General features: G+C 49.1%; 50 protein-coding genes and 1 pseudogene (2 of these 51 running past the window's edge). 37 read left to right on the top strand and 14 right to left on the bottom strand.

Annotation, left to right across the window (positions count from 1 at the left end; translation table 11 throughout):
* The 3 genes from ACXAGX_RS02240 to ACXAGX_RS02230 form a co-directional block, all read left to right on the top strand.
* A protein-coding gene (locus tag ACXAGX_RS02240) for an MFS transporter (RefSeq protein ID WP_474818920.1) crosses the window boundary here: on the top strand, nt 1-266 show its 3' portion. The gene continues 1,078 nt to the left of window position 1, outside the view; 266 of the gene's 1,344 nt are visible here — the last part of the coding sequence; its start codon lies beyond the left edge, outside the window; the stop codon is at nt 264-266.
* Nucleotides 267-354: 88 nt separating this feature from the next.
* Nucleotides 355-942, top strand: a complete 588-nt coding sequence (locus ACXAGX_RS02235) for a beta-phosphoglucomutase family hydrolase (protein ID WP_474836293.1) — start codon at nt 355-357, stop codon at nt 940-942.
* A gap of 79 nt (nt 943-1,021) precedes the next feature.
* Entirely contained in the window at nt 1,022-1,879 is an 858-nt protein-coding gene (locus ACXAGX_RS02230; RefSeq protein WP_474836291.1) for an alpha/beta hydrolase, read from the top strand.
* A 70-nt stretch (nt 1,880-1,949) separates the two neighbouring features.
* Here the strand turns inward: ACXAGX_RS02230 and ACXAGX_RS02225 are convergent, their stop codons facing one another.
* From ACXAGX_RS02225 to ACXAGX_RS02215, 3 genes are all read right to left on the bottom strand, one after another.
* Nucleotides 1,950-3,344 carry a M20/M25/M40 family metallo-hydrolase gene (locus ACXAGX_RS02225; RefSeq protein WP_474836289.1) on the bottom strand — a complete coding sequence of 465 codons (1,395 nt, stop codon included), beginning with the start codon at nt 3,342-3,344 and terminating at the stop codon, nt 1,950-1,952.
* A gap of 23 nt (nt 3,345-3,367) precedes the next feature.
* Nucleotides 3,368-4,102, bottom strand: coding sequence for an RDD family protein (locus tag ACXAGX_RS02220; RefSeq protein WP_474836287.1), 735 nt, complete (start codon nt 4,100-4,102; stop codon nt 3,368-3,370).
* Between the two features lie 87 nt (nt 4,103-4,189).
* Nucleotides 4,190-5,191, bottom strand: a complete 1,002-nt coding sequence (locus ACXAGX_RS02215; protein ID WP_474836285.1) for a substrate-binding domain-containing protein — start codon at nt 5,189-5,191, stop codon at nt 4,190-4,192.
* A gap of 278 nt (nt 5,192-5,469) precedes the next feature.
* On the opposite strand from ACXAGX_RS02215, the gene ACXAGX_RS02210 reads away from it, so the two are divergent.
* The 7 genes from ACXAGX_RS02210 to ACXAGX_RS02180 all read left to right on the top strand — a co-directional run bounded on the left by ACXAGX_RS02210 (nt 5,470) and on the right by ACXAGX_RS02180 (nt 16,407).
* On the top strand, nt 5,470-6,522 hold the full coding sequence (locus tag ACXAGX_RS02210; protein WP_474836283.1) for an aldose epimerase family protein: 1,053 nt from the start codon (nt 5,470-5,472) through the stop codon (nt 6,520-6,522).
* Between the two features lie 192 nt (nt 6,523-6,714).
* The gene (locus ACXAGX_RS02205) at nt 6,715-7,767 is read left to right on the top strand and encodes a UDP-glucose--hexose-1-phosphate uridylyltransferase (RefSeq protein WP_474836281.1); all 1,053 of its coding nucleotides are present in this window, start codon (nt 6,715-6,717) and stop codon (nt 7,765-7,767) included.
* The gene (galK, locus tag ACXAGX_RS02200; protein WP_474836279.1) at nt 7,760-8,902 is read left to right on the top strand and encodes a galactokinase; all 1,143 of its coding nucleotides are present in this window, start codon (nt 7,760-7,762) and stop codon (nt 8,900-8,902) included. Before ACXAGX_RS02205 ends, galK begins: the two co-directional genes overlap by 8 nt.
* Nucleotides 8,903-8,951: 49 nt before the next feature.
* A complete protein-coding gene (locus ACXAGX_RS02195) occupies nt 8,952-10,514 on the top strand; it encodes a sodium/sugar symporter (protein ID WP_474818929.1) in 1,563 nt (520 codons plus the stop codon).
* A 225-nt stretch (nt 10,515-10,739) separates the two neighbouring features.
* A complete protein-coding gene (locus tag ACXAGX_RS02190) occupies nt 10,740-13,292 on the top strand; it encodes a right-handed parallel beta-helix repeat-containing protein (protein ID WP_474836278.1) in 2,553 nt (850 codons plus the stop codon).
* Nucleotides 13,293-13,626: 334 nt separating this feature from the next.
* Nucleotides 13,627-14,196 carry a single-stranded DNA-binding protein gene (gene ssb, locus ACXAGX_RS02185; protein ID WP_474818931.1) on the top strand — a complete coding sequence of 190 codons (570 nt, stop codon included), beginning with the start codon at nt 13,627-13,629 and terminating at the stop codon, nt 14,194-14,196.
* Between the two features lie 231 nt (nt 14,197-14,427).
* Nucleotides 14,428-16,407, top strand: coding sequence for a BCCT family transporter (locus ACXAGX_RS02180; protein WP_474836276.1), 1,980 nt, complete (start codon nt 14,428-14,430; stop codon nt 16,405-16,407).
* Here the strand turns inward: ACXAGX_RS02180 and ACXAGX_RS02175 are convergent.
* The 5 genes from ACXAGX_RS02175 to ACXAGX_RS02155 are packed head-to-tail and all read right to left on the bottom strand — an operon-like array spanning nt 16,397 to nt 21,440.
* Nucleotides 16,397-17,041 (bottom strand): TetR/AcrR family transcriptional regulator, encoded by a 645-nt coding sequence (locus ACXAGX_RS02175; RefSeq protein ID WP_474836274.1) that lies wholly within the window; start codon nt 17,039-17,041, stop codon nt 16,397-16,399. The two genes, ACXAGX_RS02180 and ACXAGX_RS02175, sit on opposite strands and share 11 nt — an antisense overlap.
* A gap of 8 nt (nt 17,042-17,049) precedes the next feature.
* Nucleotides 17,050-17,373: a DUF190 domain-containing protein gene (locus tag ACXAGX_RS02170; RefSeq protein ID WP_474836272.1), complete on the bottom strand. Its 324-nt coding sequence runs from the start codon at nt 17,371-17,373 to the stop codon at nt 17,050-17,052.
* A 44-nt stretch (nt 17,374-17,417) separates the two neighbouring features.
* Entirely contained in the window at nt 17,418-18,443 is a 1,026-nt protein-coding gene (locus ACXAGX_RS02165; RefSeq protein ID WP_474836270.1) for an HlyD family secretion protein, read from the bottom strand.
* 5 nt (nt 18,444-18,448) lie between these two features.
* A complete protein-coding gene (locus ACXAGX_RS02160; RefSeq protein WP_474836268.1) occupies nt 18,449-19,981 on the bottom strand; it encodes an MFS transporter in 1,533 nt (510 codons plus the stop codon).
* Nucleotides 19,974-21,440 (bottom strand): efflux transporter outer membrane subunit, encoded by a 1,467-nt coding sequence (locus ACXAGX_RS02155; RefSeq protein ID WP_474818936.1) that lies wholly within the window; start codon nt 21,438-21,440, stop codon nt 19,974-19,976. The genes ACXAGX_RS02160 and ACXAGX_RS02155 overlap by 8 nt, the downstream gene beginning before the upstream one ends.
* Before the next feature lie 334 nt (nt 21,441-21,774).
* Here ACXAGX_RS02155 and ACXAGX_RS02150 point away from each other — a divergent pair, with 334 nt between their 5' ends.
* Both ACXAGX_RS02150 and ACXAGX_RS02145 read left to right on the top strand, forming a co-directional pair.
* Complete coding sequence (locus tag ACXAGX_RS02150) at nt 21,775-23,115, top strand: hypothetical protein (protein WP_474836266.1); 1,341 nt, start codon at nt 21,775-21,777, stop codon at nt 23,113-23,115.
* Between the two features lie 165 nt (nt 23,116-23,280).
* Nucleotides 23,281-26,148 (top strand): M16 family metallopeptidase, encoded by a 2,868-nt coding sequence (locus ACXAGX_RS02145; RefSeq protein WP_474836265.1) that lies wholly within the window; start codon nt 23,281-23,283, stop codon nt 26,146-26,148.
* Between the two features lie 72 nt (nt 26,149-26,220).
* On the opposite strand, the gene ACXAGX_RS02140 is transcribed toward ACXAGX_RS02145, so the two are convergent.
* Both ACXAGX_RS02140 and ACXAGX_RS02135 read right to left on the bottom strand, forming a co-directional pair.
* Nucleotides 26,221-26,595, bottom strand: coding sequence for a Dabb family protein (locus tag ACXAGX_RS02140; protein ID WP_083272844.1), 375 nt, complete (start codon nt 26,593-26,595; stop codon nt 26,221-26,223).
* A 106-nt stretch (nt 26,596-26,701) separates the two neighbouring features.
* Nucleotides 26,702-27,229 (bottom strand): DapH/DapD/GlmU-related protein, encoded by a 528-nt coding sequence (locus ACXAGX_RS02135; RefSeq protein WP_474836263.1) that lies wholly within the window; start codon nt 27,227-27,229, stop codon nt 26,702-26,704.
* A gap of 433 nt (nt 27,230-27,662) precedes the next feature.
* Here ACXAGX_RS02135 and ACXAGX_RS02130 point away from each other — a divergent pair, with 433 nt between their 5' ends.
* The 24 genes and pseudogenes from ACXAGX_RS02130 (at nt 27,663) to tldD (ending at nt 52,250) form a co-directional block, all read left to right on the top strand.
* Nucleotides 27,663-28,619, top strand: a complete 957-nt coding sequence (locus tag ACXAGX_RS02130) for an MSHA biogenesis protein MshI (protein ID WP_474836261.1) — start codon at nt 27,663-27,665, stop codon at nt 28,617-28,619.
* Nucleotides 28,609-29,217 carry a hypothetical protein gene (locus ACXAGX_RS02125; RefSeq protein ID WP_474836260.1) on the top strand — a complete coding sequence of 203 codons (609 nt, stop codon included), beginning with the start codon at nt 28,609-28,611 and terminating at the stop codon, nt 29,215-29,217. Before ACXAGX_RS02130 ends, ACXAGX_RS02125 begins: the two co-directional genes overlap by 11 nt.
* A complete protein-coding gene (locus ACXAGX_RS02120) occupies nt 29,214-29,858 on the top strand; it encodes a hypothetical protein (protein WP_474836258.1) in 645 nt (214 codons plus the stop codon). The genes ACXAGX_RS02125 and ACXAGX_RS02120 overlap by 4 nt, the downstream gene beginning before the upstream one ends.
* Entirely contained in the window at nt 29,851-30,213 is a 363-nt protein-coding gene (locus ACXAGX_RS02115; RefSeq protein WP_474836256.1) for a hypothetical protein, read from the top strand. The genes ACXAGX_RS02120 and ACXAGX_RS02115 overlap by 8 nt, the downstream gene beginning before the upstream one ends.
* Before the next feature lie 10 nt (nt 30,214-30,223).
* Nucleotides 30,224-31,897: a pilus (MSHA type) biogenesis protein MshL gene (gene mshL / locus ACXAGX_RS02110; protein WP_474836254.1), complete on the top strand. Its 1,674-nt coding sequence runs from the start codon at nt 30,224-30,226 to the stop codon at nt 31,895-31,897.
* A gap of 3 nt (nt 31,898-31,900) precedes the next feature.
* On the top strand, nt 31,901-32,815 hold the full coding sequence (locus ACXAGX_RS02105) for an ExeA family protein (protein ID WP_474836252.1): 915 nt from the start codon (nt 31,901-31,903) through the stop codon (nt 32,813-32,815).
* Nucleotides 32,812-34,104, top strand: a complete 1,293-nt coding sequence (locus ACXAGX_RS02100; RefSeq protein WP_474836250.1) for a tetratricopeptide repeat protein — start codon at nt 32,812-32,814, stop codon at nt 34,102-34,104. The genes ACXAGX_RS02105 and ACXAGX_RS02100 overlap by 4 nt, the downstream gene beginning before the upstream one ends.
* Nucleotides 34,105-34,107: 3 nt before the next feature.
* Nucleotides 34,108-35,847: a GspE/PulE family protein gene (locus ACXAGX_RS02095; protein ID WP_474836248.1), complete on the top strand. Its 1,740-nt coding sequence runs from the start codon at nt 34,108-34,110 to the stop codon at nt 35,845-35,847.
* Nucleotides 35,840-37,075 (top strand): type II secretion system F family protein, encoded by a 1,236-nt coding sequence (locus ACXAGX_RS02090; RefSeq protein ID WP_474836246.1) that lies wholly within the window; start codon nt 35,840-35,842, stop codon nt 37,073-37,075. Before ACXAGX_RS02095 ends, ACXAGX_RS02090 begins: the two co-directional genes overlap by 8 nt.
* Complete coding sequence (locus ACXAGX_RS02085) at nt 37,072-37,587, top strand: hypothetical protein (RefSeq protein ID WP_474818966.1); 516 nt, start codon at nt 37,072-37,074, stop codon at nt 37,585-37,587. Before ACXAGX_RS02090 ends, ACXAGX_RS02085 begins: the two co-directional genes overlap by 4 nt.
* 43 nt (nt 37,588-37,630) lie before the next feature.
* Nucleotides 37,631-38,266 carry a pilus assembly FimT family protein gene (locus ACXAGX_RS02080; protein WP_474818968.1) on the top strand — a complete coding sequence of 212 codons (636 nt, stop codon included), beginning with the start codon at nt 37,631-37,633 and terminating at the stop codon, nt 38,264-38,266.
* A 56-nt stretch (nt 38,267-38,322) separates the two neighbouring features.
* Nucleotides 38,323-38,416: pseudogene (locus ACXAGX_RS02075) on the top strand (type IV pilin protein); the annotation flags it as partial.
* A gap of 416 nt (nt 38,417-38,832) precedes the next feature.
* Nucleotides 38,833-39,402 carry a prepilin-type N-terminal cleavage/methylation domain-containing protein gene (locus tag ACXAGX_RS02070; RefSeq protein ID WP_474818971.1) on the top strand — a complete coding sequence of 190 codons (570 nt, stop codon included), beginning with the start codon at nt 38,833-38,835 and terminating at the stop codon, nt 39,400-39,402.
* A complete protein-coding gene (locus tag ACXAGX_RS02065; protein WP_474836244.1) occupies nt 39,392-39,979 on the top strand; it encodes a type IV pilus modification PilV family protein in 588 nt (195 codons plus the stop codon). The genes ACXAGX_RS02070 and ACXAGX_RS02065 overlap by 11 nt, the downstream gene beginning before the upstream one ends.
* Entirely contained in the window at nt 39,976-40,827 is an 852-nt protein-coding gene (locus ACXAGX_RS02060) for a prepilin-type N-terminal cleavage/methylation domain-containing protein (protein WP_474836243.1), read from the top strand. The genes ACXAGX_RS02065 and ACXAGX_RS02060 overlap by 4 nt, the downstream gene beginning before the upstream one ends.
* The gene (locus tag ACXAGX_RS02055) at nt 40,811-41,257 is read left to right on the top strand and encodes a pilus assembly PilX family protein (protein ID WP_474836240.1); all 447 of its coding nucleotides are present in this window, start codon (nt 40,811-40,813) and stop codon (nt 41,255-41,257) included. Before ACXAGX_RS02060 ends, ACXAGX_RS02055 begins: the two co-directional genes overlap by 17 nt.
* 310 nt (nt 41,258-41,567) lie before the next feature.
* Nucleotides 41,568-42,611 (top strand): rod shape-determining protein, encoded by a 1,044-nt coding sequence (locus ACXAGX_RS02050; protein ID WP_070125118.1) that lies wholly within the window; start codon nt 41,568-41,570, stop codon nt 42,609-42,611.
* Nucleotides 42,612-42,683: 72 nt separating this feature from the next.
* Entirely contained in the window at nt 42,684-43,568 is an 885-nt protein-coding gene (gene mreC / locus ACXAGX_RS02045; RefSeq protein ID WP_474836238.1) for a rod shape-determining protein MreC, read from the top strand.
* A complete protein-coding gene (gene mreD / locus ACXAGX_RS02040) occupies nt 43,568-44,047 on the top strand; it encodes a rod shape-determining protein MreD (protein ID WP_474818992.1) in 480 nt (159 codons plus the stop codon). The genes mreC and mreD overlap by 1 nt, the downstream gene beginning before the upstream one ends.
* A gap of 9 nt (nt 44,048-44,056) precedes the next feature.
* Entirely contained in the window at nt 44,057-44,641 is a 585-nt protein-coding gene (locus tag ACXAGX_RS02035) for a Maf family protein (RefSeq protein ID WP_474836236.1), read from the top strand.
* Nucleotides 44,638-46,104 (top strand): ribonuclease G, encoded by a 1,467-nt coding sequence (gene rng, locus ACXAGX_RS02030; RefSeq protein ID WP_474836234.1) that lies wholly within the window; start codon nt 44,638-44,640, stop codon nt 46,102-46,104. The genes ACXAGX_RS02035 and rng overlap by 4 nt, the downstream gene beginning before the upstream one ends.
* 15 nt (nt 46,105-46,119) lie before the next feature.
* Entirely contained in the window at nt 46,120-49,998 is a 3,879-nt protein-coding gene (locus tag ACXAGX_RS02025; RefSeq protein WP_474836232.1) for a YhdP family protein, read from the top strand.
* Complete coding sequence (locus tag ACXAGX_RS02020) at nt 49,991-50,815, top strand: carbon-nitrogen hydrolase family protein (RefSeq protein WP_474819007.1); 825 nt, start codon at nt 49,991-49,993, stop codon at nt 50,813-50,815. The genes ACXAGX_RS02025 and ACXAGX_RS02020 overlap by 8 nt, the downstream gene beginning before the upstream one ends.
* On the top strand, nt 50,808-52,250 hold the full coding sequence (gene tldD / locus ACXAGX_RS02015; RefSeq protein ID WP_474836229.1) for a metalloprotease TldD: 1,443 nt from the start codon (nt 50,808-50,810) through the stop codon (nt 52,248-52,250). The genes ACXAGX_RS02020 and tldD overlap by 8 nt, the downstream gene beginning before the upstream one ends.
* 40 nt (nt 52,251-52,290) lie before the next feature.
* On the opposite strand, the gene ACXAGX_RS02010 is transcribed toward tldD, so the two are convergent.
* Nucleotides 52,291-53,034 carry a DUF4114 domain-containing protein gene (locus ACXAGX_RS02010; protein WP_474836227.1) on the bottom strand — a complete coding sequence of 248 codons (744 nt, stop codon included), beginning with the start codon at nt 53,032-53,034 and terminating at the stop codon, nt 52,291-52,293.
* 255 nt (nt 53,035-53,289) lie between these two features.
* Complete coding sequence (gene yjgA, locus ACXAGX_RS02005; RefSeq protein ID WP_474836225.1) at nt 53,290-53,841, bottom strand: ribosome biogenesis factor YjgA; 552 nt, start codon at nt 53,839-53,841, stop codon at nt 53,290-53,292.
* Between the two features lie 71 nt (nt 53,842-53,912).
* On the opposite strand from yjgA, the gene pmbA reads away from it, so the two are divergent.
* Complete coding sequence (pmbA, locus tag ACXAGX_RS02000; RefSeq protein ID WP_474836222.1) at nt 53,913-55,244, top strand: metalloprotease PmbA; 1,332 nt, start codon at nt 53,913-53,915, stop codon at nt 55,242-55,244.
* A gap of 86 nt (nt 55,245-55,330) precedes the next feature.
* On the opposite strand, the gene arcA is transcribed toward pmbA, so the two are convergent.
* Nucleotides 55,331-56,038 carry a two-component system response regulator ArcA gene (arcA, locus tag ACXAGX_RS01995; RefSeq protein ID WP_070125108.1) on the bottom strand — a complete coding sequence of 236 codons (708 nt, stop codon included), beginning with the start codon at nt 56,036-56,038 and terminating at the stop codon, nt 55,331-55,333.
* Nucleotides 56,039-56,170: 132 nt separating this feature from the next.
* A protein-coding gene (locus ACXAGX_RS01990; protein ID WP_474819023.1) for a sensor histidine kinase crosses the window boundary here: on the bottom strand, nt 56,171-57,671 show its 3' portion. The gene runs 161 nt beyond the window's last position; only the last 1,501 of its 1,662 coding nucleotides appear in the window; its start codon lies beyond the right edge, outside the window; its stop codon occupies nt 56,171-56,173.

The following is a 57,671-nucleotide window of genomic DNA, read 5'->3' as shown; positions in this document are numbered from 1 at the left end:
CGAAAACGGCCTATCTGGCCGGTGCCATCGGTGCGGCATGTTGGATTATCATTCTGTTTGGTCTTAAAGAAGTGATGAAATTACGTCGCTTATCCATGCAGGTTTCCTTCGCCAATGTTCAGCCGCAAACACTGGAAAAATCACTGCTGCAGCTAGAAGGTGTGCATGAGGTGGTGGCGTCTGAATCTGATGGCACGGTATATCTTAAAATCAGTAAGGGATTCGATACCAAAGCGGCCAGAGAATTGCTCGCCCAGTATGCCTGAGGCACTGTCGCTGTAGAATAAGTCATCCAGTTGTTGTTTTACGGTGTATAACCTCATCAACCAGTTTTACAACGCGTAAGGAGTCGTGATGGTAGATTTAAGTCGCTACAAAGGCATTATTTTCGATATGGACGGTACCCTGATTGATTCTATGGGTGCACATATGAAAGCCTGGGAAAAAACCTGTGAGCATTTTGGTTATCCCTTCGATTTAGATTACATGTACGGTTTGGGTGGCGTGCCAACCATGAAAACGGCGGAGCTGCTAAACGCGAAGTACAGCAAACAACACGACCCGCAAGAAGTAGGGCAGTTTAAGAAGAACACCTGGTTGGCAATGGACCAAACCCCCACGCTAATTGATGATACGTTTCAAATCTTCAATGCGAATTTGGGTAACAAGAAAATCGCAGTAGGCACTGGCGCCGAGCGGTCTGGTGCTGAAACGCTATTAGGGCATCATGGATTACTGGGTAAACTTGATGCATTGGTAACATCGTCTGATGTCGTCAACGGTAAACCGGCACCGGACACCTTTCTTAAAGCTGCCGAGTCAATCGGTGTAGCGCCAGAAGATTGTGTGGTGTTTGAAGATACAAAGATTGGTTTTGAAGCGGCCTCCCGCGCCGGCATGGACTGCATCATGGTGATCAACGGTAAAGTGCAACAAGCTTGATAGTACTTTCTGTCAGCGCCAGCTGGTTCTATAATCTAAAAACTCACTCCGATTAATTACAATAAGAGCGTAACGTTCAGTGGTCATAAGCTTTCGTATTTTCGCCGTCATTTCTATGCTGTCTGCACTTGCAGGCTGTGCCATAGATGTCAGTTCTTCCAGTTTCCTGCATCAGGATAATTCACCGTCCACACTAGACACTACCGAATTAAATCAGGCGGTAACGAAAGATGAAGCGGCGATCACAATCACTACGGTGGAATTGAAAAACAGCCAGGATCTCACGTTACGGGGTGTTGCCGTTGCGTATCCGGAACCCAAGGTTAATATTGTGCTGTTTCCAGATAACGGCATGAGTATTAGTAACAATTCCGCGCTCATTCATGAGTTTGGTAAACTGCCAGCGAACATCCTGTGGGTGGATTATCAGGGCACAGGTGCCAGCGATAAACCTGGCAAAGCAAGAATGTACAATCTGAAACGTGATGCCTTGCTGGTTTATGACTACGGAAAAGAAGTGTTTCAGAATGATTTGCCAACGGTTGTGCATGGCATATCAATGGGCTCTATTCTGGCAAGTTACGTAGCGGTAAAACGGGATATCGACGGTTTAGTGCTCGACAGTGCCATTAATAAAGTGAACGATGTGGTGCAGAACATGGTGCCTGAGTGGACCAAAGTGTTCACTTTCCTGCAGGTATCTCCAGAACTGGCCATTATTGAGAATGACGATTTTATTAGGCAGTTAGACAAGCCATTATTGTTGATTGTGGGCGATAAAGATCGCACGACGCCCATTACTTTTAGTCGCCAACTGTACGAAGTCTCGCCCAGTAAGGACAAATTGATTTACGTGGTACCCGGCGGTAAACACAACAAGTCGATGACGTATCCGGATGTAATAGGCCAGTATCGGTTGTTCCTGCGAGATTTATAACCATCGAATAAATAACAAAAAAGCAGCCGAAGCTGCTTTTTTTGTCACTGATTTTTCGCTTAGCGCAACATCACTTTCTGAAATTCGTCTCAGACGTTGCTGCCCAATAAGCAAAGGCGGTGAAAATACCGGTGTTAATTTTCAGTGCGTCTGTATCTACTTTATCTAAGGTGTCGTTTTCTGTGTGATGGTAATCGAAGTAATCGCTGCCATCCGGTGAGAAGTTGATGGCGGGTTGACCCGCTTCACCTAGCGCACTCATATCCGACTGCCCCTTGGCATCGTTTTTATCCGACATACCTACACCGTATGGTGCCAGGTATTCAGCAAAACTTCGCACTTCAGACAGCGCTTCTGCACCTACACCCGGGGTTAGCTCGTAAATCGCGCCATTACCGAAATCCCACTCAGCACCAATAACATGGTGATCCATATCGCCTTTGTGTTGTTCAACATAATCCTTCGCACCCCAAAGACCAATTTCCTCAGCAGCAAACAGGATAACGCGAACAGTACGAGCAGGGCGCTGCGGTAATTCTGCAATATAGTGGCCGGCAGCCAGCGTAATACCCACACCAATGCCATCATCAATTGCGCCGGTACCTACATCCCAACTGTCGAGGTGCGCGCCAATGGTAACTACTTCATTCGGCTTTTCACTACCGGTAACATCGCCAATAACGTTGGCTATGGTGGCTGTTTTACCGGTAGGGCCACTGGCTGAAGTGGTGAGTGAGAAAGTGACTGGCTGTTCACGCTTCAGCATATTTTCCAGCAAATCGGCATCTGGGTTTGAAATGGCAACAGCGGGGATTTTCTTAATTCCATCGCTGTAACGCATCATGCCAGTGTGTGCGAAACGATTGGTGTCGGTTCCAACAGAACGCAGTAGAAAAGCCACCGCGCCTTTTTCAGCTGCAATGGACGCACCGGCAACGCGAGCCCCCACTGCATCACCGTAGCCGTGACCGTCTTTGTGACGTTCCATACGGTAGCCAACATAAGCAATTTTACCGTCCAGGGAACCTGGCTTGGCAGCTTGCAGAGCTTCTAACGACGCAAACTCAACCACTTCCGCTTTCAACTCTTTGCCGTTAGTTCCCACACTACCGCCCAGCGCCAAGGCAATAACTTTGTGTGGATAAGGGCCGGAAATGGCAGCGGTTAGATCGCCACGGGTCCATTGCGGTACCTTGCTTTCTTCTATCCAAACTTTATCGAAACCCAACGCCTTCATTTTATCCTGTGCCCATTGCACGGATTTGTCTGCGGCAGGTGTGCCTGCATAACGGGCGCCGACTTCCGTGGTGAGTGATTCGATAACGTCATAAGACAGCGAATCTTGTTTGGCATTAGACTGCAGTAAGTCGAGTATAACTTTTTGATCGTCTGTTACTGCCTGACTTTGTGAAGAAAGCATTGCTGATGCGCCGATCAGCAATGAAAGAACGGTTTTGTTTTTCATTCTTATTCCTGTTGTAAGGGTTCTTACGCGTCTATTGACTCAGGCACGCGGCATACACGGGTACCCGCGATGAAGTCGTGCACACAGCGACGGTCTTTGCGGAATACGAAAAAAATGTCTACCAATGCGGCAATGCCACCAATAAACGGTATGTTCACTATTACGGCCACCGGCAGGTATCGTCTTACCACGATATTGGTAAAAGAAGACTGGGAGCCATCGAGATTTTCGATTCGGGTATTAATGAAGTGCTTACCAACAGTTTGTCCGAAATTAATCAGAAAGTAACCATGAACAACGATGTAAGTGACTACAGAGTAGACCATCGACATCAGCAGTACTGAAAACGTAGGTTGGGCCAAGGCTTCCATCCCAACGAAAAAAAACAGAGGAATAGAAATAAGCACACTGATCACCATATCAATGATGGCGCCACCAAGGCGTTCTCCGAGTGACGCTAGTCTGTCATCGGGCTGTGCTGAATGTGTCGGTTCTTGTTCCGGTTTGAAGGCTGCATTTGCGCCTTCTGACGCGGTGCTGGCAGGTGTAGCTTCATGGCTTACAGAGCGTGTGATAGTGGTATCACTTGGCTCAGTGATGGTTTCCGCGTTTGGTGCGGCGATTACTTCTGCCTGTTTCCGGGCTATCGCGGCATCAATCTCTGCCGCCCGTTCAGGCTCTTCTTCAGCATTCAGTGCAGCACGAAGAGCCTGCAGCTCTTCTAAGTTCAGCGCATCATATTTCCCTTGATCTGACATAGACTTCTCCGGTGTTTTTTTCCCATAATGCCAATATTGCAGACAAAAGGAAATGCATGCGGAGAACGTTCTACAGACTTTAAGAATCTAGCGTGGCGCTGCCACAGATTGGCGGGTAATGAGCGTTGGTGTGTATTTGTGGGTCTCTTCTTTACCGCTTTTACCCATAGCAAAATCGAGTGCAAGTCGAGTGGCCAGTCCGGCCATCATTTCCACAGGGTAGTGGAGGGTGGTCAGTTTTGGGCGACAGTACTTGGCGAGTAACACATCATCGAATCCTATTACCGAAACATCCTGCGGCACGGCAATATTGTTATCTTGCAACATGGTCATCGCACCTGACGCCATCGCATCGTTGTAGGCCAGAATGCCAGTAAATTGCACATCTCGACTTAATAGCTTTTGCATAGCCAGTTCGCCGCCTTCCTGATCTGGCGTGGAAAACTCAATGTGTGAATCAGGTATGTCGATACCGTGGGCGTTAGCAGCGCGGCGAATGCCATCAATACGCATTTGCGGGTCGGTAATTTGATAATTGCTTGAGACAACCGCTAACTTACTGTGACCCTGTTTGATCATATGTTCGGCCATAATAAAACCACCCGCCTCGTTATCCAGCCAGACACAGCGGTTGGCTATTTCAGGAATGTAGCGGTTGATCAAAACAAAACCGGGGATCTGACAAGCAAAATCAATAAGTTCCGCATCGGATAACGCTTTGCTATGCACCACCATGGCCTCAACCCGATGCTCAAGCAAGGTTTCAATTGCCCTGCGTTCGGTCTCTTTTTCAATTGAGCCCGCGCTCAGCAGAATTTGGACTTTTTGTTGCCGGGTAACGGTTTCTATACCCTGACCAAGCGCAGCAAAAAACGGTTCAAGTAGTTCAGGAATGACTACCCCTAACGACGCGCTTCGCTTAGTAACCAGTGCGCGGGCATTGGCGTTAGGACGATATCCCATTTCCTGCATGATCGTTTTCACCCGGGCTCGGGTAGCATCGCCAACCTTCGGCCCGTTATTAATTACCCGGGAAACCGTAGCCAGTGAAACGCCCGCAGCAGATGCGATATCTTTAATTGTTGCCATTTATTGTTGTGCCTGTAGTCGGTTCTTTTTACCAAATTGCGGACAAGGCCGCCTATGTTAAGAAATTTAATCTCAAATGCACGAAAAACCGGTTTGCCTGAAATTTAAAGAGAATATAACATGAAGTTATTTTTAAGGGTAAACGTATACCCTCATTGTTTCCATTGTGTTAACATTTTGCGCTATATTAAGAGATACAGTGATTTAACCCTTCTGTAAAGCACTTAGCGAACGCGACAGAAGCCCGCGATTTACCGAGCCATTTTTGAGGTGAAAGTTTGCCAGACATTTCTGTAAAACCCTTTGGGGCTGTGAACGGCTGTGATGTGAGTGTGTTCACGTTGCGCAACGATAACGGCATGACCGTATCGGTAACGAATTTCGGCGGTATTGTTACGGCAATTAATGTTGCTGATCGAAAGGGGCACTTTACTAATGTGGTGGCCGGCCTGGATTGCGCGGAAGATTATGCCAACGATGGTGCCTTCCTTGGCGCGCTGGTAGGGCCTTACGCCAACCGCATTGCGAATGGTGCGTTTACTATCGATGGACAGAAGTATCAACTTGAACAGAACGCAGGCTCCAACAATCTTCACAGTGCCAGTGCGGGGATTAATAAGAAGGTTTGGCAGGCAACATCTTCTAGCGATGACCATACTGCAACGTTAACGCTAACTGTTGTTTGCCCCGATGGAGAAGGCGGCTTTCCAGGCGATAGAGAAATCACCGCCGAGTATTCATTAGACAATACCAATACGCTAAGTCTGTTGATGAAAGCCACGTCTACCGCTACGTCACCGTTAAGCTTAACAAGCCACGGTTATTTCAATTTAGCGGGTGAAGGCAATGTGCTTGGCCATCAGGTAGTGATTAACGCTGACACTTTTACCCCATTGAACGCAGACTGCGTGCCTACTGGAGAGTTACGCAGTGTGTCCGATACGCCATTTGATTTTCGAGCGCTGAAGGCCATGGGGGAAGACATCTCAGTAGCCGATGAACAACTGCAGCTAGGTTCGGGATACGACCATAACTTTGTACTCAATACCTTTGCTGAGCCTAACGCAGAACCTGCAGCAAAAGTGCTTGAGAGTCAGAGTGGACGAGTAATGACCTTATGGACAAATACGCCAGGTTTGCAACTTTATTCTGCAAACTGCCTGAGTATGGCTTCAGCCGGCGCGCAAACGTTTGTTGATGACGGTGCACTCTGTTTAGAGCCACAGGCTTTTCCAGATTCGCCCAATCATCCGGAATTTCCAGGCGGCTGGATTACACCGGGGGAAGAGCACGTTACCTGGATGAAGCTCAATTTTAGCGTTCAGGATTAATCTTAATATCGTTCCTGAGGGAGCGATATTTTTTAATCATTAGGTAAAACGTTTACCTTAATTGCAATAGCAGTAGGCTGGCGCAGCTAAGCCGCAGTCAATTGCCAACAAGGTATAACAGATCGCTTTCAGCGCCAGGTATGATTATTTTGCCAAAATAATCCGGCGCGCGAGCAATAAAGTGAGATAACTATGACTACACCTTTCGACCCTACTGACCATCCGCATCGCCGGTACAATCCAATGATTGGCGAATGGATTCTGGTATCGCCTCATCGCGCCAAACGGCCATGGCAGGGGCAGAACGAACCACCCTCAAACGAGGTGCGTCCGTCTTATGATGAAAATTGTTATTTATGCCCGGGCAACACCCGTGTAAATGGTGAAGTGAATCCGAAATACACCGGCACTTTCGTGTTCGGCAATGATTTTGCTGCGCTTCAACAAGATACGCCAGACGCGTCATCAGACGATCCACTGTTCACCTTCAGTGCGGAGCAAGGCTGCAGCCGGGTAATTTGTTTCTCCCCGGATCACAGCAAAACCCTGCCAGAGCTTACCGATGAAGCACGCGTAGAAGTGGTGAAAACCTGGGTGGCACAAACCGAAGAGTTAGGTAAAGACTATACCTGGGTGCAGGTTTTCGAAAACAAAGGTGCGATGATGGGCTGTTCCAATCCGCATCCTCACGGACAAGTGTGGGCACAGCGCCATCTACCCACGTTAGCGGCAAAAAAGCAGCAGCATTTCAGCGAGTACTACACTAAGCAGGGTACCAGCATGCTGGCAGACTACGCGCGCCGCGAGGTGGAAAGCGATGAACGTGTGGTTTGCAAAAACGACGATTGGGTGGTTGTGGTACCTTATTGGGCTGCATGGCCGTTTGAAACCTTGTTACTGCCGCGCTTTGAAGCGAACTCACTGCTGTCACTGAACGATGGACAACAGCAGAGCCTGGCGCAAATCATCGGTAACATTACCACGCGCTACGATAACTTGTTTGAAACCTCATTCCCGTATTCCATGGGCTGGCACAGTGCTCCGTTCGATGGCGAGGCGCATGCTGAGTGGGGGTTGCATGCACACTTCTTCCCACCGTTACTGCGTTCGGCGTCTGTGCGCAAGTTCATGGTGGGCTACGAAATGATGGCGGAAGCGCAACGAGACTTAACGCCAGAACAAGCCGCACAACGAATAAAAGCACTGTCAGAAGTACATTATAAAGAGACACAACGTCATGACTGAGAATACACACATTGCCTCCGCTTTCGAAACCGCTTTTGGCTGTGAGCCAGCCGTGACCATACAGGCGCCCGGCCGGGTGAATCTGATTGGTGAACATACCGATTACAATGGCGGTTTTGTATTTCCAGCGGCGATTAACTTTGGCACCTGGATCTGCGCATCTCCCCGAGACGACCGTGTTATCGACGTTGTTGCCCTGGATTACGATGGCGAGCGCAACCGGTTCTCCCTGGATAACATCGAACATGTGAAAGAAGCCAGCTGGTCGAACTATATTCGCGGCGTGTGCAAGGTGCTGCTGGAGGTGTTTCCGGATGTGAAAGGTGCGAATCTGGTGGTTACGGGCAATGTGCCTCAAGGCGCAGGATTAAGTTCGTCAGCCTCGTTTGAAGTGGCTATCGTGAAAATGTTCAAGGCCCTTTATAACATCGATGTGAACGGCATTCAGGCTGCGCTATTGGGTCAGAAAGCGGAGAATACGTTTGTGGGCTGCTCTTGCGGCATTATGGATCAATTGATCTCAGCCATGGGCAAAAAAGGGGAGGCAATGCTACTCGATTGTCGTTCACTGGCTATTCAACATACTCCCATTCCCGACAAGTATGCGATCATGATTATTAACTCAAACGTTAAGCGTGGTCTGGTAGACAGCGAATACAATGTTCGTCGTCAGCAATGCGAAGAAGCCGTTGAGATTCTTGGCGTGCAAAGCCTGCGCGATGCGCACATAGACCAATTAAACGCAGCGAAAAGCGACATGTCTGAGGTAGTTTTCAGGCGAGCCCGACACGTGATAACGGAAAACGCGCGTACTTTGGAGATGTTTGACGCGCTAAATGAAGAGCGTACCGCCGACGTTAGCAGACTAATGGCCGAGTCGCATGAGTCTATGCGTGATGACTTTGAAATTACCGTTAAACCTATTGATATTCTTGTGGAAATTATCGCCGATGTTATTGGAGAGCAGGGCGGAGTAAGGATGACAGGCGGTGGCTTTGGTGGTTGCGTAGTGGCATTGGTGCCAAAAAATATCGTAATCCAAGTAGAAGAAAACGTTAAGAAACATTATTATGCGCGCACCGGGTATACACAATCCATTTACATCTGCTCGGCTGAACAGGGGGCTTTCGCTTAACCTGTTACAAAAAATATTCAGATAAAAATAACATTCGTTGGGAAATAATATGAACATTGAGACGTTGGATATCACGGTATTTGTGATATATGTCATCGCGCTTATTGGGATCGCATGGTGGGTTTCTCGTGAGAAACAAGGCCATGAAAAAGATACCAATGATTACTTCCTTGCTGGCTCAAGTTTGCCCTGGTGGGCAATTGGGGCATCATTGATTGCAGCAAACATTTCCGCAGAGCAAATTATCGGAATGTCTGGCTCGGGTTACGAGATCGGACTTGCCATTGCTTCCTACGAATGGATGGCTGCAATCACGCTGTTAATCGTTGGTAAATACTTTCTGCCGATCTTCCTTAAGCACAAAATCTACACCATGCCGCAATTCCTGGAACAACGTTATGACCATCGCGTTCGCGTTGTCATGGCAGTATTCTGGTTAGCGGTATACGTATTTGTAAACCTCACTGCAGTTCTGTGGCTTGGCGCGCTGGCAATTAATACTATTGCGGGTGTCGACATGATGTACGGCATGCTGTTCCTTGGCGTTTTCTCGCTGGCGTACTCGTTGTATGGCGGTCTGAAAGCGGTAGCGATGACAGATATCATTCAGGTTGTACTGCTGGTACTGGGCGGGTTATTCCTGTCGTACACGGCACTGAATCTGATTGGTGACGGCAACGGCATTATCCACGGCTTCAATGAACTGACTACGCGTCTGCCTGAAAAATTCGACATGATTCTGTCTGAAGACAGCCCGCACTATAAGAGCCTGCCTGGTATTTCGGTACTGATTGGTGGTATGTGGATCATGAACCTGTCTTACTGGGGCTTCAACCAGTACATCATCCAGCGTACGCTGGCAGCGAAAAGCGTACAGGAAGCGCAAAAAGGTATCGCGTTTGCTGCCTTCCTGAAACTGCTGATGCCGTTAATTGTTGTACTGCCTGGTATTGCTGCTGTACTGCTGGTACCCGATCTGAACCGTGCTGACGAAGCGTATCCATCACTGATGACGCTGATGCCAGTGGGTCTGAAAGGTCTGATTTTTGCTGCGCTGGTTGCTGCTATCGTGTCTTCACTGGCATCAATGACCAACAGTGTGTCGACCATCTTTACCATGGACTTCTACAAGCCAAGAAATCCTGATAAGTCTCAGAACCACTACGTGAAAGTGGGTCGTATTGTGAGCCTGATTTCTCTGATTATTGCTATGCTGGTAGCGAAGCCGCTGCTGGGTAACTTTGATCAAGCGTTCCAGTACATTCAGGAATTTACCGGATTCTTTACGCCGGGCATCGTAGCGCTGTTTGCGTTAGGTATGTTCTGGAAGAAAACCACGGCCAACGGCGGCTTAATCGCAGCCCTGGGCTCATTCTTCCTGAGCCTGGCAGGTCGTTCGTTCTTCCCGGATGTGCCGTTTATCGACCGTGTAGGCATTGTGTTCCTGCTGTGTGTAGCACTGGCAGTTATCGTGTCACTGGCCGAGAAGAAAGGCGACCATGAAAATGCGATTGAGCTGGGTGAAGTGAGCTTTACTACTACTTCAGGCTTCAACATTGCAGCCGTTGCCATCGCTATCGTAACCGCAGCGTTCTATATCACTTGGTGGTAAGCGAACACCGGTTACAAGTGATCTGAAAAGACCGCCTCCGGGCGGTTTTTTTATTGGCCGTCAATTTCTATTAATTCAACCGGTTAGCGCATCGATTAATGCTCTGTTAATGTAATCAGGTTATTTGATTTACATACTGTAATGTTCTCTAGTGATCTCCTTCCTAAGCCCATTCGGTAGCGACTAGTAATACCTTTTTCCACCTTGCTACTTTACGAGGTCGCTATGTCACGATTACGCCGCTTATTCATTCCTGCAATGCTTTGCACACCTGTTGTCTGTTCGTCTGTTGTCAGTGCAGAGGCGATAAGTACAGAGCAGCCATCAATGAACCTGAGCGCGTTAATCGAATCGGTAAACATCACCATGGCAGGCGCTGACGAGACAACATCGAACAACCTTCAGTACCGCAAGGTTGGAGACAGCGAATGGCTTGATGCCAATGCTTTATATTACGACCCTGTAGGCGAGCAGCTTTCCGGCGCCATTGTTCGACTCACGCCTGCTACCGCTTATGAAGTAAAATTGAGCGTGCAGGATGACGACGGCGAACACAGCATAGTTGAAACGGTGACTACCCGTGCCAACAAACCGCCCATAGATCCAGATAAAATCTATAACCTGAAAGACATTTACGACGGTGGCGTGCTGAATGTTGAAGCGCTCGGCATCGAAGGTAGCGAAGATGGCTGGGCAATGATTAAAGGGGACAAAGCCACCCCTATTATAGCCGGTGACGATGCGAAACAGGCAATTTGGCTGGGAGCCCAGAGCTACATTTACTTTGAGGATATTGTCATTGAGCAGGGCGGCGATTTGGGCTTTTTCGCTGAAGAAGCGCACCATATCTGGGTAAATGGATGTGATATTTCGAATTGGGGCCGGGAAGCCGCTGGCTACGATCGTGGTCGTGCTTATGATGACGAAGGTCGTCGTATTAATCACGATTCCGCGTTTTATTTACGCCGAACCGGGGTGGTTACCATCGAGAACTGCTACGTGCACGATCCGGTACTCAGCGCCAACCACTGGGGCTATGGCCACCCTAAGGGGTCAAATGCTTTTATTGCATTTGCCAATCACCCGAACGAAGCATTTCAAGGCCAGATCATTTTGCGCAACAACACCTTCATGGGTAGCGACAGCGTAAGGTTTAACGATGTGGTGGAAAGCAGGTATAACTTGTCTGACGTGGGCGGCTTTATTCGCGACTCCGCCATTTACAATAACCGCTTTGCCTACGCTAACGATGACATCATCGAGCTCGACGGTAGTCAGCACAATGTTCTGGTGTACAACAACGAATTCTCCCATGCCTACGGGGGTATTAGTGTTGCACCGAACCGTCAGGGACCAAGCTATGTGTTCAATAATACCATTCGCAAGATGGGCGATGAACGGGGTGAAATGTGGGCATCGCTCAAAGCGGGTGGCTTAAGTTCCAATCCCGAAGGACAGGTGAATTTTTTCAATAACTATGTGATTTCCGAACGTAACGGTATCACAGCCTCGAATGTGGAAGGCGATAATAGCTTTTGGGTGAATGCAATTAACAACGTGCTACTCAGCAACAACCCCAGCGAAAACAGTGGCTTTGGCGTGTGGGACCCACAGCGCGACTACCGCAGCCGCTTTATCAATAATTATTCGTTTAATTTAGAAGATGGCGAGGTTAGGGATAATGCCGATATCTCAGAGCCTTTTTATGATGATTCACTTGTTAATCAGGATGTCGCCGTCGAGCTAAAATCACAGCCCGCACCAAAAACGTTGCCCATACCTGAAACAGACCGCATCCCTAATTTTTCGGTTGGTGGTGAACAACTTGTGGTGGGTATTACCGATGAAAACGTGGGCGCCTTTCATTATCGAAGAGCACCTGTTGCCGGTGCCATAGATTTCAATACTGCTTCGCTGCAAAGCTATGGTTCGCAGAACCAGAAGAACGCGTTTACCCCGTGGCACAATGAATTAAGCCTAGAGGGCAACACCTGGCTTTCTTTGGAAGGCGAATATCAGATAACTGAAAACACAGTTCTGGACGCAACCGTTTATGGCGAGGGCAATCCTGAGTTGGCCGGTATAGGCTTCGATAACGATGAACGTATCGCTGATGACGAACTGATTGCTTTCTTTGGCACACAGTCTTTTGGCATACCGGTATCGGGCTATGAAAGTGGCGCACGTCAGCAGCGCTTTTCTTTGCCGTTAGGGCAATTGCTAAAACACGGTGAGTACTCGAATATGGTTTTCGCCCTCGACGATGACGCACCTTCAGCACCAAAATTACCGCTGCTGTCGTTAACCAATGTGCGACTTTATGACGCGCTAAACTTTAGTCAGAACACAGTGTCAGCCTACGACGCGAAGCAAGACAGCGCAGAGACCAGCAATGCCGAAGTGAGTAACGATGGACTTTCACTTACCTTATCTGGCAATGCGTGGAAACGTGTGGAAGGCGATTTCGATGTTGAAGCCGATTCTGTATTGGTGGCTCAGGTTCGACTGTCAGGTACCGTGGAGATAGCGGGATTGGGCTTTGACACTAATAATTCCCAGAATGAAAAGGCCGTGTTGTCGTTTGGTGGCACTCAGGACTACGGGCTGGATGCGGAAAACGTGACAGCCACTGACGGCTGGCAGCGAATTGAGATCCCGGTGGGCGAACTGATGACTCCTGGTGCTTACCGTTACATGACTTTCATTGCCGACAACGATGCTGCGCCAGAAGCCGGGCAAGTGGAATTTCGTCACGTGAGCCTGTTTACGCCAGATTAAGCTCCTGAGCGTGAGTAACGTGCTGCAGCGTGATACCACGAACAAGTGAAAACTCGTCAAAGGTGCAGTTTCCTCACGCTTCTTCCATGCTACTCTTGCGGCTATCAGAAGGGGGCTGAAATCAGGAAAACTGAGCGCTGAGAATGGCTTAATCGCGTTGGTGAAAATTATCCCTCAGTTGCTGAAAAAAATCAGGTATACTGACCCACTATCGCAATTTATGGCGCGAAATTTTTTGGTAATCGGTCGAGCGACTTGAACCGCTCAGAGTCCGTAAAATAACGCTTTAAATGCACCAAGTTACAGAATAAGACAGAGTTTACAGGAGACATCGATGGCAACGAGAGGCGTCAACAAAGTCATTTTGGTAGGAAACCTCGGGAACGATCCTGAAGTACGTTACATGCCAAATGGAAACGCCGTGGCAAACCTGAGTCTGGCGACCAGTGAAAGCTGGAAGGATCAGCAAGGTCAGATGCAGGAGCGTACAGAGTGGCATCGGTTAACCATGTACCGTCGACTGGCAGAAATTGCTGGTGAGTACCTGAAGAAAGGCTCACAAATTTACGTGGAAGGTAAACTGCAAACCCGTAAATGGCAGGATCAACAAGGCCAGGATCGCTACACCACAGAAATCATTGTCGACCAAATGCAAATGCTGGGCGGCCGCGAAGGTGGTGGTCAGGGCGGACAAGGTGGCTACCAGCAACGTCCACAAGGTAACCAGGGCGGCCAACAAGGCGGCGGTTACGGCAACAATAATCAGGGCGGTGGATATCAACAACGTCCACAAGGCAACCAAGGTGGCGGCTTCGGCGGTAACCAGGGTGGAAACCAGCAAGGCGGCAATAAGCCCCCTATGGCTGAGCCTGACTTCGATTTTGATGATGACATTCCGTTCTGATCTAAGTCCTAAAATTCAATGTTGAAAAACATACTCTTAAGCCGCTGAAAAGCGGCTTTTGTTTAGGTACGAAATTGCGTGCAATCGAGTCGCATGTACTGCACAGGTGTAACCTATACAGTGCACCTTTTTTACTTCTATCTACAGCTTGTAGAAACCATTAATCAGTGAAAGGCCGTATCAAACATCAAACAAAAAAGTTAAGCGCCACATTCACCAAAGGGAATCCACATGCCAACCAGTTCTTCACCCGGGAAACTAAACCCGCCTGTTTTCTATTCCGCCACGGCACTTATTGCCGCCATTGTTTTATTAACTGCTGCTTTTCCTAAAAGTGCAGATAGTATCTTTGGCGCACTGCAATCAGGCATTGTGGAGAACGGCAGTTGGTTCTATGTTTTAACCGTCGCAATAATTCTTGTTTCCGTTATCTTTATGGGGTTATCGAAGTTCGGGGACATTAAATTGGGCCCTGATCACTCGACGCCAGATTATGGGTATGTAACCTGGTTCGCTATGTTGTTTTCAGCGGGTATGGGCATTGGGCTCATGTTTTTCGGTGTGGCAGAACCTGTGATGCACTTTATCAACCCTCCTGTGGGCGACGGTGAAACTGTTGAAGCCGCAAAACAGGCAATGAAGCTAACATTTTTCCATTGGGGGCTACATGCCTGGGCTATCTACGCGGTTGTCGCGTTAATTCTAGCCTTCTTTAGTTACCGGCACGGGCTGCCACTGACTTTGCGCTCAGCACTCTATCCGTTAATCGGTGAGAAAATCTATGGCCCAATCGGTCATGCTGTCGATGTATTTGCCGTTATTGGAACCGTGTTCGGTGTGGCAACGTCTCTGGGCTACGGTGTTCTGCAAGTCAATTCAGGATTAAATTACTTATTCGATATTCCCCTAGGCACAGTAACGCAAATCGTATTAATAATCGGTGTAACACTGCTCGCCATCATTTCAGTGACTACCGGCCTTGATAAAGGCATTCGACGTTTATCCGAACTCAATATGGGGTTAGCGGTAATTTTACTCCTGACTATTCTCATATTGGGGACTACTGTTTACTTGCTGCAGGCTTTTGTTCAAAACACGGGCGCTTATGCCTCGGATATAGTGCGAAACACGTTTAACCTGTTTGCCTATGAAAAGACTGATTGGCTGGGAGGCTGGACTATCTTGTACTGGGGCTGGTGGATGTCCTGGGCACCATTTGTAGGGCTGTTCATTGCCAGAGTTTCACGTGGCCGAACCATCCGTGAATTTACCTTCGGTGTTTTATTTATTCCGAGCGGTTTTACCCTGTTATGGATGACTGTTTTCGGTAATTCCTCAATTGATTTAATCATGAACCAGGGCGTATCTGCGCTCGCAGAGGCGGTCTCGAAAGATGAAGCTATTTCTCTCTTTGCGTTCTTAGAAAACTTCTCCTTCTCTGGTGTGCTGTCTTTTATCGGCACATGTATGGTTATTGTCTTTTTTGTCACCTCTTCAGATTCAGGCTCGATGGTTGTCGATATGCTTTGTTCGAATGGGAACGACAACACACCACTTTGGCAGCGTATTTTCTGGGCCAGTTCCGAAGGCATCGTTGCCGCTGTGCTTCTGCTTGCTGGTGGGCTAGGAGCACTGCAAACCATGACAATAGCCAGTGCGCTGCCTTTCGCTATTGTGTTGCTTGTTGCTACCTATGGTTTACTGAAAGCTCTGAGGGTAGATATCGCCAAGCGCGACAGTCTGCAGACAAATAACTGGCGACTCGCGGTGCTAGGAAGTGATGACGACTCTGGCTGGGAAAAACAACTTGCCAGTATTCACGACTACCCGGACAAAAAGAACGTCAATAATTACATTGCCACGGTGGTGAAAGATGCCATGGTGAGAGTGAAGCGACAACTCTCAAAACACAATGTCGAAGCTGAAATAGAGGAAGTCAAACCTGGTCGTTTGATGTTTACTGTTGCACTGGAAGACGCTTACGATTTTCACTACGAAGTCAGGCGTTTTTCATATGAAAAACCTAATTACAGTGTCGATGATGATGAAGGCGATGACGAGACAGCAGACGACGTTTACTTCAGAGCAGAGGTGCACCTAAGAGAAGGCGGGCAAGATTACGACATCATGGGGTGGCCGCAAGATGCCGTCATTCATGACATTGTAGAACAATATCAAAAACACATGCACTTTTTGCATTCTATTCGATAGGGGTTTTAGCATCGGAATACGATGCAATATTCCTCATCACCATTTGTACTGCATAAACGGCATGGTCATCGAGCTCTTTAGCCGATGGCCTGTAGTTGATGAGCAACAAGCAGCGGGTGTGCATTTCACCTCGCAGCAACGACATGAACATCGCGCCAAAACGGTCGGCTTGTTCGCTTGTCAGTGAGTTGCAGTGTGAATGGATGAAATCGGTGAACAGTGCATGGGTGGTTCTAGGCCCGATGTCGAGGAAGTTGCTTGCCAATTCAGGAAAGCGGGATGCTTCGGAAACCATTACCCGGTAAAAAGCCAGCGTATCGGGGTCAACTAAAACATCCAGATAAGCCCGGCCCATACTGTATAAGCCTTTCTCCAGCGATTTGGTTTCTGGCAGAATTTCAGTAAAGACTTCTCTGAAGACTTTGCATTCTTGTTCAATTACCGCAGCAAATAAACTTTCTTTGGTGCCGTAGCAATTGTAGAGGGTGGCTTTAGATACACCCGATTCCTTCTGCACCATGTCGGTAGTGGTGTTGCTGAAGCCATATGTCAGAAACAGCTTTCTGGCGGCGGCAAGCACGGCCTCTACTTTTTCCGGTCGCGGATTCCGTCCCGCACGGGTGCTCTGCTGCATAATGCTTCCTACTGATTTTCTTCGTCGGTGTAGCCGTAATCTACCGGGTGCTGCGTGTAAAACAGTCGTGCGCCGGTCGCTTTTATCGCGGCCATCAGTTCGTCTCGTTCAGATTCGGATACTACCATAGTTATTTGTACGGGTTGATCATACGAGTCGTACATATTGGTGGCGTGGAACTCACCATGGTGGCCGAAACTGGAAATCGAATCATTCACCGTGGCTCCGGATAAATTCATTCTCTTCGCACAGGCCATTAGCCATTCGGCAACGGTGCTGTCTTCCAAAGTACGCCCTTGGGTAGTACAAAACGTGATGACGATACCTTTCATCTTCTTTCTCCAAATATGGCCGCGCTGAAACCGCAGCAATCCATTTAAATAACCTGTACGTCTACGATGGCTGACATGCCCACCCGCAAGAACGACTGTTGTTCTGGCGTGGCATCAAACTGAATGCGCACCGGCAATCGCTGTACAATTTTGGTGAAGTTGCCCGTGGCGTTTATCGGATCGACCGGCGAATAGCTGGCGCCTGAGGCCGGCGCAAAGGTCTCGATGGTGCCATGGAAAACTTCACCCGGTAGTGAGTCAAAGGTAATCGAAACCGGATCGCCCACTTTCATGTGCGCAACCTGTGTTTCCCGGAAATGGGCTTCAATAAAGAGATCATCTTTAGGCACCAACATCAGTGCACGCTCGCCAGCATGAACATAACCGCCCACACGCACATTTCGCTGTGAAACCACGCCGTCTAATGGCGCAGTGACGCGAGTATACGAGAGGTTGAGCTTGGCGTTTTCAAAACGGGCATTGGCAAGTTGTGTCGCCGCATCGGCCTCAGCCAGTTGCGCGTTAATAATAGCAATGGTGTCTTGCTCGGTGGTTAGCGATAGGCGGGCAGCATCCAGCGCGGCTTGCGCCTCGATTTGGGCGGTCTGTGCATTTTCCTGATCCTGACGGGTACCGGAACCATCTTCTGCCATATTGGTGTATCGGGTTTTGTCGGCACTCGCCACATTCAGGCGCGCCGTAGCGGCATCAACACGGCTTTTGGCAATGGCGATTTTGTTTTTCTGATTCACCAGTTCTGCTTCAAGTCGAGTATGGGTAGCCTGGGTGCGAGCCAATTCTGCTTCGGCAGCCGTTACCGCAACTTTCTGCTCGGCATTGTCGAGCTCGAACAGCACATCGCCTTGTTTCACTGCGTGATAGTCCATGGCCGATACGGTTTCTATCTGGCCGGAAATGCGGGGAGAAACCGCAGTGAAATGCGCGCGAAGATAGGCATCGTTCGTTCGCTGATCAGAAGCATCGGCTTCATCGGTGCTTAAAATTACCCAGGCCAGACCGACAACAACAATGGCTGACGCGGCAAAAACGAGGTTTTTGGTTAGTTTCATAGTGATTAAGACTCTTTAGATTTATTAACGGCGGTGTTCTGCATAACTGGCGCGGGTATGTATTGCAGGCACATAACCAGTGGTACCAGGATCAGAAATAAACCGGCGAAAAATACAAATATGTCGGAAGCGGCGATAACGGTCGCTTCCCGTGTAAACAGATTGGCTACGGCAGAGGTGACATCGGTGCCTGGCATCGCTCGCCAGCCCGACGCTTCATCTAACATATAAAGTTGATTGGTACGGGTACTGTCAGACATGAACTGGCCAATCAATGCCGAGCCCGCAAGGGTACCTAGCGAGCGTAAGGTATTTATAATGCCTGACAAGAAGGGCCCTTCAGACGGCACTACCACGCTGGTACTCATAAACAGCAAGCACACGATAGCCATAGGCATGCCCAGCGCATACAGGCACTCGATAAGGACAAACTCCTGCATTTTCCATTCATGCGTAATGAATGATGCCAGTCCGCTTGCGGTGGCCATCAGCAACAAACCAATAATGAAAATGACTCTTGCATCTACCCATTTCTGGTACAACAGAATGGCAATCACCGATCCTAAAATGAGTTGTGGAAGGCCCACAATCAGTCCCAGCGACGCAGTTTGCTCTACTTTCAGGTGATGAAGCTGCTGCAGAATAGATGCAGGAAAGCCCACGGCGGTGGTCATGGCGATAAGCATGAAAAAGAAAATGATAAAGCCAATACCGATGTTTCTTTTTGCCAGTAGTTGGAAGCGCACGAAGGGAGCGGGATGAAACCATTCAGAAATACCGAACAGCAGCAGCAAGCCCGAGCCAGCAAAGAAGGCAGCTTGAATTACTGGAGAGTTAAACCAATCGAGACGGCTGCCCTGTCCAATGCCGATGGCAAGACAAATCAACCCGCTCACGCCAATCACCAGTCCCATCCAGTTCGCCTGTTTAAGACGAGGCAGTGCGGGTGGCATTTTGGGGATGCCGTAATACACCAGTCCTGCTGAAAGTAGCCCAAGCGGCACCACCTCCCAGAATATCCAGCGCCAGTCGTGAAGATTCGAAATAATGGCGCCAGTTAGCCAAAGCGCCACATTTGGCGAAAAGGTGGCAGTAAGGGCGTAAAGTGCCAGCCCGTGAAGTCTGATTGGCGGCGGTAAAAAGCGCAGCGCAGACATCATCAGCAAGGGGATCAGTGCGCCAGAGAAAACGCCTTGCAACAGACGCGCCGCGTACATCGCACATGGATGATGAATGAAAGGCAGAAATATGCCAATCACTATCACACCGGCTAGCATGGCAATATGAAAACGCCGCAGTGAGAAGGTGATCGCAAACCAGCTGGCAAATGGCATGGCTGCCAATTCACCCGCGGAATATAGCGTGTCCATCCAACTGGCGATATCGTGGCTCATGTGCATCGCACCTTGCACATCAAGCAAGGCTAAGCCGACTACCCGGCTGTTCAATCCAGAAAGCATGGCGGCCAGCAAAATACCCAGTAGCCCCATGGCCAGCCTGAAGTCAAAGACGGGTCCTTGTGGTACCGCTTTACTCATTAATTGTGTCCTGCATAGCCAGATGCTCGCTCTGCTCACCAGACGGGGCTTCCAACCAACTGCGAGTGACCGCGCGTTGCAGCGCTACCACGTTCAGCTTGAATTGGGTGTCGTCCATTAAATAACGTTGTTTTGCATTCAGGCGAGCGAGATTCGCTTCCACCACTTGCAAACGACTGGCTGCGCCCTGCGACAACTGATTCAAGGCGGAATTCACCACCTGGTCCCAACTATCAAGGGCTTCGGACTGGGTTTCCCGGCGCAGTTTCGACTGCTTGTAAGCAGATAGCGCGTTGTCTACTTCATGCCAGGCACGCAACACCGTGTCCCGGTAGGAAATGGCAGCCTGTTGCTGACGTACTTCGGTGAGTTCCAGATTCTTCTGTAGTGCGCCGCCATCGAAAATAGGCAGGTGAAAAGCGGGGCCAATCATGAAATTACGAGAATTCCACGTAGCGGCCTCCGGTAAGGTAAAGGCCTGAAACCCAAAGCTGCCATCCAGGCTCACGCGGGGATAGAAGTTCGCTTCAGCGGCATCGATGGTGGATATTGCTGCACGCAGGCGGGCTTCCGCGGCCAGTATGTCTGGCCGGTGGTGCACGGCTTCAGAGGGAATGCCAATGTTAACTTGTTCAGGTACATTAATGGGGTCACTGTTGAGTTCGATGTGCAGTTCGCCCGGCACTTTGCCCGTGAGGTAGGCAAGACGATTGCGTAGTGTTCGCTCTTGCTGCACCAGTGTGGGCAGAATGCTTTTACTCGAAAGTAAGGCTGCCCGTACGCTGTCTACCTCGGTTTGCGCGGCTGCGCCGTTGCGACGGCGACTTTCTGTATAAGTTAGCTCTTCAGCGAGCAAATTAACCCGCTCAGTGGCCACATCTTGCATAAACAAGGTGTTCTGCAGCTCCAGATAAGCATTCACAATTTCAGCCGATAACGAAATGCGCACCACATCGGTGGCGTACATCTGGGCGTTAATTGTTTCGCTGGCTGCTTCCTGAAGTTTTTCCTCGTACCCCCATAAATCTAATTCCCAACTGGCAGCCAAGCCAGTATTCCACAGGGAAAACCCGGAACTGGGCGCGCCCAATAAGGCTAGAGGCGAGTTCGCGCTAATAGCCTGGCGGTCGTAGCCACCGTGTAAATCCAGTTTCAGCGCATCGTTCGACTCAAGCAGGCCGAGATTTATCTGTGATGCTTTCACCCGGCTCATAGCGAGTTGCAAGTTATTGTTATAACGCAGTGCATCGTTAATCAGCGCATTAAGCTGCGCATCATTGAACATTGTCCACCATTGCTGTTTGGCACTGGCGCTGGAAAGTCCGTTGTATTGCGTTAGATCCATTTCTACGTCTGACGGAGTTGCGTCTGCCTGGCTCACTATTTCAGAGCGATGGGCACAGCCGGTTAAGGAAAGAAGCAATGTCAGGGTGAGAAGAGATGTGGAGAAGGCTTTCATACACTCCCTTAGGTATAAAATTAAAATAACGCCCAAACTGTACTGAACGGTTTAGTTTTATTCAAGAGTGAATTATTTGTCTTGCGCTAAATGGGGGATTAATTCCGTTTTGCTGCAATTAAATTGGTACAGTCAATAATAGCTTCAGCACCTTACTTCTCATCGCATAGTTTGCGAACAGTGAGGGCTGCCAGGTAGCAGACACATTTTGTAAACAATCTAATCGTTACCGTGCTTTGAACATCGCCGCATTTTGTTTAATTTAGTCTTTCCTCTCTGGCCTGATTCAGATGTTTCAGCGCCTCGGAACAGCTGCTATTACAAGGATTGATATTTGAAAACGCTAACTGCTTTTCTATTGCTGTGTGTGAGTTTCTTAAGCTGGTCACAGTCTGCACCTATGGTGGACGTATACCTTGATAAGAGCGTTACAGGAACTTGGAAGCTCACTTACGTTCTACCTGAACCCACTCATCGCCTGGCTTTTGTCAGAAATCCTGATAATTCCAGAACCACACGCTGGACTCCTGAATCCACTGAGTTTGAAATTGCTTTTCAAGACGGTAATGAGTATTTGCAGCGCGGCGACGGTAAAATGTTTAAAGAAGTCTCAGTGACGTTGACATCAGACTACAAACATCTATCAAAAGACTATGCGCCATTTTCACCTTATTCTGATGGTGGCACACTGGTATATTCTGGACGTTTATTCAGTTGTCCTCAGGACTGCAAAGGTGATGAGCGCTGGCGCTTTACACTGACTGCCCAGAAGAACGACAAGATTGTGGTAAATGGTCGTCTTTATACCGGTAAGGCTAGCTGGATTGATGAAAACGACGGAACCAATGTGTATGTCGGGCCGCAAGAACCAGTGGAAACAGGCAATGTGATTGCTATTGTCGACAAAGGCTTGCCGGAAACCATGAAAGCCGCTTTGAATTCGGAAATTCCCCGATTGATGGACTATTTTGAGCAGCGGTTAGGCAGAATTGAGGGGGTGAAACCTACATTGTTCGCCTCTTACGCCATGGTTGACGGCCATTCGTCTCAAGGCGGCACATTGCCACATCAGATATTCATGCACTGGAATGTAAACAACCTCATTGAGCGAGAAAACGACAGCGACTTTATTAATGATACCCTGTGGTTCTTCGCTCACGAAGTTGCACACTTTTATCAGAGCCCTGGTAGCGAGAGACTCCCTATAGAGCCTGAATCATCTTGGATCCACGAGGGGCACGCAGACTGGTTGGCAGCCAGAGCGCTAACTGAATTGTATCCCCGCAGTGAAGATTATGTTCAGCAACGGATAGCGCGGGCAGTAACTGACTGTGAGAACGGACTTTCCACGATGTCTCTGGATAAAGCGGCTACTTCTGGGCGTTTCGGGATCTATTATTCCTGCGGCCTTCTCATTCATCGCGGCATAGATCACGCACTTCTGTATGCGGAGAAAGGCGACACTTTCGCATTATGGCGGGCTTTCAGGGAAATGCCGGTGAACGAGAACCAGAGTGGCAGGTCGCGTTTCATTTCGTTAATTGCAAATGAATTACCGACTGAGTTTGTACAAACCGTGAGACAAGTTTCAGAACAGGCGCTGTCAAACCCCAAGGAAATATTAAAGCGTCTGGATACTGAAGATATAACACCTCGCGCAGACGATATTGAATAAGTCAGCTCGAACACTCCGCGTTAACCGTCAGCCTGCTGTCAGCTAAATATGTAATGGTTTGTGTCAGAATCGGCTCGTCGCACGTGAAAGCGTCTGAACGGCTGGTAAATTGGTTTACTTTCTGGCCGGTGCTATATTGGCAAAAAACAACAAGATCACATCATTATGAATCCAAAATCGCTGTTTAAAATCTCCTGTGTTGCAGCCGCAGTAGGGCTGCTCGCATCCTGTTCTCAAACACCCACGGCAACAACTAAAGCAACAACCGCAACCGTGGCAGAAGATATGGGCTTTTCTGTTAATTATGAGAAATTCACCTTAGATAACGGATTGGAAGTGGTGCTTCACCAAGACCATTCCGACCCGATTACCGCCGTTGCGCTCACCTTCCACGTTGGCTCTGCCCGTGAGCTGGAAGGCCGAACCGGCTTTGCCCATTTGTTCGAACATTTATTGTTTCTGGAATCTGAAAACTTAGGTAAAGGCGGTTTGGATAAGATGAGCTCTCGCATTGGTGGCTCTGGCGCTAACGGGTCTACCAGCCGTGACCGCACCAACTATTTCCAAACTGTGCCTAATGATGCGCTGGAAAAGATGATTTGGGCAGAAGCCGATAAGCTGGGCTACTTCATTAACACGGTGACCGATGCGGTACTGGCCAAAGAAAAGCAGGTGGTAAAAAACGAGAAGCGTCAGGGCGTAGATAACCAGCCTTATGGTCATGCCCGCTATGTGATTGGCAAAAACCTGTACCCGGAAAGTCACCCTTACAATTGGCAGGTTATTGGCTCGCTGGAAGACCTGCAGAATGCCACCTTGCAGGATGTAAAAGACTTCTACAACAAATGGTATGTGCCAAACAACGCAACGCTGGTAATTGCCGGCGATTTCGACCCGCAGCAAGCAAAAGCCTGGGTACACAAATATTTCGATGAAATTCCCCGTGGCGACGATATTAAACCACTGAAAGAACGTCCGTCTGATCTCGAAGAAACCAAAAAGCGCTTCTACGAAGATAACTTCGCCAGATTACCAGAGCTTAGAATGGTATGGCCTGGCGTAGCGAATTTTGAAGATGACGCTTATGCGCTGCAAATTCTCGGTGAACTGCTGGCTGGCAGTAAAGAATCGCCACTGCAAAAAGTGCTGGTGGATGAGAAAGAGCTGACAAGCGATGTTTACTTCTATAACAGTACTTCTGAAATTGCCGGCGAAGTGAATCTAATCACCCGCGCGTATCCTGGCACCGACCTCGATGATGTGCAGGCTGCCGTGAATGAAGCCTTTGCCCGATTTGAGAAAGACGGTTTCAGTGATGATGAGCTGAAACGCGTAAAAGCCGGACTGGAAACCGAATTCTACAACGGGTTGTCAGATGTATTGGGCAAGGCCTTCCAGCTGGCGCAGTACAATATTTTCGCCGGCGACCCGGGTTATATTAATGAAGATCTGCAAAAGTCGCTGGCAGTAACCCGCGAAGACATCATGCGGGTATATAACACCTACATTAAAGGCCAGCCGTTTGTTGCAACGAGTTTTGTGCCGAAAGGCGAACAGGAACTGGCATTAGCGGGCTCTACTCCGGCGCAGGTTGAAGAAGAAGTCATTGTGGCGAATGGTCGCGGCGAAGACTTTGAATTACCCGCAGAAACTGAATATGCCCGCACGCCATCGAGTTTCGACCGCAGTGTTGAACCTGCTTATGGTAAAGCGCCGGTTCCGGCCATTCCTGATGTGTGGCAAACCCAATTACAAAACGGTATGGCGGTATCGGGAATTAATAATACCGAACTACCGCTGGTGGAATTCGCCCTTACCATTAAAGGCGGTCACCTGCTCGAAACGGCGGAGAAATCAGGAACTGCGAATCTGCTGGCCGAATTGCTTACCCGCGGTACGGCAACGAAAACACCGGAACAACTGCAAAAAGCCATCGACATGCTGGGTGCCAGTATTCATGCTGGTGCAAGCAGTGACAGCTTCACTATTTCCGGTACAACGTTATCTCACAACTACGCAGAAACCATGGCACTGGTTACCGAATTGTTGTTGGAGCCCCGTTGGGATGTGCGTGAATTTGAACTGGCAAAACAAAGCACACTGAGCACGCTTGCGCAGCAAAAAGCCGAGCCAAACGCCATTGCCAGCATTGAGTTTATGAAGCTGCTTTACGGTGAAGACAGCATTTTGTCGATTCCCGCAACAGGCACCGAGGCGTCAGTTAACAATGTGACCATGGCAGATCTCAAAACATACTATGAGAACTACCTTACGCCGTCGGTTGCTGACTTCCTCATTGTGGGTGATGTGAAACAGCAGCAAGTCACTGAGTCGCTGACAGAACTGACTGCGAAATGGAAAGCGAAACAAGTAGCCCTGCCAGACTTTGGCACACCGGCTAAACCTGATGCCTCAAAAGTGTATTTCTATGATGTGCCAGGTGCTAAGCAATCTGTGCTGCGTTTTGGTTATCTGGCTCTGGCAGAAACCGATGCAGACTTCTACCCGGCAACAGTAATGAATTACAAACTCGGCGGTGGTGGTTTCGCGTCGCGTCTTACTCAGGCACTGCGTGAAGGCAAGGGTTACACCTATGGCATTCGTTCTGGCTTCCAGGGTTCAGATAGGGTGGGCCCGTTCCAGGTTTCCAGTGGCGTGCGCACTAACGTTACTTACGAGTCTGCTGCGTTGGTAAAGGAAATTCTTGAAGACTATCCAGCGTCGTTCACAGAAGAAGACTTGGCTAACACCAAGAGCTTTATGGAAAAAAGCACCGCGCGCCAATTTGAAACTTATGGCGCTAAACTGAATCTGTTAGAGAAGGTGACTGACTATGGCTGGGAACCAGGATACGTAAATCAGCGCCTGGAAACAGTGAAAGGCATGACAGTTGAAGAGATCAAACGTCTGGCTAACACCTATGCCGACCCTGAGCACATGATTTGGCTAGTCGTAGGCGATGCAGAAACGCAATTACCACGGCTGAATGATTTAGGCTTCGGTGAACCTGTGTTGCTGAATCCGGCAGAATAAGTCGCAAAAATAAGAAGCTCGCCAACTGGCGAGCTTTTTTAATACTGTAGAACTGAGCGCGACTATTAACGCTTAGAACGCATAATCGACAACAAACACATCATCCAGAATATCCAGTTCGCCGAGTAAATCGGTAAAGCGCTTATGGTCAGGGTGGGGCAGGTAAGCCTCTCGGGCCGCAACATCGGTGAAAGTCAGTTGGTATACGTGGGTAAATCCCTTGTTCAGACCTTCAGGGCTGTTATTCACCCCCATCTCAAAAGACAAGATCCCAGGGATTTTCTCTGGCAGTTGGCTGAAAGCCTGATTGATTCTTTCTATCTCTGACGGATCAGCGCCATCTTTATATTTAAATACCACAATATGACGAACCTGAGATTCATCGGCAGAAACAGTCGTAGTAAACGCGGTCATGAGCAGGCACCAGCAAAGTAGTAAGTTTTTCATTGATTCTCCGGAAAACTTATCCGCATATCGCGATGTTAATAACAACCAGATAATATCGGATTTTTGCCGCTTTATGTGACAAAAATTGCCGTCAAATTGAGTCTTGTTATTTTGCGCGGGAGGTAATTTCGGCCGGTTTTCCCGCCACCATCGACATCGCCGGTACATCTTTATTCACCACCGAGCCGGCTCCGACAATAGCGCCATCGCCAATTTTTACGCCCGGCAAGATCACCGCATTGGCACCTATCCATACCTGCTTTCCAATTTCCACCGACGCTGAAACGTCGGCAACCACACCATCTGCTTCCAAAGGAAAAGCGCTCACCACCACATTGGGGCCGAAAAAAGTGCTTTCGCCCACCGTGATCTCATCGCCAGCGAGTAGCGTGAGGTTGTGGTTTGCAAATATGAACTTGCCGAAGGTTACTTTGCCTTCTCCGGCCAGATGGAACCTGCTCTCCAGCCAACATGGCCCATTGCTATTCAGCAAGGTTTTCAATGCATTACGCTTCTGCTTGGGGGGTGCATCTACATCATTTATCACGTCGATAAAGGGCTGATGCAAGGTGGTTGCCGGAAAGCTATCGCGAATGTGCTTAATATTTCCGCACCTGAATACTATTGGGGTCAAAGTTCTTTCTCTTAGAAAAATGAATGGCTAATATGCAATGCGTTTTATCTAATACTAAGCGAATTAAAGAGAAATACTACATCACCTGAATTGGCGGGATCTCGCCAAGGATCTGTCAGACGATCTGGCGCTATCTTTGCACAGGTTGCAGATTAAGAAGTATGTATTTGCTAACAGGACATTTTTTTGACGCTAAAGTTAGCGCCGCAGTGGCCGTTAACTTACCAGAAATACGAGTAAAAAGTGAATGTCAGCAAACTCACTCTGGCCGCGTTTATCAGAAAAGGAATTTCGCCACTGGTTTCTGGCTCCCGCCGGATACCGGTGTAAGAGGATGTTGGTTGTCAGAAAGGTTCGTCTACACTTAACAGACAAGCTAAGTGATGCAGACACCTTTTTCTGAACCGGGTTTTAACAAAAGCGAACTTATTCTATGTACATCGGTTGGACTAAATATCTGAAGCTGCGCTTTCAGCCAAAACGCTCAGACGTCACCATAGGGGTTGCTCTGTCACCAGACACGGCGACCTTTACGGCGTTGCGCCGAAAAGCCGATGAGTTTTACGTAATATCTGAAGTTTCGGTTCTCTATTCCCAATGGAAAGCTCAGTTATCTCAGTGGGTGACGAAGCGTAAGCTAACTGGGGCAACCTGCCACGTCGCGCTTTCTCAAAACTGGTATCAACTTTTGCAAATCGATCGGCCTAATGTGCAAGAGGACGAAGTCGCAGACTCACTGGTGTGGCCGGTGAAAGAATTGATTAACTTTGAAAGCCCTATCGTTCTCGATTATTTCGATTTACCTGTACCGCTAGCGGGCAGTAAAAAAGTGAATGTTGTTGCCATGCCCGAGAACACCGTAGAGGACATTGTGGCTGGGTGCATAGAAGCGGGAGTGAGATTAGACAGCATTTCTATTGAAGAACTGGCGCATTGCTCGCTGGTGCCTGTGACCGACGAAGCGGTGGTCACACTAACGCAGGAAGCCGGTGAAGAAATCATTCTCAACATTGTTAAAGATGGCCATTTATATATTAGTCGTCGACTAAAAGGGTTCGAGAACCTGGCGGCGTTTTCTGCCGAAGAATTGAGAATGGGTGTGCTCGACGGGCTGTGTATTCAGATTCAGCGCTCCATGGACTTCTTTGAAAGCCAGTTACGACAACCGCCAGTGAGAAAAGTGGTGTTACACATTAACGCCGCGCAGCCAGAAATCATCGTCGAACAAATTTCACAGGTGGTCTCGGCATCTGTCATGGTGATGGATCTAAATGCTGTGGTAAATGACCCATCAGACTCGCTGACAAATTTAAGCAGTCTGGGAATGGCACTACTGCCTTTCAGAGCAAAGCAAGTGGAAGCCAAGCAGGAAACCGCCGATGAAAAGTAATATAAACCTTTATCATCCGCGCTTTGCTCCCAAGGTGGATTACCTGGCACTGCCCAGCATCGCCTTTGTCTTTGTGGTTTGCGCATCTGTCATGCTGCTTATCGGTTTATCGGCACACTTTATGGCCTCCCGGGCTCAAAACGCCTACGCCGCCGTTGAGACACAAAATCGCATGTTACAAAGCCAGGTAGACATGTTGCAGGCAGAGGTGAGCAACTGGAAACCTGATGAAGCCCTTACCACGGAAGTGGAAGATATCACCCGGAATCTGGAAAAGCAGGAAAGGGTGTTAGAGGAACTGCGACGCCGTTCGCCGCTTCGGTACAAAGGGTTTAGTGTGCTGTTCAACGACCTCGCAAACGAATCATCATCAGATTTATGGCTGGAATCCATTATGGTGTCTGAAGCCCGGATGGACTTTACCGGTGAAGTCTCTTCCCCTGCCGCGTTTCCTCAGTGGTTACAGCGCTTAAGCAATACCACTAGCTTCAATGGTAAGCATTTTGAAGAAGCAAAAGTTTTTCTTAAAGACGATGGCCTTAAATTTGAGTTAAGAACACTAAGAGCGGCAGAGAATACAAGCGGGGTAGCACCATGAGCGCTCCCAGTCTAAACGAAAAATTCGCCGCACTGTCACAGCGCGAAAAAGTGCTGACATTAATATCGGGCCTGGCACTGATTTTTATGGCCGGCTTCACATTTTTTATTGAGCCCGCGATAGACGATTATTCCAAGTACCGCACCGATTTAGCTTCAGAAGAAGTAAAGCGTCAATCGTTGAATGCCCAGCTTGAACTGTATTCAGAAGCATTGTCGTCTGATCCCAATGCCGAACTCAATGCTGAGCTCGCTCAGCTTAAAGTTCAGAAGAAGCAAATAGAAACTGTATTTGCGAACGAGTTAAACGAACTCGTCACGCCCGGACAAATGGTGTTTCTGGTTGAACAGGTATTCAATCACGCCACCAGTTTAACGCTTATTGAGATGTCTTCGCTGAATCCGGTATCGGTTTTTGCCGGCAATGAAGAAATGGCCGACGTGCCACTTTATCAACATGGCGTGTCGCTCACGTTCAGCGGTCGATATTTCGATGTGAAACAATTTATTGAGGCGCTGGAAGACCAGACTCAACAGCTATTCTGGCGTGGAATTGATTATAAAGTCACACGTTACCCGCTAGCTGAAGTTAATGTTGAGGTATACACCTTGAGTACAGAGAAGGCATTTATCGGTGTTTAACAGTAAAACCATGCGCATTCTTGTCAGCCTACTCGCTATAGCAACCAGCGCTGTGGCGGCATCTGGCGATCCAACACGACCAGGCCGTAGCTACAAGGGCACGTATGCACAAAGAACGGCCTCTGCAAATTACAAGGTGTCTGCCATTTTTGTGAACGGCGAGCGACCTCAGGCAATTGTAAACAATCGACTGGTAAGTGAAGGCGACCGCTTCTCAGATGCGGTGGTGAAGAAAATAACCAAAGAGTCAGTGGTGTTAAACCAGCAGAAAGACGGCAACTGGCAATCAATCACGCTTACAGTCGGTAAAGCGTCATCGAATAAGTTTAGTATCCGCAGCGCGGATAAGTTTTAGGGATCAGGCAATGCGTAAAGCCACAATCACCTTATTAGCCACCATGGTACTCAGTGCTTGTCAGTCGGCACCTAAAGAGTCGGCGGTCGAACGCTCACTGAAGCAGGAACTGCAAGCTCAACTGGATGCTGAGAAAGCCCGTGAGGAAAAAGCCAGTAAGCTAGACAAGCTACCGGATGCCGTTAATTCGGCACTGCTGGACAAACCGGTGGGTGCGTCGATGCCCACGGCACTACAAGGCCCTGAAAAGTACGATATCAATGCGCAAGGTGTAGATGTGCGTCAGTTCCTTTCTGGCCTGGTGTCAGAAACCCCTTACAGCGTTGCTGTGCATCCTGACGTTACGGGCTCAGTGAGCCTCGACCTAAAACAAGTCTCTCTGGATGAGACGATGGCGCTGCTTTCCGATCTCTATGGCTTCGATATTCAGCGCTCCGGCAATGTGTTCAGAATTTTGCCAGCCGGTATGCGAACAGAAACGTTTGCGGTGAATTACTTACTGATGAAGCGCGATGGTGCCACGCAAACCAGCATTATCTCGGGTGGCGTGTCGCAAAGTGCAAATGGCGGAAATAGCCAGAGTAACAACAACGGCAATTTCAGTAACTTTGCTGGCAGTAATGCCAATGGTGGCGGCAGTCAGTACAACAACATGAATGCCAATAACAATGGCACCATGATCAGTACCCGCACAGAAACCAATTTCTGGGATGATCTGCAAACCAGTCTTGAATCCATGCTGGGCCAGGATAACGGACGCGCGGTATTTGTGACGCCTCAGGCTGGCTTGGTAACAGTACGGGCATTACCGTCTGAGATCCGTGCAATTAAGCGCTTCCTGCAAGTGTCCGAAACCCACTTGCAACGTCAGGTGGTACTGGAAGCACGCATTCTGGAAGTGGTATTGAGCGATGGTTATCAGCAGGGAATAAACTGGAACGAGATTGTCGCTAACGTGGGCAGCACCGATTTAACCTTCTCTTCCAGCGCCGCCGCATTGGGTAACAGCATTTCTGCCAGCTTGGGTGGGGTAACGAGTTTATCGTTCCTGAATCAGGACTTTTCCGGTGTGCTGAACCTGCTTTCTACCCAAGGTAATGTGCAGGTGCTCTCAAGCCCTCGTGTCACTGCCACCAACAACCAGAAAGCGGTGATAAAGGTGGGTGATGATGAATATTTCGTTACCGATGTTTCCAGTCAGAATACCATCACCGCAGCATCTACTTCCGTGGTACCGAATATCGAGCTAACCCCATTTTTCTCTGGTATTGCGCTGGATGTTACCCCGCAGATCGACGACAAAGGAAGCGTGCTGCTGCATGTGCATCCGTCAGTGATTGAAACCGAAGAGCAGACCAAAGTGGTCACGCTTAATGAGGAAGAAATCGTGTTGCCACTGGCACAAAGCACCATCAGAGAATCGGATACCGTGATCCGTGCGTCATCCGGTGAAATCGTGGTCATTGGCGGTTTGATGCAAACAACACGTTCTGACAACGAAAGCAGAACGCCGCTGCTAGGTGATATTCCGGTACTGGGTAACCTGTTTAAAAACAGACGTGAGCAGGAAACCAAGAAAGAATTGATTATTCTGTTGAAGCCTACGGTGGTTGAACCGGGCACCTGGAGCAAGCAAATCGAGATGAGCCGCTCGCAAATGGCAGACTGGTTATACGTGGAATAGAACATGTATCTAAGCCACTTTGGCCTGCAAGAGCAGCCTTTCACCCTGACTCCAAATACCCAATTTTACTTTGGGTTGCCTAGCCACAACGAGGCGATGGAGGTGTTGCGAACCGCACTTGATGCGGGGGAAGGGTTTATCAAGGTGACTGGCGAAGTGGGCTCGGGCAAAACGCTTCTGTGCCGCAAACTTCTTAACGAATTACCAGAAAATTTCCCCACGGCTTACATTCCCAACCCTATGTTGGCGCCACAGGAATTCCGTCGCGCTGTGGCGGCCGAGATTGGCGTGGTTTTGCAAGAAGGTGGTGATCAGCAGCAGTTTACCCGGCAAATCGAAGACAAGTTAATTGAGAAAGCGTCGGAAGGTCTGTCGGTGGTACTCATTGTTGATGAAGCCCAGGCAATGCCAGATGAAACCATTGAAGCATTGCGCCTGATGACTAATTTAGAAACCGAATCAAAGAAACTCCTTCAAGTGGTGCTGTTCGGGCAGCCTGAGTTAGATCAGAAACTGGCTTCGCCCCGCCTTCGCCAGCTTCGACAACGCATTACCTTCAGCTATCAGCTAAGAAAGATGGACGCCGATCAGGTAGAACAATACGTACATCACCGGCTGCAAATTGCTGGCTATAAAGGCGCGCCCGTATTCGGACACAAACAATGCAAAGCAATGGTTGCAGCCTGCCACGGCACCGCGCGACTTATTAATGTGGTGTCACATAAGGCGCTGATGCTGGCTTACGGAGAAGGTAAGCATGAAGTGTCATTGGAGCACGTAAAGTACGCCGTTAACGACACGGAAGCCACCCGTGGTGCTGTGATGAATCGATACATGGGATGGGCGGTTGCTGCTTCCACCGTTGTCTTTCTCACAGTCTCAATGTTTGTGATGTGGCAGACAGGAGGCGGTTGGTGAGTGTAATCAACAAAATGCTGCGGGATCTAGAAGGGCAAAATGGCCAGAATCCCAACGGCAAAAATTACCAGCCTTCATCGTCAACGGGGTCGTCGTTACCGGTTTGGCGCATTGTTGTGTTGAGCATTTTGCTCATTGCGGCTTTAGTGTGGAGCTGGATGACATTTACTGACAATCCAGCACCGGTGAGCGCAGGCACGTTTGTATCAAACCCGGTGCTGGCGTCGGTGGCCAATGAGGCTGCAGCGCCACAGCAAGCTATGAGTAACAATACAAGTGCTGCAAGTGTCGAAAGCACAGCACAAGCAGCGACTCAACCCGCATTGAATATGAATAGTGGCATTGCTTTTAATGGTAATAGTGATTCGCCGGTACGAAAGCTGACGCCTACAAGCGAAAATAACGAGCCGGTGCTGATCCCACAAGCGGGAAGCGAAGGTTTGGTGGCAGTGGAAAATACATCGCAATCGCAGCCACTAATTCAAACAGAACAAACAGAACAAACAGAACAAACAGAACAGACAGGTGTAGCAGCAACCCCCGATGTGCCTGCCAGTAGCGCGAGCGCCTCACAGACCAGCCAGTTTAATGATGCTCAGGATGCGCCGCTTATCGTGTTTGCCAGCAAAGATGAGAATCAACAGCGCCCGCCGGCAAATCCTACCCCTCAACCGGATGCGATTGCAGAAAAGCCAGCTACCATGAAAGTGGCCAGAGCGACGCCCAGAGAGGTGGAAGCCACGCTACGCGACGAAATTGACCGGTCGATGAAAAGCGGCGACACCCGGGAAGCGATTCGTTTACTTAATAAGCTCACGCAGCGAGAGCCCGATAACATTAGCGTACGCAAAAAACTCGCCTCTGTGTATTTCGCCGAAGGTCAGATAGAGCAGGCACAACAGCTGCTGGAACAAACCTTAGTCAAGGTGCCGGCGAACACCAGCGTCAGGCTGATGCTGGGGCGTTTGTACGTGCAGCAAAACATCCATTCTCTGGCCTGGGAAGCGATACGAGAGCCTGCACTGACCAACGATACCGACTTTTTAGGCTTTCGTGCCGGGTTTGCCCAGCAACAGCAACGCTTTGAAACCGCCCTGGCAGACTACAATACCCTGGTGGCCTTGCAGCCAGGTGATGCCCGCTGGTGGCTGGGACTTGGCGTAGCGGCAGATAAAACGAATCGAAGCCACATGGCTGTGCAGGCTTATCAAAAGGCGCTCCGGTTACAGGAACTGGATGATGATGTTGAAACCTTTATTCGCCAGCGAATAAGCGAACTCTCGGAGTAACCTATGAATCAGCCGAAAATACGCTTAGGCGATCTGTTAGTACAAAATGGCTTGATCTCAGACGAGCAGCTGGTTTCGGCGCTGGGAGAACAGCGTAAAACCGGCCGTAAACTTGGGGCTACTTTGATATCCATGGGGTTGGTGTCAGAGCAAGCTTTACTGGAGTTGTTATCACGCCACTTGAATGTGCCGCTGATTAATTTAGAGCAGTATCAGGTAAACCCTAATGCGGTAAAACTGTTACCTGAAATACAAGCTCGCCGATATCGTGCCTTAGTGATTGAGGATAAGGGCGACCGTCTGTTGGTGGCCATGAGCGATCCTGCAGACCTTAACGCTCAAGATAACCTCTCTGAATTACTAACTAAGCCATTCGACACTGCCGTTGTCAGCGAAGCGCAGCTTTATGATGCCTACGACACGCATTATCGGAAAACCGATGAAATTGCTTCATTCGCCACCGAACTGGCTGAAGAATATCAGCAAACCGATGATTTCACCTTAAGCGCCGGGGTGGAAGAAGAGCAGGACACCGCGGTTTCACGACTTCTGCAGTCTATTTTTGACGACGCGGTGATTGCCAAAGCATCAGATATTCATATCGAGCCTGATGAAAATAAACTGCGTATTCGTCAGCGTGTTGATGGCATGTTGCAGGAAACGGTAATTCCTCAGGGCAACATTGCAGCCGCTCTGGTGCTCCGCCTCAAACTCATGGCCGGGCTGGATATTTCGGAAAAGCGCTTGCCTCAGGATGGGCGCACACAGGTCAAAGTGAAAGGGCATCGTATTGACGTGCGTTTATCTACCATGCCGGTTCAGGCAGGGGAATCTGTGGTTATGCGTTTGTTGGATCAGTCGGCGGGACTACTCACCCTCGACCAAACCGGCATGCCAACGGCCATCCTCAATCGATTCCGGGCCTTATTGCAACGTCCTCACGGCATGATTTTGGTTACTGGCCCCACGGGGTCAGGTAAAACCACCACGCTCTATGGTGCATTGAGTGAACTGAACCAACCGCAGCGCAAAATTATTACTGTTGAAGATCCGGTGGAATATCGTCTGCCGCGTATTAATCAGGTGCAGGTAAACGCAAAAATCGACCTGACTTTTTCCAGTGTGCTGCGCACAACCTTACGTCAAGACCCTGACATCATCATGGTGGGGGAAATGCGTGATCAGGAGACCGTTGAAATTGGTCTGCGCGGCGCTCTAACGGGGCACTTGGTGTTGTCTACCTTGCACACAAACGATGCCGTATCCAGCGCAATTCGTCTGCTAGATATGGGCGCGCCGGGATACTTGGCAGCGAGTGCCCTACGAGGCGTAATTGCTCAGCGTCTAGTTCGGCGAATTTGCGACAGTTGCGAAGAAACTTACACGCCCACTTCCCAGGAATTGTTCTGGTTAAAACACGTAGATGAAAACATCGGTGAAGTGGTGTTTAAACGTGGCCGTGGCTGTCAGAAATGCAGTCAGACCGGGTATAAAGGCCGAATCGGTGTGTTCGAGTTGCTGGAAATGAATGATGCAATGATGGACGCGCTAAAAGTGGGTGACACTGTGGGTTTTGCCCGCCATGCACGCGACAGCAAAGGCTATCGACCCCTGGCCTATGCCGCACTAACCTACGCGAAAATGGGTATGACCTCGGTAGACGAAGTACTCAAACTATCAGAAATGGTGGCTGAAGCGGGAGCCGATACCGAGCAGGCTGAGGATACGAGCGAGCATGGCTAAATATAGTTATACCGCTCGCGAGCGCACCGGGGAATTAACCGAAGGCGTTATTGAAGCGACCGACGAAAGCGCGGTAGCAAAACTGTTGCTTGCCCGTAACGTGGTACCTATTCGCATTGAGTCGGCAAAGGAAGAGGCGAGCCCCGGGGCGGCGAAATCATCGGAAGTTCACTGGTATACGCCGAATGTCGCTCTTGAGGAATTGGTGATTTTCTGTCGGCAAATGTACTCGTTGACCCGGGCCGGTATTCCAATATTACGCGCCGTGAGTGGCTTAGCCGAGTCCAGTAGCAGCGTGCGTATGCGCGTAGCATTGCTGGATGTCATTGCACAGCTTGAACGGGGTCGTACTTTATCATCGGCACTACACCTTCATAGCGATATCTTTAACCAACTGTTTGTCAGTATTATCCATGTGGGAGAAAACACCGGTCAGCTCGATGCCGCCTTCTTGCAGCTCGCCGAGTACCTGGAGCGTGAGCAGGAAACACGCAAACAAATTAAGGCTGCAACCCGTTATCCCATCTTCGTTATTGTTGCTATTGTTGCGGCTTTTATCGTTCTAAACGTTTTCGTTATTCCTAAGTTCGCCACCATGTTCGCTAAATTTGGTGCAGAACTGCCAACCATGACTCGGGTGTTGTTGTCGATCTCGGATTTTATGATTCATCGCAGCTACATTCTGGTGGCTATCGTTGCGCTTATCGGGTTTGCGATTTATCGCTATATCAATACCCAAACCGGTCGTTACAAATGGGATCGCATGAAACTTCGCTTACCCATCGTGGGTGAGATTATTCGTCGTTCCCTGCTTGCCAGATTCAGTCGCAGCTTTTCCATGATGCTGCATTCCGGAGTGCCGTTAACCAATGCGCTAAACCTTGTGGCCGATGCGGTCGATAACGCTTATGTGGGTGCTGCAATTATTGAAATGCGCCAGCGCATTGAAAAAGGGGAAAACCTCACACGGGTGAGCCGGGCAAGCGGGCTGTTTACACCCATGATCATGCAGATGATAAACGTGGGCGAAGAAACCGGTCGGGTAGATGATTTACTTGCCGAGGTGGCAGGCTTTTATGAACGGGAAGTGGACTACGATTTGAAAAGTCTCACTGCTCGCATAGAGCCTATACTTATTGTTTTTGTGGCCGGAATGGTTCTGGTGTTGGCACTGGGTATCTTCTCGCCAATGTGGGACATGATGAGTGCCATAAAGGGGGGCCGATGAGAAAAAGTATCGACACCGCCGAAGGCGAACAGCGGAAAATGTACATCGGCATTGTGTCGACCCTGGTGTTCGCCATATTGATGGCCACTTTTATCATCTATTTTTATGAGAGCGAGCCAAACCTGAAAGGGCAAATTCTGTATCAGCGGGGTGAAGCGCTTGAAGATGCGGCCATTACGTCTCACTGGCAGTGGCAAGCTGAGGGGCGTCCGCAGCGGATTATTCTGGTGCACTACAATAGTGATGGAAAAGAAACCGATCGCAGCCCAGTTGCGATGAATCTGGCGGGGTGGCCTGAAGTGAACGCCTCATCGGAAGGATGTCAGCGGGTTTGGCAGATGCTGTTGCACCAACCTATGGAAGTCGATGGCTTCAGGGTGCGCGGTGAATTTTATGATGAATCACAAGGCGAAGGGCGAGCCGACAATTCTTACTGTCGATTTAGTCTGAGTAGCGGTGATTACTTTGATTACGCTATTTTTCGCGGCGACGTGATTTATGACGATGAATAATTTGTCCGTACGCAAAAAATTTTATCATTTGGAGAATCAAACCATGGAAACGCAGCCTATCCAACGCGTCAATAAGCAGGCGGGCTTCACGCTCATTGAGCTGACAATCGTAGTTGTTTTGCTGGGGCTACTTGCTGCTGTAGCGATTCCGCGTTTTCTGGATGTCACCGAAGATGCCGAAAACGCCACCGTTGAGGGTGTTGCTGGTGGCTTTGCCACTGGCGCGGGATTGGTGCGTGCGCAATGGGAGCTCGATGCCAGACCGGAAGAAAACGGTGGCTCAAATCTAACGTTTGTCACCCTCGACGGTGTCGAGGTGGGCGTTGATAGAGATACTGGTTATCCAACCGGACAGCTTCTTAATGATGGAAGTTCGGAAGATACCAATATGACCGATGCAGATTGCCAGAGTGTGTTCAGCTTGATTATGCAGAGCGCACCTAGCATCACATCGATATGGAGTAACGTGCCAACGGAGCGATACCGTTACTACACCGCAGTCCGCACGGGGCAAGGCTCTGGTGGTAATGACTTGTGCTATTATTACTTAAGTCAAACCATTAAGAATCTTAACAGTGCGCCAGTGGATAACACTCAGGGAAATGGATTTATATACGACTCACGGATAGGTCAGGTTATTGTTTTTACTAACAACAACGATCAACTCATAACCAACTAGCCGTTGAAATAGCCGATAATACATTTAGTTTAATTTCCAAGTCAGAGGTACTGAGCATGCAACAACGTGGTTTCACATTAATAGAACTGGTCATTGTGATCGTCATTTTAGGTATTTTAGCGGTTACTGCAGCACCGCGTTTCATTGATTTACAAGGAGATGCCCGCGCATCTACCCTGCAAGGCGCAAAAGCAGCAATGACCAGCGGTATGCAATTGGTTTATGCGAAATCTGCAATTGCAGGTGAGCAAAATAACGCAAACGCTGGCGACGATACATCTCGGGTTACCATTAACGGTAACGCAGTAGAGACTGACTTTGGTTATCCAGATGCTGAGACAACCACGACCATTGGTATTCTGAATCAATGGATTGAGCTGGAAGATGCAGACTGGGATCTGACTGCTGATCAGCCTGCCGCTGGTCAGTTTGTAGTGACACCTCAGGGTGTGACCTATAACGCAACAGCAGCCAGTGCTTGCCAACTGATTTTCACCGAATCTACCGGCGCTAATGTTGCACCAGTCATCACATTGGAAACTGGCGGCTGCTAACCGGACAATTAAATGAAAGAAAATGTAGGGCGCGCTAGCCCTACTGGTAAAGTTCAGTCGGGGTTTACCTTGGTCGAGCTCATCATAATCATCGCGATTCTTGGCATTATTTCCGCAATGGCCATTACGCGTATGGATGAGGGCGCAGGGTATGACGAGTATCTGTTGCAGAAACGCCTGCATAGCGCGTTGAGGCATGTTCAGATGCAGGCGATGCATGATACCCGTGACGGCTATTGCTACCGGCTGAACTTTAACTATTCCCCCGGCACTCAAAATTTCGGTCCTCCCGTGAGTAATATGAGTGCAGCCTCGGCTTCTGATTCATGTTCATCCTCTATAGCATTTAATGCGCCTGATTATTTGCGTACCAGTGCCGGTGAAATGCAGGGCCTTGATATTACAATGAACGGTGTAGATGAAGGCGCTTCAAGACCCATGTACATCGGTTTTAATAATGCGGGTCGTCCGCTAACTGCGGGGGCATCTTGTGCTTCAGGCAATGGTTGCCGGTTTTCATTCACTGGCAAGTCCACGGTGGGTGTATGTGTTAATGGCGAAGGGCTAATTTATGAATGCTAGCCGCGGATTCACATTGCTTGAAACCGTCATTGGGCTGGCTATATTTGCCATCGTTATGGCTACCACTGTGCAAATGATTGCCGAGCAATCCAGACGCAGCATGGAGCCTATCTGGCAAAGTCGTGCTGCCGAACTGGCGCGTTCCATTCTGTCTGAAGCGCAAAACAAAAAATTCGACACCCGCTCCAGTTCTAACCCTGCCTATCCCCGCTGCAATGAAAATGGCAGTCGCTGCTCTCAAACCAATGAGTTAGGCCCCGGCGGCGGAGAGCAACGTCAGAACTGGGACGATTTTGATGATTTTCATCGACTGTATCAGGTAGGTGCGGATATTACTGATAGCCGAGGCGTTCGCTTGGTAAACCCTGATGGCTCGGCCATGTACGAAGGCTTCGCCCTATATGTGCGCGTTCACTACGATGACAATACCGACGGCATTGACGATGACGATTTAAATCAGGATGGGGTGTACGATACCGGCACCTATGTTGGCAACGTAAAGCGCATGGTGGTGTATGTGAATACCCCCGGTGGTGATTGGGTGCGGTTTTCTGCGATAAGGTGGAATATTCGATGAATACCCGTAGACACGCCGGCTTTACCCTTATCGAAATGATCACCGTTATTGTGATCCTCGGTATCGTGGGAATAGGGCTTAGCAGCTTTCTTGGTAATGCAATGCTGCTGTTTAGCGGCAACGTTGAACGGGACCAATTGCTCAGTGAATCCCGTTTCGCCATGACAAGAATGCAAGAAGAAATGCGTAAGGCCGTGCCCAACAGCTTCCGAGTCGCAGGTGATAGCAGTACGCATTGTGTGGAATTTGCGCCTACACTCTGGCAAATAAACTATTTTTCTATTCCTCAAGGCTCAACATCCAGTCGGCGCGTTGAGATGTTTTTCCCTCACGACCCCGACGGTAACATCTGGGTGATTGCTGCCGGCCAATACCTCACGGTAAACCCACAACAGGCCGCTGACGTTTATGATGAAGGGCGCAATCGCCGGGCACGGGTAGAGTCGTGTTCTGACGGTGGAGATGGCAACTGTGCCACCCGGGATGATCCCGACGATGTCATTCAGGTGAATGTAAATCGCGCATTTGCCAGTAGCTCTGGTTCAAGACGAGGGTATTTGCTTAACCGCACGGTAAGCTACTGCGTTTCTAACGGCAGCCTGTGGCGTAAAGAAGGGGGGCTGGACGTGAATCAGAACGTTTCTTTATCTGGGGCCACGGTGGTTGCAGAGCATGTAACTAATCCGTTGTCGTCTAACCCTGTTACCGAATATCAATCGACCAACCCGTTTGCGGTATTTTCTGGCGTGTATCCGTCTGGCAATTTCGTGAAAATCAATCTGTATTTTAACAGCTACGACGAAGTGGTTAATCATCATGAGGAGGTTGGCAGTGTATTCACGCTTTAAATCTTCCATGAAAAAACAGCAAGGCAACATGCTGGTTATGGCCATGTTCGCCATGGTTATTCTGTCTTTGCTGGGCATTAGCATGGCCACGCTACTGACATCTTCAGAGCGTACTATCGTGAATGAAGTGATCGGTGAGCGGGCAGAGCAGGCGTCACGGGCGGGGTTGGAAATTCTGATTTACGCAATTCATCCTGCCAACGATTCTACCATTTATATTTGTAATGCCAGCTTCAATTTGACAAGGTTTTCCACCTTGGAGGGCATGGAAGGCTGTTCCGTTGTTGTGCGTTGTGATACCAGAGATGTGAGTTTCAGTGGCGGCCGTGATTGGCACTACGAGGCAAAATCAACAGCAACCTGCTCCGCGGGCGATTTTACCGCGGTAAAAACCAACACCCGCAGCATGACCCGCCGCCTTAACTACTAATTCGAAATAAAACGTAAATTAGCTTGAACAGAATGAGATCGCGCTGGTCAAACATCGGGTTCAGCCGTTTTTTTGCACTAAAATGTCTGAGGCTAAATTTAAGTCGACATATAAGCGGGATTTTTGCGGCATGAACAGTGATTTGCTTGCCCAAACTCTGACCCGTTGTTAAAGTGTGCGGATATATACTCAAACTACTTCTGAACCATCTTTCACGAGGTATTTTGAGTATAATCTTCATTTTGCAGTCACGCCGAAAGACATGCCCGAACAAGAGGTATGCAGGCGCAATAACAGGAACTGGCATTTCATGTTTAAAAAGCTTCGAGGCATGTTTTCCAACGATTTGTCCATCGACCTCGGAACGGCTAATACGCTCATTTACGTAAAAGATCAGGGCATTGTACTTAACGAACCGTCTGTTGTGGCAATCCGTCAAGAGCGCGCATCAGGACCAAAAAGTGTTGCCGCAGTTGGCTCTGAGGCCAAGCGCATGTTGGGTCGTACACCTGGCAATATCCGTGCAATTCGCCCAATGAAAGACGGTGTAATTGCCGACTTCTACGTAACAGAAAAGATGCTTCAGCACTTCATTAAGCAAGTGCATGACAACAACTTCTTACGCCCAAGTCCGCGTGTGCTGGTTTGTGTGCCTTGTGGTTCGACTCAGGTTGAACGCCGTGCGATCAAAGAATCTGCCCTCGGTGCAGGTGCCCGTGAGGTGTATTTGATTGACGAGCCAATGGCAGCGGCCATCGGTGCCGGCTTACCGGTTTCTGAAGCGACCGGTTCAATGGTGGTCGATATCGGTGGTGGTACCACTGAAGTTGCGATTATCTCTTTGAACGGCGTGGTGTATTCCTCTTCAGTTCGCATTGGTGGTGATAAATTTGATGAAGCGATCATTAACTATGTTCGCCGTAACTTTGGTTCTCTGATTGGTGAAGCAACCGCAGAGCGTATCAAGCACGAAATCGGTGCGGCTTACCCTGGCGATGAAGTCCGCGAGATTGAAGTACGCGGCCGTAACTTGGCTGAAGGCGTACCGCGCGGTTTTGTACTAAACTCTAATGAAATTCTTGAAGCATTGCAGGAGCCGTTAACCGGTATCGTGTCTGCGGTAATGGTTGCCCTTGAGCAGTCTCCGCCAGAGCTTGCATCAGACATTTCTGAGCGTGGTATGGTGCTTACCGGTGGTGGTGCGTTATTGAAAGATCTCGACCGACTGCTCATGGAAGAAACTGGTATTCCAGTAGTTGTAGCCGAAGACCCGCTCACCTGTGTGGCCCGCGGTGGTGGTAAAGCCTTCGACATGATTGATATTCACGGCGGCGACCTGTTCAGCTACGAATAACATCTAATAATCAGGCTACCGAAAGGTAGCCTGTGTTTTTATAGCCTTTATCTCGTTGTACGTACCCTATTTATGGATACTATTTTTACACGCGGTCCGTCACTCAATATCAGGCTGATACTGGCTCTGGTGATGTCTGTGGCGCTGATTATCGCTGACACCCGTTTCGATATGTTCCAATCTTCGCGCGTGTACATGAATTCTCTCATGAGTCCGCTTCAGTATTTGGCTAACCTGCCTTCCGTGTTGCTGAATGTGGGTGCTCAGCGCCTTACCTCCCATGAAGATCTGGTTGACGAAAATCAGCGCCTGACCAATCAGGTATTGCTGATGAGTGAGCGCATGCAGCGATTCGATGTACTGCAAGCCGAAAATGACCAGCTTCGCGCATTACTCGATACCCCTTCTAAACCCGGCATGCGAAAAAAGGTGTCAGAGCTGATGGCAGTGGAAACCAGCCCGTTCAGCCAGCAAATTGTGCTGAATAAAGGCGCGCTGGACGATGTGTATCTGTCGCAATCGGTGTTGGACGACCGCGGGATTGTTGGGCAGGTATCGGAAGTGGGTACCACGAACAGTCGTGTCATTCTGATCACCGACGTAACGCACGCGGTTCCGGTACGTTCTGTGCGTAATAATATTCGTTTTATTGCCAGTGGAACGGGCTCGCTGGATGAGTTGTTGCTTGAGCACGTTCCACACAGCGTCGATGTGGAAGTGGGCGACATGCTGGTAACATCTGGCCTGGGCCACGTGTTCCCGGAGGGATATCCGGTCGCACAGGTTTCAAAAGTCACCAGAGACGAAAGCCGACCGTTTGCTATTGTTGTGGCGAAGCCAGTGGCGCGTCTCGACAGGCTGAGATATTTGTTGTTGCTATGGCCGGAAGGGGCAGATGGTCCGCAGGAAATCGATGCAGTAACTGAAGACGAAGCATCAGTAGAGGACGCCAACTGATGCTCAAAGTTCGTCATTACTCTATTATCATCAGTATTCTGATTGCCCTGGTATTACAAATTATTCCGCTTCCAATTCAGGTCGATATCTATCGCCCTGACTGGGTGCTCATCGTGTTGTCTTACTGGACGATGGCATTGCCACACAGGGTGAATGTGGGTGTGGCATTTATGACCGGCATCGCCATGGATATTCTGCTGGGCACCGCGCTGGGCATTCATTCCATCGCGCTTAGTTTGTCGGTATATACATTAACCGCAAACTACCAGCGTTTGCGTAATTATTCGGTCTGGCAACAGGCTATCATTATTGGTGTAATTAGTGCGCTCTACCATGTTGTATTGTTTTGGGTGCAGCATCTTCTCACCGGTATTCCATTCCAGCTTAGTTATTTGTGGCCGGTTGTCAGCTCTATGCTGCTGTGGCCGTGGATTTTCTGGCTCCTTCGTAAAGCACGCAGACAATTTAGCATCAATTAAGGGGCGCTTATGTCGATTTCACTCATTCTGGCATCAGCATCGCCCCGTCGTACGGCCCTTCTAGACCAAATGGGGCTTAGTCATCGCCAGTTTCCCGTAGATATCGACGAATCGCCATTTGCCGATGAATCTCCCGAGGCCATGGTAATGCGCCTTGCTGAGCAAAAAGCGGCCACCGCCTGGCAGCGTCTTTTGGCAGCGGGTGATACGGGCATGGTTGTGCTTGCCTCAGATACGCTTATCGCTTTTAACGGCAAGCCGCTTGGAAAACCTGTCGACCGTGAAGATTACTTCTCTATGCTTCGCTCTCTTTCCGATAACGAACATGAAGTGCTTACTGCCATTAGTGTAAAAGGTGAGCAGGGAAGTAAAACCCAATGCATTTGCACCAAGGTGCAATTCGCCCCTGTATCCGACGACGATATTGCCGCATACTGGGATACCGGTGAACCTGCTGATAAAGCAGGCAGTTATGCCATTCAGGGCATTGGCGGCCAGTTTGTAAAATCTGTGAGTGGAAGTGTGAGTTCGGTAATTGGTCTGCCGTTGTATGAAACCCGTTGTTTGCTTAAAGAATTTGGAATTTCAAAGTGAGTGCAGAACTGCTGATTAACGTGACACCCTCTGAGTCCAGGGTGGCACTGATTGAGAACGGGATCCTTCAGGAGATCCACGTAGAGCGTCACACGAAGAAAGGCATCGTGGGCAATATTTATCGCGGAAAGGTAAGTCGGGTGTTACCGGGCATGCAAGCAGCGTTTGTGGATATTGGCCTGGATAAAGCTGCATTTCTTCATGCATCTGACATTGTTGCTCATAACGAGGTGGCCGATGAAGTGGCCAGCAGTCAGGTTCAGAAAAAAGATATTCGCGAGCTGGTGCGTGATGGTCAGGATATCATCGTTCAGGTGGTGAAAGATCCTATTGGTACAAAAGGTGCCAGATTAACCACCGACATCACCATTCCATCTCGCTATTTGGTTTTCATGCCCAGTGTTACCCACGTGGGCGTGAGTCAGCGAATTGAAGACGAATCTGAGCGCGAGCGATTGAAAAACCTGGTGCAGGAGTACTGCGACGACGAAGGCGGCTTCATTCTTCGCACCGCTGCAGAAGGCGTTTCTCAGGCTGAGTTATCTTCTGATGCGGCATTTTTACGCCGGTTGTGGAACAAGATAAAGCAGCGCATGGGGCGAAAGAAACAGCACATCATGTATGAAGATTTGCCTCTGGCCCGCCGCGTACTTCGTGATTTTGTTGGCACCGAGCTTGACCGCATTCGCATCGACTCTAATTTGTCGTTTCAGGAACTGAAAGACTTCACCAGCGAATATGTGCCTGAACTACAGAGCAAGCTGGAATACTACCGTGGCGAGCGCCCCATTTTCGATTTGTACGATGTAGAAAACGAAGTGCAAAGAGCGCTGGAACGTCGGGTCGATCTTAAATCGGGTGGCTATTTGATTATCGATCAAACCGAAGCCATGACCACTATCGATATTAATACCGGCGCGTTTGTTGGTCACCGTAACCTGGAAGAAACCATCTTCAATACCAATATCGAAGCGACCCTTGCAATTGCTCGCCAGCTCCGACTGCGGAATTTGGGCGGCATGATCCTGATCGACTTTATCGATATGTCGGAACCAGATCACAAAAGACGGGTCTTAAATAGTCTGGAAACGGCCACCGTAAAAGACCGGGCGAAAATCAATATTCACGGCTTTACCGCACTGGGTTTAATTGAAATGACCCGTAAGCGTACAAGGGAAAGCCTGGAGCATACGCTGTGTGGTTCGTGCCCGGTGTGCAAGGGCCGTGGTTCGGTGAAAACCATCGAAACCATCTGTTTTGAGATTATGCGTGAGGTGGTGAGAGTTAACCGCGCCTACGACGCCGACAAGTTTGTAATTTATGCCTCGCCAAATGTAGCCGATGCGCTGCTGGGTGAGGAATCCCATGTTCTGGCTGAGCTGGAAGTGTTCGTGTCTAAGCAGATTAAAGTGCAGACAGAACCGCTGTATAATCAGGACAAATACGATGTTGTGATGATGTAAGGCGGACCGAAACCGGTGTCAAAAGCAAGAACTGTAGCAGCCTGGGCAATTAAGAAGCTTTGGCTGTTACTGGCAGTATTACTTGTTCTCTTTGCCGTAGTGCTTAGCGTGATGCGCTACGCATTGCCTCACATCGACCACAAAAAATATATCCTCGAAGACTTCGTTAACGAAAAGTATGGTGTCGAGCTTAAAATCGGCAGTGTAAAAGCCGACTGGGAAAAGCGCGGCCCCAGTATTGTGCTTAATGACGTGGTGCTGGCCAATAACGAATCCTCACCCGTTGAACTAGAAATCAAACATGTACACATGGACATTGATTTCTGGGAAAGCCTGCGGCTTCGCATGCTGTCTTCCAATGTTTTCACCCTTGATGATTTAAGCCTGGAGATCGATGCTGACAGGATGGATGGCGCAGGTGAAAGCGACTTTCCTGTTGTTGATGCATTAAGGCGTTTGTTTCTGGAGCAACTCCAGCGCTTCTCATTGACCGATGGTGAGGTAGCCATTGTTAGAAATGGTGAGCGCGAAGTACTGCAACTGGAATCTTTAAGCTGGATAAACGAAGAGCAGCATCACCAGGGCACTGGCGAAGTGCGGGTACAGGAACTTACTGCTAATTCAGCCTCGTTTATCATTGACTTAAATGGTTCGGCAGATTCGCTAGACGGCGTGATGTACGCCAAAGCGGAAGAGCTGGATATTTCACCTTGGGTGAAAGGGTTGTTGGCCACCCGCCGTCCACTTAAAGAAAGTCGTGCAAACTTTGAAGTGTGGGCCGAGGTAAAAGAAAGTCAGTTCAGTGCTTTTTATACTGAATTTCATGAGAGTAAGCTGGCCTGGGGCGGCGATGACGATGTGGTATTTAATACCGGTATTCGCGGTGGCAGTATTCAGGCGCAACCGTACAACAATCGCTGGCATTTCCGCGTAGATCAGCTGATTTTCGATTCGAACGACCAAAGTCTGGTTACCGATTTGGTGGGCACAGTATCGCCTCAGGGCGAGGTATTGGTGAATACGGTGAAACCTGCGCCGGTGAATCCCTTCCTGGTGCTGCTACCCTTGTTCACCGATGACACCGCCGATGACAACATTCGTGATTTGAAACCGGAAGGTCAGTTGGCCACGTTGCAACTGAATATCAGGCCGAAGGGAGTAGACGTTGCCGCTAAACTACTGGGTGTGAGCTGGCAGCAAGACAATAAAACACCGGGCATGTCGAGCCTGGATCTCGACATCTATTGGCACAAGAAGCAAGGCGTTGTCATGCTGTCTGCGAACGAGGCCAAACTGGATATCGACAACTTATTGCCAGAGTCCGTCGATATCGATGCGCTGCGTGGACGCGTGTATATTTATCAGCAAGACGTTGACGAAGAAAAGCACTGGGTGGTGCAGAGTGACCGCATGATGCTTGAGTCTGCCAAGCTTACGGCAATCCCTTCATTCCGCTTCGATACGAAAAATGGCGAGTTAGCAGCGCGTTTAGATGTGCAGAAGCGTCCACTACAAGACATTCAATTATTATTGCCCGGCCCGATCATGGGCAAAAATACCACCGCATTTCTTAATCGTGCATTCGAAGGGCCTGGCACCATTGAGGCCGCGAGCATCGTGTGGCAAGGCAAGCCTGCCGACTTTCCGTTTGAAAATAACGAGGGCGTGTTTCAGGCCAATGTGCGTATCACCGACAGCACCTTCCGGTTTTCCGACAAATGGCAGCCCCTTGAGCATCTCGATCTCACCTTACTCTTCGAAAATGAAAAACTGTTGATGTCTGGCCCGGATGCCCTGCTGGGCGACGTGAAAGTGAGCCAATTACGCGCAGAAATCCCGGCGCTAAAAAGCAATTCAAAAGTCATTATAGATGCCTTAGGCGAGGCGGATTCAAAAGCTGTTACGGCACTCATGCTAGACAGTAGCTTGTCTGAATCACTCGGCAGACTGCTAGACAAAGACGTACTGATTGATGGTGCACTGTCGGCCAGTCTGCATCTCGATATTCCATTCAGCAGTCCTGATGTGGTGGCATCCGGTACGGTGACGTTGCCAGGAAACGACGTTCACATTGCCAGTACCAAGATGGATTTTGGTGACGCAAAAGGCCAGGTGTCGTTTGTAAATGAAAGGGTGAACTTCGATAACCTAAATGCCCAGCTTCTGGGACAGCCGGTAAAGCTAACTTTTACCGGCGATAAAGCCGAACAAGATTACGTTGTCGACCTGTCAATGAACGGCGACTGGGAAGTTGCCTCGTTACTGGCAGAATTTAACCCCAAATTTAATCAATCCCTTTCTGGCAATGCCCATTGGCAAGCGGTGCTGAATTTGCGCCTGTTACCAGAAGGCTTTAATTATAAAGCGAATATCACCACGCCGTTGGTAGGACTGCACTCTTCACTACCTGCGCCGTTCGCTAAAGCCTATACCGATGAGCTGCTGTTTAATGTGGTAAGCGAAGGCAACGAGCAGGCATCCACGGTGCAGGCGAGTTTAGGTGACGATGTGCGCTTTGAAGGCGTATTGCCGTACGAGCAAATGCAGTTCTCACGAGCGCACCTGGCGCTGGGTAAAAGCGATTTTGTCGGTATGGGCATCGGCTTTAGTATTTCGGCCAATATGGACGAAGTCGATATCAATGAATGGCACAATACGGTGGATATGTTGATCAGTGGTTTCGGCGACAGTAGCCGCACTGAAACTACCGCGAAGCCGTTATTTTCCGTACCAGAGCGCATTTTCCTGAATGCCAACACGGTGAAGCTGGCAGGGCAGAGCTTGCATCAGGCACAAATCACAACCAAGCAGCAAAATAACAACTGGGTGGTAGACATCAACACCACGGAAGCGCGGGGTACGGTGAACCTGTTTGATGACTGGCTGGCACGAGGTATCGTGATTGAGGCCGACTATCTTCAGCTCGATAACTGGGAAGCAGCCAGTGAAGACGACGAGAGTGTCGCTAAAGACTGGGATGCGTCCACTCTGCCACCTATTTATTTTCACTGTAATCAGTGCTCCCTGCTGGAAAAAGATCTGGGTGAGGTAACGCTGGATGTGGCCCGGGCTGATGACGGTTTGGATATTCGCCAGTTCAGCGCAATCAGCAAGCACGGTAAATTTAACGCCAAGGGCAAATGGATTTTCACCGAAGCCTCCAATCGCTCAGCCCTGAACGGTACGTTTACCAGCGACGATGTGGGCATGATGTTGAAAAGCTGGGGTGTCGACAGCGGCATTAAAGATTCGGGTGCCGATCTGAAATTTGATTTAGGCTGGGCGAAGTCGCCTATGGATTTCTCGGCTCAAAGCCTTACCGGAAACATGGATTGGTCGTTGTCTGACGGCTATCTCAGCGACGTGAGCGACAAAGGCTCACGGATTTTCACGCTGTTTAGCCTGAACTCACTGGTGCGCAAACTCAGCCTGGATTTCCGGGATGTATTTGCCAAAGGGTTTTTCTACGATGATATGAGTGGCACGCTTTCTATCGCTGATGGTAAAGCCTATACCGACGATACCCGAATTGATGGCGGTGCCGGTGAGATTAATATTAATGGCTACACCGATTTGGTTGATAACCAACTGAATTACAACGTGGAGTTCACGCCCAATGTGACGGGAAACCTGCCTGTGCTGGTGTATTTCCTTGCAACGCCGCAAACGGCATTGGCGGCACTGGCCCTTGATCAGGTGCTCACGTCTGCTAAGGTGATTTCAAACGTGAATTATCGCGTTACCGGGAGTTTGAGCGAACCGGTGTTTGAAGAAGTCGGTCGAGATAGCAAAGAAGTCTCGTTACCGGCTAAAACCACACCGGCAACTTCTCCCGACGACCCGCTCACAGAGCAGGACATGCAACGCATTAAACTGGAGGTAGACGATGGTTAACGTAGTGGCAATTCAAATGACGTCTACGCCCCATGTAGACGAGAACCTACGGTTTGTTGAGTCACAACTAAAATCGTTGCCTGATCCGGCCAAGGTAACCAGCCTTGTGGTGCTGCCTGAATGTTTTGCCCGCTTTGGCTCTCGCGATGGTGAGCAGCTTGCTATCGCTGAATCGAAAGGCGCTGGATACATGCAAGACGAACTGAGTCGCATGGCAAAGCAGTATCAATGCTATCTGGTGGCAGGCACCATTCCACTTAAAACTGACGACGACAATAAATTCACTGCGTCTAGCTTGTTGTATTCACCGGAAGGTGAGTTAATGGCGGAATATCAGAAGATACATCTTTTCGATGTGGCCGTGAACGACAACACTGGCAGTTATCTGGAATCAAAATACACCCGCCACGGTGGAAAGGTGGTGGTGGCCGATACGCCGATAGGGCGTATCGGTATGGCAGTATGTTATGATGTGCGCTTCTCTGGTTTGTTTGCCGCTATGGGCGACATCGATATTCTGGTATTGCCCGCAGCCTTTACTCAACGTACGGGTGAAGCCCACTGGGAAGTGCTTTTACGCAGTCGCGCCATTGAAAAGCAATGTTTTGTAGTCGGAGCCGGACAAACCGGCATACACGCGAATAACCGGGAAACTTACGGCCACAGTATGATTATCTCGCCATGGGGTGAGATCATGGCAGAAAACGCCACTGATACCGGTATCGTCTGCGCTGAAATAGATATTAACGATCGGAAGAAGCTGAAGACAAACATGCCTGTCAGCCAACATAACCGATTCAGGAGCCAACTTGTTTAATAACGTAAAAACCCATTTGCTTACTGATTCAGGCCTCGACCTGTCTTCGCTGGAAAAAGCATTAGGTGAAATTTATCACTACGACAACGACTACGCCGATTTGTATTTCCAGTCCAGTCAGCATGAAAGCTGGGTGCTGGAAGACGGTATTATCAAGGATGGCAGTTATAACATTGAACGTGGTGTTGGCGTACGGGCAATCAGCGGTGAAAAAACCGGTTTTGCCTACTCAGACGACATTAACGAAAGCGCTTTGCTGGATGCCTGCCGGGCCGCGCGCACCATTGCGCCCTCTGGTGGTAAGCATCAGGTGAAGTCGTTGGAAAGCGCCAAGTACAGCAATCGTTATAAAGACGATAACCCGCTATTGGCCATGCAAGACGCCGATAAGATTTCTCTGCTGAAAGCCGTAGATGCCTATATTCGTGAGAAAGAGCCAGGCATCAATCAGGTCGTAGTGAGCTTAAGCGGCGTGTACGAAGAAATTCTGGTCGCTGCCACAGACGGCACGCTGGCGACAGATATTCGCCCGCTGGTGCGCCTGAACTGTTCCGTCCTGATGGAAAAAGGCGACCGTCGAGAACGCGGCAGTGCCGGTGCCGGTGGCCGTCATTCCTATGATTTTTTCAAATCCGACAAAGACGGCCGACCCTACTTTGAAATGCTAGCTGACGAAGCCCTGCACATGGCCCGAGTCAACATGGAAGCCGTAGCTTCGCCTGCTGGCACCATGCCGGTGGTGCTGGGTAACGGCTGGCCTGGCGTACTGCTGCATGAAGCAGTAGGCCACGGTTTAGAAGGTGATTTTAACCGCAAAGGTGCGTCGACCTTCAGTGGTCGCATCGGTGAACGTGTGGCAGCAAAAGGGGTCACAGTGGTGGACGATGGCACCATGGCTGACCGTCGTGGTTCTCTGTCGGTAGACGATGAGGGTACGCCAACCCAGCACAACGTGCTGATTGAAGACGGTATCCTTAAAGGCTACATGCAGGACAAGATGAATGCCCGCCTGATGGGGGTTGCGCCAACCGGTAACGGCCGCCGAGAATCATTTGCACATTTGCCTATGCCGCGCATGACCAACACCTACATGTTGGGTGGCCAGTACGATCCGCAGGAAATTATCGCAACTATCGATAAAGGCATTTATGCGCCTAACTTTGCTGGTGGTCAGGTGGATATCACGTCCGGTAAGTTCGTATTTTCCAGCGCGGAAGCCTATCTCATTGAGAACGGAAAAATCACTGCACCGGTAAAAGGCGCCACGCTGATTGGCAACGGCCCGGAAGTTATGCAAAAGATTTCTATGATTGGTAACGACGTAGCACTCGATCGCGGCGTAGGCGTATGTGGTAAAGACGGCCAGTCGGTACCAGTAGGGGTTGGACAGCCAACACTTAAGGTAGATGAACTCACAGTGGGTGGTACGGCGTAATTGCTTATTGGGGCAAGGCTGAGCGCCTTGCCGCGGTCTATCAGCTGCGATATCTGCGGAACAACAAAATACCACAGGAAAGTAAAGCCAACGCGCCAGTTCCTGGCTCAGTCACTGGCGTAGGATTGACTGGCGGAGGAGCAACTAGAAGCGCAGTATCTATCGAAAATGATAAATCTGTAAAATCGTAGTCTCCACCAATAATATCTTCAAAGGTGAATATAGTTTTATCATTTCCGGTAAACGATAAAATCATATCATCACCATCTGAGCCCGCATCTGGCCCATCTGGGTTGGCTTCCTCGAAAGAAAACAGTGTCAGCGAATTAAAGCCGTTAGTATATAACATAAACCCAAGTTCAGTACCCGCCTCGACACTGAATGAATTCTGGCTGCCTATAGCATCAGTATTATCATTAAAAACTACGGTAGATGAGGTAATAGCGGCATCTATCCAGTCGCTGCTGCCAACAGTAAATGAACTCAAATCGGCCATGTCGTAAAAGGCAAAAATACCGTTGTAAGTACCCGTATCCCGCAAGAAAGTGAAAGTGAGATCTATCGTGCCCGCGCCACCGACAAAGAAGCTACTTGCCTCTGTTTCATATGCAGGGTTGTTCATTCCTTCCAGTGTGAGTAACGTTTCAACATCTGCATAGTAGGGGGTTGTGCCCGGCGTTTCCGGATCTGCCGGATCACTCCGGTAGTGCAGAACAGTGGCATTGCTGAGTGACGACAGCAAAAGTCCTGCGCTCGCTAATATTCCAAGTATAAGTTGCTTCATTTATTAGTCCTTAAGTATGTAGAACAGATACGTATATTCCTCCCTATTACAAGCTGAGAGAGGACGTGAAGGACTAAGGCAATATTAGGACCAGATATTAAAGTTGCCTTATATTCATAGAATTAGAGAAAGGCTACAAAAAGGGAAATGCGGCTAAGAAAAAATATCGACAAGAAAAAAGTTGTATAAATAATAACATTACGACTAATAATCTGAATAACAGGTATAAAAAAGGCCGGATAACCGGCCTGCTTTTTACGCGTCGTGAATCATTTCTTTCAGATATTGAAATAATTCGCGGAATGCTTTTGGAGGCCCGTTCTTTTCACGTTCTTTTCTAATCTGGCGGTGAAACTGGCGTAGCTTTTGGCGATCGAGCTGCGGATGCTCTTCCATTAAGCGCTGAATACCGTTATCACCATGATTGATAACGTCTTCACGGGCTTTTTCTAGTGCGTGGAAGGCCGCATTCTGCGCCTGGTGCTGGTGGGTTAATCGGGCCATGGCAGCTTCGATGTCTGACACATCACGGCTACGCATTAATTTACCGATAAACTGAAGCTGTCGGCGGAAGCCATCTTTCTTGCGGTTGATATTCCGCGCTAGCATCACCGAATCTTCCAGCTCTTCATCCATTGGAATGGTCGCCAGGTGGGCGGCAGACAGATTCACCAAATCTTCGCCTAGCTTCTGAAGCTCTTCAGACTGGCGTTTCAGTTCAGATTTACTGACAATATCGGAGCCATCTTCAGGCTGACCATCGTCAAAATAGTTTTCTTCGTCAGAATGATGCTTGTTATCGCTCATTTGGCACTCATAAATGTTACACTGCAGTATTCGAGTATTGTGACATACAGACGGAAATAGCGAAACTCACTATGCAAATAGAAAAGCAAATTGCGGAAATCCAGGGCGTTGTCGACGACGTGCTGAAGATGGCTCTGAGTAAAGGCGCCACGCAGGCCGAGGCCAGTATGTCGAAAGTGCAGGGCATTTCTGTGTCGTCCCGCATGGGCGATGTGGAGAATGTTGAATTTAACAATGACGGTGGTCTGGGGATCAGTGTTTACGTGGGTAAGCACAAAGGCAGCGCCTCAACCGCTGACCTGAGTAAAGAAGCCCTGGCGCTGACAGTAGAAAAAGCGGTAGATATTGCCCGTTACACCAGCGAAGACCCGTGCACCGGCTTGGCTGATGAAGACTTAATCGCCACGGAGTTTCCCGATCTCGACCTCTATCATCCCATCGAGTTGGACCCGCAAAAAGGTATCGAGCTTGCCATTGAGGCCGAAAAGGCCGCGCTTGAGTACGATGAGCGCATTACCAATTCTGATGGAGCTTCTTACAACGCTAATCTGGGTATGCGGGTTTATGGTAATACCCATGGAATCAACGCTGGCTACCCGAGCAGCCGCTATAGCCTAAGCTGTATGATGATTGGAGCACAAGATGGCGACATGCAGCGCGATTACGCGTACACAGTGAACCGTCAGGCCCATTTATTGAAATCTGCGGCAGAGGTTGGTCGTGAGGCTGCCGAAGCTACTGTAGCCCGTCTGGGTGCGCGTAAGCTGCCTACGGGTAAAGTGCCTGTGATGCTGCACCGCGATGTCGCCAGCTCTTTGTTTGGTCACTACGTGAGTGCTATCAGCGGTGGTAGCCTGTATCGTCGTTCATCGTTCCTGCTCGACAAACTGGGTGAGCAGGTGTTTCCTGAATGGCTGAACATTGAAGAAAAGCCGTTCCTGAAAGGCGGTCTGGCAAGCTCCAGCTTCGACTCTGAAGGTGTAGCCACTAGAGACATGACCATTGTGGAAAACGGTTTATTGTCGCACTACCTGTACACCACTTATTCTGCTCGCAAGCTGGGCGTGAAGTCTAACGGCCATGCTGGTGGTATTCATAACTGGATAATTGGTACAACCGGTCAGTCCGATGCCGAAATGCTTAAAGAAATGGGCACAGGATTATTGGTGACCGAGCTAATGGGGCAGGGTGTAAACACCGTAACCGGCGACTACTCCCGTGGTGCAGCAGGTTTCTGGGTAGAAAACGGGATTATCCAGTACCCGGTAGCCGAAGTGACCATTGCCGGTAACTTGAAAGACATGTTCATGAACATTGCTGCCATCGGCGCTGAGCGCGAGTTACGCGGCGGTGTACAAACCGGTTCTGTATTGATTGGTGAAATGCGGGTGGCGGGTAGTTAAGCCCACATTCGTAAATTTCGGGCATAAAAAAACGCAGCATTAAGCTGCGTTTTTTGTTTGTGGTTATCAGTAAATAAGCAGCGTGCTTATTGGTCTACTGAACCACAGAAACGGTAACCTTCACCGTGGATGGTTACGATCAATTCTTCTTCACTTGGCTCTGACTCGAAGTGCTTACGAATACGACGAATGGTAACGTCTACCGTACGGTCATTCGGGCGCAGTTCACGGCCAGTCATTTCCATGATCAGTTGTTCACGGGTAAGAATTTTGCCTGGGTTGCTCAGGAACAGGTGCAGTGCACGGAACTCAGAGCGTGGCAAACGGAATTCTGTACCGCTTGGCGAGATCAGTGAGCGGCTATCGCCATCCAGAGTCCAACCATTGAAGCTAACGCGGCTTGGTAAGTCGTCGTCTTCAGCAGAGTTAGTGGTACGTGCAAGCAGGTTACGAGCTCGAATCGTTAACTCTCGTGGGTTAAATGGCTTCGTCAGGTAGTCATCGGCACCGATTTCCAGACCTAAAATACGGTCTACATCGTTGTCACGACCAGTCAGGAAGATAAGGCCGACGTTTTTGCGGTCGCGAACTTCACGCGCCAGGATTAGACCATTCTTACCTGGCAGGTTAATGTCCATAATAACCAGATTGATAGAGTGGTTTTCAAAAAAGTCATGCATTTGATCGCCATTTTCGGCCTCAAACACATTGTAGCCTTCAGCTTCAAATAAGCTTTTCAGCGTGGTACGGGTTACCACTTCATCTTCAACAATTAAAATATTTGGCGTATGCATGGTGTTTTACACTCTTCTACAATCGATTAAGCTGCTTCTTCTGACAAATTCTAATATCCGATAGCCTGTTTTAAAAGTACTTATCGAACAACTTGTCTACGGTATAAGTTTTCGTACAAAAATTACAAGGGCTTATTCACCTTTTAACGGTAATTTTCCACTTTCAGAGCTTTCGACAGGGAAAATGATAAGAAATTCCACGCCGTTGCCTTCTTCACTGGTAATTGTGATGGTGCCGTTTAATGCCTGAGTCACCAGGTTATACACCAGATGCATACCCAGACCGGAACCACCTTGCCCTCGTTTTGTTGTAACAAACGGGTCAAAGATACGTTTGCGGATGTCGTTGGAGATCCCTTTTCCGTTATCTTTGTAAATTAGTTTCATTTTTGTCGGCGTCATCATTTCTGCAATGATGTTTATTTCGCCGTGATCCATGTCTTCAAAACCATGAATAACTGAATTCATGATTAGATTGATCAGGATTTGGTTGATTGGCCCTGCTTTGGTTTCAATAACCAGTGTAGGATCGCAATCTACCCGGATATCATGCTCGACCTGCTTTAGCCGGGGCCGCAGAGATAAAAGTATCTCATTGACCAGTTGGGAAAAGCAAAAAATACGGTCATTTTCTGATGATTGATCTACAGCAACCTGTTTAAAACTGGAAATAAGCTCGGCTGCGCGATTCAGGTTACGGTAAATAATATTCAGATTTTCCTGACTTTCGGTCAGAAACCGAGCCATTGTACTGGCTTTTAACGTTTTACACTCGAATTCTTTTTGAATTATTGCTAATCGGTCCAACATCATGGTTGATGCAGTTACGCCAAGGCCAATTGGCGTGTTAACTTCGTGGGCCACCCCGGCAACCATATCGCCCAACGATGCCATCTTTTCATTTTGTACAATTTGGCGTTGAAACTGGTGTAATTTTTCCAGCGTCTGAATAAGTTCGCGGTTTGCCTCTTTAAGGGCCAGAGTACGCTGGCTTACCATGTCTTCCAGGCTCGCATTAAGCTTACGATGTTGCTCTTCTGCCATCCGTTGTTTTTGTACATATTCCTGCACCCGGCTCAGCATCACGTTAATCGATACAGAAAGGTCTGCAATTTCCCGAATATTGGTGGGTTCGGCCCGGGCGCTGTAATCTCGTTGACGAGATGTGTTGCTGAGAAAGTCACCGAGTCGTTCTATAGGCTGGGTGATCAGCTTCTGCATGCGCAGTGAAACTATCAAACACAACGCCAGAATCACGATAATAACGGCCACCGTGGTAAAAATGGCTTGTTCAATTTCTCGGTTCAAGCGCTGAGTGGAAAATTTGATATAGACGTAGCCAGCCGTTCTGCCTTGTTGATTCTCAATCGCCCGGGTAATTTCGATGGCATCTGCAGTCATCACGGGCTCGAAATATTGGCCGATGGAAGTTTGCTTAGGCGTAGCTGGAAAGTCACCTTCGCGGGTATAACTGGCAAGCGGATTAAGATCGCCAGCTTCATCTTGTTCATAAATCCTAAGGTTAATCAGATCGGGCGATGCGGCGAGCTTGCTAAGATGACCATCAAGTTGTTCTTCTTCGTGGTCACTCAAACCGCTTATTATCATATCGCCATAAATAGCGCCAAGCAGA

The sequence above is a fragment of the Alteromonas sp. ABV4_515 genome, assembly GCF_056160345.1.
The sequence above is the reverse complement of the archived record's forward strand: the minus strand, read 5'-3'. Positions and strand labels throughout refer to the sequence as shown.

Bases quoted from the DNA above. Each gene is read 5' to 3' on its own strand.
- ACXAGX_RS02235 (WP_474836293.1), top strand. From the start codon at position 355: ATGGTAGATTTAAGTCGCTACAAAGGCATTATTTTCGATATGGACGGT.
- ACXAGX_RS02225 (WP_474836289.1), bottom strand. From the start codon at position 3,344: ATGAAAAACAAAACCGTTCTTTCATTGCTGATCGGCGCATCAGCAATG.
- ACXAGX_RS02220 (WP_474836287.1), bottom strand. From the start codon at position 4,102: ATGTCAGATCAAGGGAAATATGATGCGCTGAACTTAGAAGAGCTGCAG.
- ACXAGX_RS02215 (WP_474836285.1), bottom strand. From the start codon at position 5,191: ATGGCAACAATTAAAGATATCGCATCTGCTGCGGGCGTTTCACTGGCT.
- ACXAGX_RS02205 (WP_474836281.1), top strand. From the start codon at position 6,715: ATGACTACACCTTTCGACCCTACTGACCATCCGCATCGCCGGTACAAT.
- galK (WP_474836279.1), top strand. From the start codon at position 7,760: ATGACTGAGAATACACACATTGCCTCCGCTTTCGAAACCGCTTTTGGC.
- ACXAGX_RS02195 (WP_474818929.1), top strand. From the start codon at position 8,952: ATGAACATTGAGACGTTGGATATCACGGTATTTGTGATATATGTCATC.
- ACXAGX_RS02190 (WP_474836278.1), top strand. From the start codon at position 10,740: ATGTCACGATTACGCCGCTTATTCATTCCTGCAATGCTTTGCACACCT.
- ssb (WP_474818931.1), top strand. From the start codon at position 13,627: ATGGCAACGAGAGGCGTCAACAAAGTCATTTTGGTAGGAAACCTCGGG.
- ACXAGX_RS02180 (WP_474836276.1), top strand. From the start codon at position 14,428: ATGCCAACCAGTTCTTCACCCGGGAAACTAAACCCGCCTGTTTTCTAT.
- ACXAGX_RS02175 (WP_474836274.1), bottom strand. From the start codon at position 17,041: ATGCAGCAGAGCACCCGTGCGGGACGGAATCCGCGACCGGAAAAAGTA.
- ACXAGX_RS02170 (WP_474836272.1), bottom strand. From the start codon at position 17,373: ATGAAAGGTATCGTCATCACGTTTTGTACTACCCAAGGGCGTACTTTG.
- ACXAGX_RS02165 (WP_474836270.1), bottom strand. From the start codon at position 18,443: ATGAAACTAACCAAAAACCTCGTTTTTGCCGCGTCAGCCATTGTTGTT.
- ACXAGX_RS02160 (WP_474836268.1), bottom strand. From the start codon at position 19,981: ATGAGTAAAGCGGTACCACAAGGACCCGTCTTTGACTTCAGGCTGGCC.
- ACXAGX_RS02155 (WP_474818936.1), bottom strand. From the start codon at position 21,440: ATGAAAGCCTTCTCCACATCTCTTCTCACCCTGACATTGCTTCTTTCC.
- ACXAGX_RS02145 (WP_474836265.1), top strand. From the start codon at position 23,281: ATGAATCCAAAATCGCTGTTTAAAATCTCCTGTGTTGCAGCCGCAGTA.
- ACXAGX_RS02140 (WP_083272844.1), bottom strand. From the start codon at position 26,595: ATGAAAAACTTACTACTTTGCTGGTGCCTGCTCATGACCGCGTTTACT.
- ACXAGX_RS02130 (WP_474836261.1), top strand. From the start codon at position 27,663: ATGTACATCGGTTGGACTAAATATCTGAAGCTGCGCTTTCAGCCAAAA.
- ACXAGX_RS02125 (WP_474836260.1), top strand. From the start codon at position 28,609: ATGAAAAGTAATATAAACCTTTATCATCCGCGCTTTGCTCCCAAGGTG.
- ACXAGX_RS02120 (WP_474836258.1), top strand. From the start codon at position 29,214: ATGAGCGCTCCCAGTCTAAACGAAAAATTCGCCGCACTGTCACAGCGC.
- mshL (WP_474836254.1), top strand. From the start codon at position 30,224: ATGCGTAAAGCCACAATCACCTTATTAGCCACCATGGTACTCAGTGCT.
- ACXAGX_RS02105 (WP_474836252.1), top strand. From the start codon at position 31,901: ATGTATCTAAGCCACTTTGGCCTGCAAGAGCAGCCTTTCACCCTGACT.
- ACXAGX_RS02095 (WP_474836248.1), top strand. From the start codon at position 34,108: ATGAATCAGCCGAAAATACGCTTAGGCGATCTGTTAGTACAAAATGGC.
- ACXAGX_RS02090 (WP_474836246.1), top strand. From the start codon at position 35,840: ATGGCTAAATATAGTTATACCGCTCGCGAGCGCACCGGGGAATTAACC.
- ACXAGX_RS02085 (WP_474818966.1), top strand. From the start codon at position 37,072: ATGAGAAAAAGTATCGACACCGCCGAAGGCGAACAGCGGAAAATGTAC.
- ACXAGX_RS02080 (WP_474818968.1), top strand. From the start codon at position 37,631: ATGGAAACGCAGCCTATCCAACGCGTCAATAAGCAGGCGGGCTTCACG.
- ACXAGX_RS02070 (WP_474818971.1), top strand. From the start codon at position 38,833: ATGAAAGAAAATGTAGGGCGCGCTAGCCCTACTGGTAAAGTTCAGTCG.
- ACXAGX_RS02065 (WP_474836244.1), top strand. From the start codon at position 39,392: ATGAATGCTAGCCGCGGATTCACATTGCTTGAAACCGTCATTGGGCTG.
- ACXAGX_RS02060 (WP_474836243.1), top strand. From the start codon at position 39,976: ATGAATACCCGTAGACACGCCGGCTTTACCCTTATCGAAATGATCACC.
- ACXAGX_RS02050 (WP_070125118.1), top strand. From the start codon at position 41,568: ATGTTTAAAAAGCTTCGAGGCATGTTTTCCAACGATTTGTCCATCGAC.
- mreC (WP_474836238.1), top strand. From the start codon at position 42,684: ATGGATACTATTTTTACACGCGGTCCGTCACTCAATATCAGGCTGATA.
- mreD (WP_474818992.1), top strand. From the start codon at position 43,568: ATGCTCAAAGTTCGTCATTACTCTATTATCATCAGTATTCTGATTGCC.
- ACXAGX_RS02035 (WP_474836236.1), top strand. From the start codon at position 44,057: ATGTCGATTTCACTCATTCTGGCATCAGCATCGCCCCGTCGTACGGCC.
- ACXAGX_RS02020 (WP_474819007.1), top strand. From the start codon at position 49,991: ATGGTTAACGTAGTGGCAATTCAAATGACGTCTACGCCCCATGTAGAC.
- ACXAGX_RS02010 (WP_474836227.1), bottom strand. From the start codon at position 53,034: ATGAAGCAACTTATACTTGGAATATTAGCGAGCGCAGGACTTTTGCTG.
- yjgA (WP_474836225.1), bottom strand. From the start codon at position 53,841: ATGAGCGATAACAAGCATCATTCTGACGAAGAAAACTATTTTGACGAT.
- pmbA (WP_474836222.1), top strand. From the start codon at position 53,913: ATGCAAATAGAAAAGCAAATTGCGGAAATCCAGGGCGTTGTCGACGAC.
- arcA (WP_070125108.1), bottom strand. From the start codon at position 56,038: ATGCATACGCCAAATATTTTAATTGTTGAAGATGAAGTGGTAACCCGT.